Genomic DNA, 57,671 nt, shown 5'->3' on the forward strand with positions numbered 1-57,671 from the left:
GGTACGAGTCGTGCGCATGGTGTGTGGCCTGTGGCCGAAGAGGGGCATCTTAAACCGGCCAGAAGCCCGTCGTGTCGCCGGGTCCGGCCGAGGTCGGTGGGCCTTCGCGCCCATCGACCGCACCCGATCACCTGTGTGAGCGCACGCGCCGATCTGGGCAGAAGTGGGGGAAGGACGCACCGCCGGCGCCCGGCACGGGAAGCCGGGGGCCCGGCGCGCCGGACGAGAGCCGCCGGAGGCGAACACGTGTCGAGCGCACCCGAGCAAGAGGCGGGGCAGGGCGAAAGGTTCGGGCCCGGGCCGGCCCGGCCCGCCGCGGCGGGCGCCGCCCCCGTCACCGTCAACGGCCACCGGCTGGCGAGGGAGGAGGAACCGGGCACCGCCGCGGTCTGGCCGGGCAGCCCGGAGCCACTCGGCGCCCGCTTCAAGGAGGGCGCCGAAGGGGTCGCGGGGACGAACTTCGCGCTGTGGGCCGGCGGGGCGGAGGCCGTCGAGCTGTGCCTCTTCGAGGACGTCCCCGGGGAATCCGACGGCGCCGGGCCGGCCGAGCGGGAGACCCGTCACCTCCTGACCGAGCTGACGCACGAGATATGGCACGGCTTCGTGCCCGGCGTGCTGCCGGGGCAGCGCTACGGCTATCGCGTCCACGGCCGCTGGGACCCGTGGACCGGCGCCCGCTGGAACCCCTCCAAGCTCCTCCTCGACCCGTACGCCCGCGCGGTCGACGGCGACTTCACGCTGCCGCCCGAGGTGTACGGGCACGTACGGGACTGGCCCCAGCAGCACATCGCCGACACCGTCCGCGACGAGCGCGACTCGGCCCCGTACGTCCCCAAGGGGGTGGTCGTCGCGGACGGCGACGACTGGGCGGACGACCACCGCCCGAAGACGCCCTGGCCCGACACAGTCATCTACGAACTGCACGTACGCGGCTTCACCATGCGCCACCCCGGCATACCGGAGCACCTGCGCGGCACCTACGCGGGGCTGGCGCACCCGGCGGCCGTCGAACACCTGACGCGGCTCGGGGTGACCGCCGTGGAGCTGCTGCCGGTCCATCAGTTCGCGCACGAGGACCACCTGCTGCGGCGCGGACTGCGCAACTACTGGGGCTACAACTCCATCGGATACTTCGCCCCGCACGCCGCCTACGCCGCCACCGGCACGCGGGGCCGGCAGGTGGGCGAGTTCAAGCGGATGGTGCGCGCCCTGCACGCGGCCGGCATCGAGGTCATCCTCGACGTCGTCTACAACCACACCGCGGAGGGCGGCGAGCTGGGCCCGACGCTGTCGCTGCGCGGCATCGACAACCGCCGTTACTACCGCCTCCAGGGCGACGCCCGCCGCTACGCCGACTACACCGGCTGCGGCAACACCCTGCACGTGGTGCAGCCGAACGTCCTGCGGCTGATCACCGACTCCCTGCGCTACTGGGTGCAGGAGATGGGTGTCGACGGCTTCCGCTTCGACCTGGCGGCGGCGCTGGCCCGGTCCATGCACGACGTCGATATGCTCTCCCCCTTCCTCGCCGTCATCGCCCAGGACCCGGTGCTGCGGCGGGTCAAGCTCATCGCCGAGCCGTGGGACGTGGGCTCGGGCGGCTATCAGGTGGGCGCCTTCCCTCCCCTGTGGACGGAGTGGAACGACCGCTACCGCGACGCCGTGCGCGACTTCTGGCGGGGCGCCCTGCCGGACGTACGGGACCTCGGCTACCGCCTCTCCGGCTCCAGCGACCTCTACGCGTGGGGCGGCCGCCGCCCCTACGCCTCGGTCAACTTCGTGACCGCGCACGACGGCTTCACCCTGCGGGACCTGGTCAGCTACGAGCAGAAGCACAACGAGGCCAACGGCGAGGGCAACCGCGACGGCACGGGCGACAACCGCTCCTGGAACTGCGGCGCCGAGGGCGAGACCGACGACGCGTCCGTCCTGGCCCTGCGACGGCGGCAGCTGCGCAATCTGCTGACGACCCTGCTGCTGTCCACGGGTGTGCCGATGCTGGTCGCGGGCGACGAGATGGGCCGCACCCAGGGCGGCAACAACAACGCCTACTGCCAGGACGACGCGACCAGTTGGCTCGACTGGTCGCTGCTGGAGGACCCCGGCTGGCGGGCGCTGACGGATCTGGCCGGGCGGCTCCTGACGCTGCGCCGCGCCCACCCCGTACTGCGCAGCCGCTCCTTCTTCTCCGGCCGTCCGCGGAGCGCGGACGGGCTGCGGGACCTGGCCTGGTTCACGGCGCGGGGCACGGAGATGACGGAGGCCGACTGGTACGCGCCGGCGGCGACCCTGGGGATGTACCTCTCCGGCCGCGACATCCCCCGGCGCGGCCCCGCGGGCGATCCCGTCACCGACGACAGCTTCCTCGCGGTCCTGCACGCCGGTTCCGGGCCCGTGTCCTTCACGCTGCCGGGGCCGCCGTGGGCGGACGGCTACGAACTCCTCGTCAACACCGCCCTGGAGGAGCAGGCGGAGGGGCCGGGCGAACGGCGGCGGGCGGGCGCGCCCGTGCCCGTACGGTCGCGGTCGGTCCTGTTGTTCCGGGCGTGCTTCGACGGTCGCGCGCGCCGTCCACCGGAGGTGCTGGGAACGAAAACCGAGTGAGCGCTGTCAGTGGTGAACCGTAGTCTCGGTCGTGATGACCGAGACCACGGGGTTACCCCATCCGACGGAGCGCCGCTCCGCGGCGCGTTCGCTGCTGCGCCTGTGGCCGTACGTACGGCCGGTGCGCGGCCGGCTCCTCATGGCCGCCTGCTCGGCGGTCCTGGCGTCCTGCGTCGGCCTGGTCATACCGCTCGCGCTGAAGTGGATGGTGGACGGGCCGGTCGCCCGCCACGACCCCTCGGGGGTGTGGCTCGGCGGGGCGGTCGTGCTGGTGCTGGGGGTCACGGAGGCGCTGCTGTTCTGGGCGCGGCGGATCCTGGTCGCGCGGCCGCTGACGCGCGTCGAGGCGGACATGCGCGCGGCGCTCTACCGCCACCTCCAGCGGCTGCCCGTCGCCTTCCACGACCGCTGGCCCTCGGGGCAGTTGCTCTCGCGCGCCACCACGGACCTGATGCTGCTGCGGATATTCCTGGCGTTCCCGCTGACCTTCCTGCTGGTCAACGGGGTGACCATCGTGGTGGGTTTCATCATTCTGCTGATGCAGGAGTGGACGCTGGGGCTGGTGCTGCTGGCGCCGGTGGCACCGCTGATCGTGCTGTGCGCGTTCTTCGAGGAGCGCTATTCGCGGGCCGCGCGCACCGTCCAGGACCAGGTCGGTGATCTGACGACGGTCGTCGAGGAGAGCGTCCTGGGCATCCGCGTCATCAAGGGCTTCGGGCGGCACCGCGGGCAGGAGCGGGCGTTCGCGGCGCTCGCCGGGGAGGTGCGCGGGACGGAGCTGCGCAAGGCGGGCCTGCTGGCGACGCTGGAGGCCCTGATCATGATCCTGCCGGAGCTGGCCGTCGGTGCCGCGCTGGTGCTGGGCGTGGTGCGGGTGGCCGACGGCGAGCTGTCGGCGGGCACGCTGGTGGCGTTCCTGTCGACGGCGCTGGCGCTGCGCTGGCCGGTGGAGTCGATCGGCTTCCTGCTGGCGGTGACGAACGAGTCGGCGACGGCGACGGACCGCTTCTTCGAGGTCATGGACGTGGCGGGCGAGACGGCCGGGCCGGTCCGGGTCCCCGCCGCCCCTCGCGAGGGGGACGGCCTCCGGATGCGGGGCGTGGAGTTCCGTTATCCCGACGCTCCGGCCGACGCCCCGCCCGTGCTGCGGGGCATCGATCTGCACATCCGTCCCGGCGAGACCATGGCTCTCGTCGGCACCACGGGCAGCGGGAAGACCACGCTGACCGCACTCATCCCCCGCCTCCACGAGGCGACCGCCGGGCGGATCACCCTCGACGGCCAGGACATCACCGCGCTGCCGCGCGAACGGCTGCGCGAGCTCGTCTCCGTCGCCTTCGAGGAGCCCACGCTCTTCTCGGCCACCGTCGCCGAGAACGTCCTGATGGGTGCCGGGAACGCCCGGGAGGCCGACCTCCACCGCGCGCTGGCCGTCGCCCAGGCCGACTTCGCGCACGCCCTCCCGGAGGGCACCGCCACCCAGGTCGGCGAGCAGGGCCTGAGCCTGTCCGGCGGTCAGCGCCAGCGCCTGGCGCTGGCCCGCGCGGTCGTCGGCGAGCCACGCTTCCTGATCCTCGACGACCCGCTCTCCGCGCTCGACGTGCACACCGAGGCCCTGGTGGAGGCGGCCCTGCGCGAGGTCCTGGCGACCACGACGGCCCTCGTCGTCGCCCACCGCCCCTCCACGGTCCTGCTCGCCGACCGGGTGGCCCTGCTGTCCGGGGGGCGGGTGACGGCGGTGGGCACCCACCACGAACTCCTGCGGGACAACCCCGAGTACGCCGCGCTCATGTCCGGCGAGCAGGCCGGGCGGACAGGAGGCCGGACCCGATGACCACCACCGTCCCCGACCCGCCGGCCGCCGAGCAGGACCGGGCCGCGGCGCCCGTCGGCGACTCCTTCGACAAGGACGTCCTGCCCACGCCCAAGGGCGCCTCGCGCGCCCTGCTGCGCTCGCTCCTCTCCCCCGCCCGGCGGCGGGTCCGGCTCGCCGTCGTCCTGCTGCTCCTCCAGCAGGCCGCCGTGCAGGCCGGGCCGCTGCTCGTCGCGTACGCCATCGACCGGGCCGTACCGGCGGTCCGCCGGGAGGACTACGGCCCGCTCGTCGCCGTCGGCGTGGGGTACGCGGTGTGCGCCCTGGCCGCCGCGCTGCTCCAGCTCGCCTTCATCCGGCTCGCGGCGCGCATCGGCCAGGACGTCCTGCTGGACCTGCGCGGCCGCATCTTCCGCCACGCCCAGTCCCTCAGCGTCGACTTCCACGAGCGCTACACCTCCGGCCGCCTGATCTCCCGGGCGACCACCGACGTCGAGTCGATCCGCGAACTGCTCAACGACGGCCTCCAGGAGCTGATCGGCGTCGCGCTGTCGGTGGTGTACGTCTCGGCGACGCTGCTGTACCTCGACCGGGGCATCGGCGCCGCGGCCGTGCTGTCCTTCGCGCCCCTGTATCTGCTCGTGCGCTCCTACCGGCGGCGCTCGGCACTGGTCTACGGCCGGCGGTCCACGGCGATCGCGGCGGTCATCGTGAAGTTCACCGAGACCATGAACGGCATCCGGCCGGTCCAGGCGTTCCGCCGCGAGCCCGTCAACGACGCGCACTTCGACGAGCTCAACGACCGTCACCGGGAGGCCAACGCCCAGGCCATGCGGGAGATGGCCCGCTATGTGGTCCTCTCCCGGCTGGTGGCCAACGCCGTGCTGGCCGCGATCGTGCTGTGGGGCGCCTACCGGGTGGCCGGCGGCGGACTGGCGCTCGGCGTGCTGGCCGCCTCGGTGCTGTATCTGCGGCGGCTGTACGACCCGATCGACCGGCTCGGGATGTTCCTCAACTCCTACCAGTCGGCGGCCGCGTCCCTGGAGAAGATCGCGGGTCTGCTCGGCCGGCGCCCCTCCGTCCCCGAACCGCGCGAGCCGAGGCCGCTGCCCGAGCGCCCGGCCGGCAGCCCCGGTCGCGAGGTCGTCTTCGACGGGGTGCGGTTCGCGTACCGCACGGGCGGCGAGGTGCTGCCCCGCTTCGACCTGACCATCGCCGCCGGGCGGACGGTCGCGGTGGTCGGCTCGACGGGCGCCGGGAAGTCCACCCTGGCCAAGCTCCTGGCCCGCTTCTACGACCCCACCGAGGGCGAGATCCGGCTCGACGGCGTACCGCTGCGCGATCTGGCGGGCCCGGATCTGCGCCGGGGCGTGGTGATGGTCACCCAGGAGGCGTTCCTGTTCTCCGGGACGGTCGCCGACAACATCGCCATCGGCCGCCCGGACGCGTCGCGCGAGGACATCGAACGCGCGGCGAAGGCGATCGGCGCGCACGACTTCATCACGGCCCTCCCGGACGGCTATGACACGGACGTCCGCAAGCGCGGCGGCCGCATCTCCGCCGGTCAGCGCCAACTGGTCGCCTTCGCCCGCGCCCTGCTCGCCGACCCGGCCGTCCTCATCCTCGACGAGGCCACGTCCTCCCTGGACGTACCGGGCGAACAGGCGGTGCAGCGCGCCATGCGGGTCGTCCTGCGCGGGCGTACGGCGGTGATCATCGCGCACCGCCTGTCGACCGTGTCGATCGCGGACCGCGTGCTCGTCATGGCCGACGGCCGCGTCGTGGAGGACGGTTCCCCGACCGCCCTGATCACCGGCACGGGCCGCTTCGCGGAACTGCACCGCGCGTGGCGGGAGAGCCTGGCGTGACGGCGCGTGCCGGTCGGCGCTAGCGGCCGAGCAGCGGCAGTGCGGGAAAGGTGTGGTCCTCCCAGATGAGGCGGGAGGTCTCCTCGGGGTAGGCGGTGACGACGGGGCGGGCATCGAAGAGCTGGACGAGGCGTCGCCCGGTGTCGTACGCGGGCCAGCCGGGATCACCGTGCGTGGCGAACGCCGTCCATGCGGCGCGCATGTGGGTGGACAGCGCTTCCGCCTCCGGGGACGGGCCTTCGCCGATCAGCAGGGCGGGCTGCCCCCGGTCCAGGTTGCCGAAGACGAGCGGCACGTCGAGGCCGTGGCAGGCGCCGAGGGCACCGCCCATGCCCGGGGCGGGCCAGGTCAGCTCGTAGACGTGGGCGCGGCCGCCGGCGGCGGCCTGGGCCTGGGCGAGGTGGTGGCTCGGCATGCGGAACAGCCAGTCGGAGTGGACTCGTTCGTACAGCTCCTCCGGGCCCGCGGCCGGGAAGCCCTCGCGGTATCGGTGTGCGCCGTCCCGGCCGGGGCCGAAGAGGTGCAGGGCCCGCGCCGCCTGCTCCTGTGTCACCTGGCCGAGCAGCCCTTCGAGCGCGGTGAACAGCCGCTGTTCGTCGCGGGTGTGGCCGACGAGGAGTGCGACGTCCCGGCCGGCGCCGTCGGCCAGGGCCTGCCAAGGTGTGACCGGCAGAGTGTCACCGTCGACGACCGGCGAGTACGGGATCGTCCTGTGCGCGATCCGGCCCCAGCGTGGTGCCCAGTGGGTCATCCTGGCGCCGACCGCGTCACCGGCGGCGGACAGCCGGGCCGGGGTCACCGTGGACAGTTCCGCCACCGTGGGCCTCAGCCCCAGCTCGGCGGCGCAGGCGGTGGCGATGTCGGCGGCGAGCTCCGGCGAGAAGAACGTGCCCGGCGCGCTCTGCGCGACGGCCCTGCCGAAGAGCCCGGCCGCACGGTCCATCGCCAGCAGCGCGGCGACCGATCCGGCGCCCGCCGACTGGCCGAAGACCGTGACGCGGTCCGGGTCGCCGCCGAAGGCCCGGATGTTGTCGCGCACCCATTCCAGTGCGGCGATCTGGTCGAGCAGGCCCCGGTTGGCGGGCGCCCCCTCGATCATCCCGAAACCCTCCAGTCCCACCCGGTAGTTGAACGTCACCACGACGACGCCGTCACGCGCCAGGCGGCCGCCGTCGTACTCGGGAAGGCCGGACATGCCGATCGTGTAGGCGCCGCCCTGGATCCACACCATCACCGGCAGCCCCGCGCCCGGGCCCGGCTCGGGCGACCAGACGTTGACCGTCAGCCAGTCGTCACCGACCGCGTCCCGCGCCAGCGCGTCCATGCCGAAATGGCCGCCCTGCGGGGGCGGCGGGCCGTACGACACCGCCGGCCGCTCCCCGTCCCACCCCCGGGCAGGCCGCGGCGCGGCGAAACGCAGCGGGCCGACCGGCGGCTCGGCGAACGGGATGCCGCGGAAGACCGCCACACCCGCCTCCCGGCCGCCGCGCGACGCCCCGGCCGCCGCGCGGACCACGGGCCAGGATCCGGACGGCTCCGACGCGACCACGGTCATCACCCCTCGCTCTGTGGGCAGGCAGGGCGCGATCACGGAGGTTCGCGCGGTCGGCCCGGACACTGCGAATCGTCCCGCCGCACCGCGACGCGCGCCAGCCATTTACGGCTGGCCCGGCCTCCTGGATCAGGGCGCCACCGACCGGATTTCGGCGTTCCCGCGAAGACCGGTGCGTGCGAAGTCACGGATTCCGCATGGTGGTTCGCGTCGAGCCGCCCCGGAGGCCCGGCACCGCGCCTGAACAGCCCCGCGCGGCGGCGGCACCCCGCGCGGCGGGAAACGGCGCCGCATCCGGCATCGCACAGGATCCCCACAAGAACGGGTCACCGCTATGCGGACCGTGGTCTTTCGTCAACGGACGCATTCCGGCCAACTTGCCGCCGGACTCCTGACACGTACATGCCCACGGTGGCACTCTTCCCTCCACCGACGCACGGCTTCCCCATGGCACCACCGCCGGGCGTCGCATCGCCGTATCCGCGTTCGCGTGTTCCCCACAGCACCGCGCATCCCCACAGCACCGCGTGTTCCCCACAGCACCGCGCACCCCCACATCCCCACCCGCGGGCCCGCGTGCAGCGGCACGTACCCGCATCCGTGTTTCTTGCCTCGCTCTGCCCGGGCGGCCACCTCGCCGCCCGGTCGCCTCCGGCCACCCACCGTGGCCACCGCAGAAGGAGTCAGCGTGAGACCCACCCCCCATCGGCGAGCAGTCGCCACCGGCGCGTTGGTCGCCGTCACCGCCATGCTGGCCGTCGGCGTACAGACCGGTTCCGCCGACGCCCGTACCGACGACGCCCCCGCCCGCAAGGTCGCCGCCAAGGCCGACCCCGGCGCGCTGCCCGTCAAGCTCAGCCCCTCGCAGCGCGCGGAACTCATACGCGACGCCAACGCGACCAAGGCGAAGACCGCCGAGGACCTCGGCCTCGGCGCCAAGGAGAAGCTGGTCGTACGGGACGTGTCCAAGGACGCCAACGGCACGCTCCACACCCGCTACGAGCGGACGTACGACGGTCTGCCGGTCCTCGGCGGCGACCTCGTGGTCGACGCGACCAAGGGCGGCACGGTGAAGACCGTCGCCAAGGCGAACAAGGCCCGTCTGGCGCCGCCGACGACCACGCCCTCCTTCGCCGCGTCCGGCGCGGAGACGGACGCCGTGAAGGCCGCGCAGGCACAGGGCTCGAAGGCCACCAAGGCCGACAAGGCGCCGCGCAAGGTGATCTGGGCGGCCAAGGGCACCCCGGTCCTCGCCTACGAGACGGTCGTCGGCGGCCTCCAGGACGACGGCACGCCCAACCAGCTGCACGTCATCACGGACGCGAAGACCGGTAAGAAGCTCTTCGAGTTCCAGGGCATCAAGCAGGGCACCGGCAACAGCCAGTACAGCGGCAAGGTCACCATCGGCACGAGCCCGTCGTACACGATGACCGACGGGACGCGCGGCGGCCACAAGACGTACGACCTCAAGCACGGCTCGTCCGGCACCGGCACCCTCTTCACCGACTCCGACGACGTCTGGGGCAACGGCACCACCAGCGACCCGGCCACGGCCGGCGTCGACGCGCACTACGGCGCACAGCTCACCTGGGACTACTACAAGAACGTCCACGGGCGCAGCGGCATCAAGGGCGACGGCAAGGGCGCGTACAGCCGGGTGCACTACGGCAACGCCTACGTCAACGCGTTCTGGGACGACACCTGCTTCTGCATGACCTACGGCGACGGCTCGGGCAACAACAAGCCGCTGACCTCGATCGACGTGGCCGCGCACGAGATGACGCACGGCGTCACCTCGGCCACCGCCAACCTGACCTACAGCGGTGAGTCGGGCGGCCTCAACGAGGCGACCTCGGACATCTTCGCCGCGGCCGTCGAGTTCTGGGCGAACAACCCCAGCGACCCGGGCGACTACCTGGTCGGCGAGAAGATCGACATCAACGGCAACGGCACCCCGCTGCGCTACATGGACAAGCCCAGCAAGGACGGCCGGTCCAAGGACGCGTGGTACTCCGGCCTCGGCGGCATCGACGTGCACTACTCGTCGGGCCCGGCCAACCACTGGTTCTACCTGGCGTCCGAGGGCAGCGGCCAGAAGGAGATCAACGGGGTCAAGTACGACTCCCCGACCTCCGACGGGCAGCCGGTCACCGGCATCGGCCGGGACAACGCCGCGAAGATCTGGTTCAAGGCGCTGACCCAGCGCATGCAGTCCAACACCAACTACGCGGGCGCGCGGGACGCGACGCTGTGGGCCGCCGGCGAGCTGTTCGGCGTCGGCAGCGAGACGTACAACAACGCGGCCAACGCGTGGGCCGCCATCAACGTCGGCAGCCGGGTCTCCACCGGTGTCTCGGTCACCGCTCCCGGTGACCAGACCAGCATCGTGAACACGGCCGTCTCCCTTCAGATCAAGGCGACGAGCTCCACGAGCGGCGCGCTGACCTACTCGGCGACCGGGCTGCCCGCGGGCCTGTCGATCAACTCCTCGACCGGTCTGATCTCCGGCACCCCGACCGCCACCGGCACCAGCAACGTGACCGTGACGGTGAAGGACTCGGCCGGCAAGACGGGCACCGCCTCCTTCAAGTGGACCGTGAACACCACGGGCGGCGGCAGCGTCTTCGAGAACACCACCCCGGTGGCGATCCCGGACGCCGGTGCGGCCGTCACCTCGCCGATCGTCGTGACGCGCAGCGGCAACGGCTCCGCCGCCCTGAAGGTGGACGTGAACATCACGCACTCCTACCGCGGTGACCTGAAGATCGACCTGGTCGCCCCCGACGGCAAGACGTGGTCGCTCAAGGCTTCGGACGCCTGGGACTCGGCCGCGGACGTGAAGGCGACGTACACCGTCGACGCCTCCGCCGTGTCCGCCACCGGCACCTGGAAGCTCCAGGTCCAGGACGTCTACTCCGACGACAGCGGCACCATCAACAGCTGGAAGCTCAGCTTCTGATCCGATGATCCGATCCCGATCCGCGGGGTCATGACCGGCGGCCGGTCCGGCCGCCATCGGAACCAGGCGCCGTCCGGGGTGCGTGCGATCCCCCCGGACGGCGCCTCACCATGTGCGGGCCGGCTCAGCGCAGCAGCACGCCCGCCGCCTGGGCCGTCTTCTCCGACGGCAGGGTGACCAGGCCCAGCTCCGCGCCGCTGGCCAGGAGCCGGTGGGCGGGCAGGATCCGGACGGTGTAGCCGAAGGGGCCGGCGCGGTCGAGGGTCAGCGGTCCCTCGTAGAGCCGCCGGCCGTCGATACCGGGGCCGCTGGTGGGCTTGAGGGGGAAGGTGGTGGTGCGGCTGAGGTGGTCGGAGGGGTCGACGCGGCCGGCGACGGCCTGGACCTCGACGTCCGCCGGGTCCAGGGCGCCCAGGCTCACGCTGACCCGCAGCGAGACCGTGGAGCCGAGCTCCGCCGTGCCGTTCAAGGCGGTGTCCGCCACCGCCTCCACGTGGTCGACGGCGACGGCCGGCCACGCCTCCCGCACCCGGGACTTCCAGGCGGCCAGCTCCCGCGCGGCGTCGGGGTCCAGGGCCCGCTGGGCCTCGGCCGCGGGGGCGTAGAGCCGCTCCACGTACTCGCGCACCATGCGCCCGGCGAGCACCTTGGGACCCAGCGTCGCCAGGGTCCGGCGGACCATCTCGATCCAGCGGTCGGGCAGTCCGCCCGCGCCGCGGTCGTAGAAGCGCGGCGCGACCCGCTCCTCCAGCAGGCCGTAGAGGGCGGCGGCCTCCAGGTCGTCGCGGCGGTTCTCGTCGGTGGCGGTGCCGTCGGCGGTGGGGATGGCCCAGCCGAAGTCCGGTTCGAACCATTCGTCCCACCAGCCGTCGAGCACGGACAGGTTGAGACAGCCGTTGAGCGCGGCCTTCATCCCGGAGGTGCCGCACGCCTCCAGCGGGCGCAGCGGGTTGTTGAGCCAGACGTCACAGCCGGGGTAGAGCTTCTGGGCCATGGCCATGCCGTAGTCGGGCAGGAAGACGACGCGGTGGCGCACCCGCGGGTCGTCGGTGAACCGCACGAGCTCCTGCACCAGGCGCTTGCCGCTGTCGTCGGCGGGGTGGGCCTTGCCGGCGACGACGATCTGGAGGGGCCGCTCGGGGTGGAGCAGCAGCTCCATGAGACGGTCGCGGTCGCGGAGCATCAGGGTGAGGCGTTTGTACGAGGGGACGCGGCGGGCGAAGCCGATGGTGAGGACGTCGGGGTCGAGGACTCCGTCGATCCAGCCGAGCTCGGCGGTGCCGGCGCCGCGCTGGCGCCAGGAGGCGCGCAGCCGCTCGCGGACCTCCTCGACGAGCTGTTCGCGCAGGGTGCGCCGCAGCTCCCAGATGTCGGCGTCGGGGATGTCGGCGACGGCGTCCCAGCGCTGGGAGCCGCCGACGGTCAGGGCGTCCTCGGCGCGGCCGGCGCCGATCTGCCGGGCCCCGAGGCGCAGCACCTCGGGGGCGACCCAGGTGGGGGCGTGGACACCGTTGGTGACGGAGGTGATGGGCACCTCCTCGGGGTCGAAGCCCGGCCAGAGCCCGGCGAACATCTGCCGGCTGACCTGCCCGTGGAGGGTGGAGACGCCATTGGCGCGCTGGGCGAGGCGCAGACCCATGACGGCCATGTTGAAGAGGTTGGCCTCGCCGCCTGGATAGCTCTCCAGGCCGAGTTCGAGGACGCGTTCGACGTCGATGCCGGGGAGTTCGCCGGCGGTGCCGAAGTGGCGGGCGACGAGCTCGCGGTCGAAGCGGTCGATGCCGGCGGGGACGGGGGTGTGGGTGGTGAAGACGGCTCCGGCGCGTACGCACTCCAGGGCGGAGTCGAAGTCGGCGCCCCGCTCGACGTGCTCGCGGATGCGCTCCAGGCCGAGGAAGCCGGCGTGCCCCTCGTTGGTGTGGAACACCTCCGGTTCGGGGTGGCCGGTGAGCCGGCAGTACGTGCGCACGGCGCGCACCCCGCCGATGCCGAGCAGCATTTCCTGGAGCAGCCGGTGTTCGCCGCCGCCGCCGTAGAGGCGGTCGGTGACCTCGCGTTCGCCGGGGGCGTTCTCCTCGACGTCGGAGTCCAGGAGCAGCAGCGGCACCCGGCCGACGTGGGCCTGCCAGATGTAGGCGCGCAGGGAGCGGCCGCCGGGGAGGGCGAGGGAGACGCGGCTGGGCGTGCCGTCGGGTTCGCGGAGCATGGTCAGGGGCAGCTCGTTGGGGTCGAGCAGGGGGTAGTGCTCCTGCTGCCAGCCCTCGCGGGAGAGGGACTGGCGGAAATAGCCGTGGCGGTAGAGGAGCCCGACGCCGATCAGGGGGACGCCGAGGTCGCTGGCGGACTTGAGGTGGTCGCCGGCGAGGATGCCGAGGCCGCCGCTGTACTGCGGCAGGGCGGCGGTGATGCCGAACTCGGGCGAGAAGTAGGCGATGGCGGCGGGAAGTCCGTCGGGCTGTTCCTGATACCAGCGCCGGCCGGTGAGATAGTCGTGCAGATCGTCGGAGGCCGCGGCGAGCCGCCGCCGGAAGCGGCGGTCCTCGGCGAGGGCGGCCAGCCGGGTGGCGGGCACGGCGCCCAGCAGCCGCAGCGGATCGCCGGCGGCGGCCCGCCAGCCCTCGGGGTCGACGGCCTGGAAGAGCTCGCGGGTCTCGGGGTGCCAGGACCAGCGCAGATTGCGCGCCAGCTCGCTGAGCGGTCGTAGGGGCTCCGGAAGGACGGGGCGCACACTGAATCGACGAATGGCCTTCACCCCCACGACGGTAGCGCCGTGCGGGCCCCGGTTTCGGCCTGTTGGCGGCAACTGCCCACCCCTGGCAGGAGCGGGCGGGAAGTGCGCCCCCTGAGGTTGACTGGTCACATGGATATACCTGTGGAGTTGGGGGACTTCCTCCGTACGCGCCGGGCCCGCCTCCAGCCGGAGGACGTGGGTCTCGTGGCCTACGGCGCACGCCGGCGCGTGCCCGGCCTGCGGCGCGAGGAGCTGGCACGGCTGGCCGGGGTGAGCGTGGCGTACTACACGCGGCTGGAGCAGGGGCAGGCGGGCAACGCCTCGGACGGGGTGCTGGACGCCCTCGCGCGGGCGCTGCGGCTGACCCCGGACGAGCACGCGCACCTGCGGAACCTCGCCCGGCCCGGGCGCGCCGGCCGGCCGGCGGCGCCGGTGGGGAGCGCGGGGGCGGGCGTGCGGCAACTGGTGGCGTCGATGGGCGTGCCCGCGCTGGTCATCGACGCGCGGTACGACGTACTGGCCTGGAACCCGCTCGGCCACGCCCTGCTGGCCGGGCACCTGGACGCCGACGGGCCCGACCGCCCGGGCGAGCGGCCCAACACCCAGCGGCTGCTCTTCCTGGACGACCGCGCGCGGGAGCTGTACCCGCGCTGGGAGGAGGAGGCCGGGCGCGCGGTCTCCGCGCTGCGGCTGGCGGCGGGCGAGCATCCGCGGGACCGGCGGCTGGCGGCCCTGATCGGCGAACTGACGGCGGGCAGCGCCGATTTCGCGGCGCTGTGGTCGGGACACCCGGTGCGGGCCTGCGCCTCGGGGGAGAAGGTCTTCCGGCATCCACGGGTGGGGTCGATGACATTGTCGTTCGAGATGATGCGGTTGCCGGACACGGGTGGCCAGGGGCTGCTGGCGTTCAGTGCCGAGCCTGGCTCGTCCTCGGAGGCCGCGCTGCGACTGCTTTCGGCATCGGTTGTCCCGGTCGGGGACCCGCTGAGCGGAGTCGGTGCGTCCACCCGCTCGTGGGCGGGCGATGACCGCTCGGAGCGGATCACCGGCTGATGCGATCGGCGGAGAGGGAAATACGCCACGCGTACGTGTCCGGCTCCGGCTGCCGAATGACCCTACGGACTTCGACGGCGCTGTCGGGCGGGCGTTACCCCGTCCGGGCGCCAGCTACCCCCTTTTCGCGCATTGCACACGATCGGCCCAGCGAGGAGACTTCATACGGGTGACGGCGTGCCGGCCGTCCTCCCCACTCGGTGGCAGGGGAACTACGCACCGGTAGTTCATCCGTGGCGGGCATGCCCGCCCGGGACCGGTGGGAAAGCTCAATCGGTATGCAGGGAAATCACGCCGCCACCCCTTTCCACCACAGCTCCGCCCTTCGCGCATTTCCTCCGCGCCCACCCGGGTGAACGCGGCCGGAAGCGGTCACGCACGCGTCCGGCCGACCGCCGGCGGAGCAGATAGAAAGAGCAGAACCGCCAGACTCCCGATTCCGTCGAACCTCCAGGTGATCCCATGATCGGTCGCATTCCCGTCCTGGACCTCGGCCCGCTCGTGGACTGCGGCCGCAGGCCCGTCAAGGCGGTGGCCGGAGAGGCTTTCCAGGTGACGGCCACCGTCTTCCGCGAGGGCCATGACGCGCTGGGTGCCAATGTGGTGCTGCGGGATCCGGCGGGCCGCTGCGGTCCCTGGACGCCGATGCGGGAGTTGGCGCCGGGCACCGACCGCTGGGGCGCGGAGGTCACCCCGGACACCGAGGGCCGCTGGACGTACGCGGTGCAGGCGTGGAGCGACCCGGTGGCGAGCTGGCGGCACGAGGCGGGCATCAAGATCCCGGCGGGCATCGACACCGAACTGGTCCTGGAGGAAGGCGCCCTGCTCCATGAGCGGGCGGCCGCCGGGGTGCCCAAGAACGAGGGCCGGGAGGCGGTGCTGGCCGTGGTCGACGCGCTGCGGGACGCCGGCCGCCCGGTCGCGGCGCGGCTGGCGGCCGCGCTCACACCCGAGGTCTCGGCGGCCCTGGCCGCCCATCCGCTGCGCGAGCTGGTCTCCACCAGCCGCTCGGTGCCGGTGCTCGTGGAGCGCGAGCGGGCCCTCTTCGGCTCCTGGTACGAGCTGTTCCCGCGCTCCGAGGGCGCGTCGCTGCCCGAGGGCAAGCCACCGGTCAGCGGCACGTTCCGCACAGCGGCCCAGCGGCTGCCGGCGGTCGCGGCGATGGGCTTCGACGTCGTCTACCTCCCGCCGGTGCACCCCATCGGCGGCTCCTACCGCAAGGGCCCCAACAACGCCCTGGCGGCGGGCCCGTACGACGTGGGCTGCCCCTGGGCGATCGGCTCCGCCGACGGCGGCCACGACGCCCTCCATCCGGATCTGGGCACCTTCGAGGACTTCGACCACTTCGTCGCGCGCGCCCGCGAGCTGCGGATGGAGGTGGCGCTGGACTTCGCGCTCCAGTGCTCGCCCGACCACCCCTGGGTCCACAAGCACCCCGAGTGGTTCCGGCACCGCGCCGACGGCACCATCGCCTACGCCGAGAACCCGCCGAAGAAGTACCAGGACATCTATCCCCTGGCCTTCGACGAGGACTTCGACGGAATCCTCCGCGAGACCCTGCGGGTGCTGCGCTTCTGGATGGCGCGCGGCATCCGGATCTTCCGCGTCGACAATCCGCACACCAAGCCGGTGGTCTTCTGGGAGAAGGTCATCGCCGACGTGGGCCGCACCGACCCCGATGTCGTCTTCCTCGCCGAGGCCTTCACCCGGCCCGCGATGATGCGCACGCTCGGCGCGGTCGGCTTCCAGCAGTCGTACACCTACTTCACCTGGCGCAACAGCAAGCGCGAGCTGACCGACTACCTCACCGAGCTGTCGGGCGAGGCGGCGGCCTGCATGCGCCCCAACCTCTTCGTCAACACCCCCGACATCCTGCACGCCTACCTCCAGGACGGCGGCCGGGCGGCCTTCGAGATCAGGGCCGTGCTCGCCGCCACGCTCTCCCCCGCCTGGGGTCTCTACGCCGGCTACGAACTGTGCGAGAACACCCCGGTGCGGAAGGGCAGCGAGGAGTACCTGGACTCCGAGAAGTACCAACTGCGTCCCCGCGACTGGGAGGGCGCCGAGCGCGCGGGCCACAGCCTCGCGCCGCTGATCACCCTCCTGAACCGGCTGCGGCGGCGTCAGCCCGCGCTGCGCAGGCTCCGCAACTTGCGTTTCCATCACGCCGACAACGACTCCGTCATCGCCTATTCCAAGCGGGCGGGCGGCTCGTGCGTCCTCACGGTCGTCAACCTCGACCCCCACCACACCCAGGAGGCCACGGTCTCGTTGGACATGCCGGAACTCGGCCTCGCATGGCATGAGTCCGCCCCGGTGCGCGACGAGCTCACCGGAGAGACCTATCACTGGGGCAGGGACAACTATGTGCGCCTGGAGCCGGGCCGTTCCATCGCGCCCGCGCACGTGTTCTCGCTGCGACCGTCCTCACCGATCGGAGGGTCACCCACACCATGATCGTCAATGAGCCCGTCCACGACACGTTCGAGGACACCCCGGCCAAGGACCTGGATCCCGACTGGTTCAAGCGGGCCGTCTTCTACGAAGTGCTCGTGCGGTCCTTCCAGGACAGCGACGGAGACGGCATCGGCGACCTCAAGGGTCTGACCGCCAAGCTGGACTATCTGCAATGGCTGGGCGTCGACTGCCTGTGGCTGCCGCCGTTCTTCCAGTCGCCGCTGCGCGACGGGGGCTACGACGTCTCCGACTACACCGCGGTGCTGCCGGAGTTCGGCGACCTCGCCGACTTCGTGGAGTTCGTGGACGCGGCGCATCAGCGGGGCATGCGCGTCATCATCGATTTTGTCATGAACCATACGAGCGATCAGCACGACTGGTTCCAGCAGTCGCGCTCCGATCCCGACGGCCCGTACGGCGACTACTACGTCTGGGCCGACGACGACAAGCAGTACCAGGACGCGCGCATCATCTTCGTGGACACCGAGTCCTCGAACTGGACCTTCGACCCGGTGCGCAAGCAGTACTACTGGCACCGGTTCTTCTCGCACCAGCCCGATCTCAACTACGAGAACCCGGCCGTGCAGGAGGAGATCCTGGCCGCGCTGCGGTTCTGGCTGGACCTGGGCATCGACGGCTTCCGCCTGGACGCGGTGCCGTATCTCTTCGCCGAGGAGGGCACCAACTGCGAGAACCTCCCGCGCAGCCACGAGTTCCTCAAGCGGGTGCGGGCCGAGATCGACGCCCACTACCCCGACACGGTGCTGCTGGCCGAGGCCAATCAGTGGCCGGAGGACGTCGTCGACTACTTCGGCGACTACTCCACGGGCGGCGACGAGTGCCATATGGCGTTCCACTTCCCCGTGATGCCGCGCATCTTCATGGCCGTCCGGCGGGAATCCCGCTATCCGGTCTCGGAAATCCTGGCCAAGACCCCGGCCATCCCCGCCCGCTGCCAGTGGGGGATCTTCCTGCGCAACCACGACGAGCTCACCCTCGAGATGGTCACGGACGAAGAGCGCGACTACATGTACGCGGAGTACGCCAAGGATCCGCGGATGCGCGCCAACATCGGCATCCGGCGCCGACTGGCCCCGCTGCTCGACAACGACCGCAATCAGATCGAGCTGTTCACCGCGCTGCTGCTGTCGCTGCCCGGCTCGCCGATCCTCTATTACGGGGACGAGATCGGCATGGGCGACAACATCTGGCTCGGTGACCGCGACGGCGTCCGCACCCCGATGCAGTGGACGCCCGACCGCAACGCCGGCTTCTCCTCCTGCGACCCGGGCCGGCTGTATCTGCCGACCATCATGGACCCGGTCTACGGCTATCAGGTCACCAACGTCGAAGCGGCCATGAGCAGCCCGTCCTCGCTGCTGCACTGGACGCGCCGGATGATCGAGATCCGTAAGCAGAACCCCGCTTTCGGACTCGGCTCGTACACAGAGCTGTCATCCAGCAACCCCGCCGTGCTGGCGTTCCTGCGCGAAGTGCGCGTGCCGGGGCAGAGCGACGACGACCTGGTCCTGTGCGTGAACAATTTCTCGCGCTTCGCACAACCGACCGAGCTGGACCTCCGGTCGTTCAACGGCCGCCATCCGGTCGAGCTCATCGGTGGCGTGCGCTTCCCGGCCATCGGCGAGCTGCCGTATCTGCTGACCCTGGCCGGACACGGCTTCTACTGGTTCCGCCTGCGCCGCAACGCCTCGCCGCCGGCCGGGCACTGAAGTGAAATCCCGTGCGCGTCCCGATCGGCCGCGCACGGGCGGTTTTCCCTTACGAAGCCTGGGAACCCTCACTACTACGCACGGGCCGGGCCGATCAGATCGACACCGTTCGATTCCGCCGCGGAGGCCGTCGAGGTCTCCGGGGCCGGAGCAAGCGCCACAGCACGCATCGCACGTACCGCACGCACAGGCCGCTGGGGCTGACCGTACGGACGATCCTCGCCCGACACGTCCCGCACCGCGCACCGGTCGAAGCCGCAATCCGGGACACTTTGCCCTACCTGTCGTGTGCCCGGGGAAAGGACGCGACGCCATGTCGGACGCTGCACCGTCCCGCCGGGGGGCCACCCGCCGCGGGGCGTCCCCCGAGCCGCTGCTGTCCTCGGTCCGTGCGGCGTCGGCCACCGCCGCGCTGCCGGCGGACGCCGTCGAGCCCGGGCTGCTCGGGTCGCTGATGCCGCTGCTGAGCGAGTGGCTGCCCCGGCAGCGGTGGTTCGCGGGGAAGGGCCGTCCGATCACCGGCTTCACGCTCGTCACCGCCACCGAGCTGCTCCCCCACCCCGCCGGCACCACCACCCCCGGCCTGCTCCATGTGCTCGTACGAGCCCATCAGTCCGGCCCGGCGGAGACCGGCGCCCCGGCCGTCCACGCCGGCACCGACGACTGCTACCAACTGCTCCTCGGCGTCCAGGACGTCCTGCCCCCGCACCTGGCACCCGCCTTCATCGGCCGCCCCTCCGGCGGCCCGCTGCACGGCCGCACCCTCTACGAGGGCCTCGCCGATCCACGCCTGACCGCCCTGCTCCTGGAACGGCTGCGGGTGCCGGGACGGCTGGGACCGCTGCGCTTCAGCCGTGAGGAGGGCGCCGCCATCCCCGCCGGCCTGACACCCCGGCTGGTCACCGCGGAGCAGTCCAATTCCTCCGTCGTCTACGGCGAAACGTATATCCTCAAGCTCTTCCGCCGCGTCTGCCCCGGCATCAACCCCGACCTCGAACTCCCCCGCGCCCTCGCCCGCACCGGCTGTGACCGGGTGCCGCCGCCGGCCGCCTGGTTCGAGGCCGAGCTGGCCGGCGCGGGCACCGGTCCACTGACCCTCGGCGTGCTCCAGCCCTATCTGCCGGGGTCCGCCGACGGCTGGCAGCTGGCCCTGAGCGCCCTGGCCGTACGGGCCGACTTCACCGCCTCCGCCCGCGCCCTCGGCCACGCCACGGCCGAGGTGCACGCCGCGCTGGCCGAGGCGCTGCCCACGGTCGTCCTGCGCCGCCCCCAGCTCGAACACCTGGCCGCCGCCATGACGTGGCGCCTGGACGCGGCGGCCGAGGCCGTCCCCGCCCTGCGCCCCTACCGCGCCGCGCTGTGCGCGGCGTACGACGAACTCGCCGCGCTCGGCCGGGCCGGACGCACCTGGCGGGCCCAGCGCATCCACGGCGATCTGCACCTGGGCCAGGCGCTGCGCACGGCCGAGGACGGCCGCTGGGCCCTCATCGACTTCGAGGGCGAGCCCGCGCGCCCGCTGGCCGAGCGCCGCCGCCCGCAGCCCGCCGCCCGGGACGTCGCGGGCATGCTGCGTTCCTTCGACTACGCGGCCGCGGTGGGCCGCGCCGGCGGCACCACCTGGTCGGAGCGGGCCCGCGCCGCGTTCTGCGAGGGTTACGCGACCGTCCACGGCGACCCGCGCGAGGACCCGCAGCTGCTGCGCGCGCACGAGACGGACAAGGCCGTCTACGAAGTCCTCTACGAGGCCCGGCACCGCCCGGACTGGCTGCCCGTGCCGATGTCCGCGATCCACCGGCTCGCGCAGGCCCGGCCGGGCGGCGAGCCCGAGGCGGCGGACGGCGTGCCGAGCCGCGCGTACGGCCGCAGGCCGGGCGGGCTCGCCGCGCCCGGCACCGGCGAGGAGCCCACCCGCGCGGCCGCGGTTCGCCCGAGCGGCCCCGCCCGCCGGCCGGACGGCCCGCAGCCGGCATGACCCACCGCCCCCGCACCACCGACCACCCCCCGGTCGCCGGCCGGGGGCCCGAGGAGGACCGCCCCGTGACCGCTCGACCACCGTCCAGCCGACCGCCCCACGAGCCCGGGGCCGACCGGCCCGGCGAGCCGGGCGGGGTCCCCGCGACGTTCCGCCCGGCGCCGGCCCGGCCAAGCCCCCGGAGCGGGGCCGCGCGGGAGACGTCCGCGGGCCCGGATGCCGGACCACCGGCGCGCGAGTCCGCCACCGCGCCGGCGCCCCGCGCGACTCCGTCCTCGACCCTGGCACCGTCCCGCGCCCGCAGGCCCGCGGAACGGCGCGGCGTGCGGCCCGCCGAGCCGCTGCCCGTTGACGAGCGGGCGCGGCTGCTGCACGGGGCGCACCACGATCCGCACGCGCTCCTCGGCGCGCACTCCGCGCCCGGCGGTGTGGCGTTCCGGGCGCTGCGGCCGTTCGCCCGCTCGGTGACGGTCGTCGGGCAGGGCCTGCGGGCGGAGCTGTACGACGAGGGGGACGGGTTCTTCGCGGGCGTGCTGCCGCTGCGGAAGATCCCCGACTACCGCCTGCTGGTGGCGTACGACGACGCCGAGCTGGAGATCGAGGACCCGTACCGCTTCCTGCCCGCCCTCGGCGAGCTGGACCTGCATCTGATCCACGAGGGCCGGCACGAGGAGCTGTGGCGGGCGCTCGGCGCGATGCCGATGACGCACGAGGGGGTCGAGGGCACCCGGTTCACGGTGTGGGCGCCCAACGCCCAGGGTGTGCGGGTGGCCGGCGACTTCAATTACTGGGACGGCACCGGTCAGCCGATGCGGTCGCTGGGCGGATCGGGGGTGTGGGAGCTGTTCCTGCCGGGCGTCGGCGAGGGCGCGCTGTACAAGTTCCAGATCACCCGCCCCGACGGTTCGCACACGCTGCGCGCCGATCCGATGGCCCGGCGCACCGAGGTGCCCCCCGCCACAGCGTCGATCGTGCACGCCTCGCACCACGACTGGCAGGACGGGGAGTGGCTTGCGCGCCGCACGGAGCGGCCCGTGCACGAGGCGCCCTTCTCGGTCTACGAGCTGCACCTGGCGTCCTGGCGGCCGGGACTGACCTACCGGCAACTCGCCGAGCAGCTGCCGGCCTACGTCAAGGACCTGAGCTTCACGCACGTGGAGCTGATGCCCGTCGCCGAGCACCCCTTCGGCGGCTCCTGGGGCTATCAGGTCACCGGCTTCTACGCCCCGACCTCCCGCATGGGCACCCCCGACGACTTCAAGTACCTGGTCGACGCGCTGCACCGGGCCGGCATCGGGGTGCTGATGGACTGGGTGCCGGCGCACTTCCCCCGGGACGACTGGGCGCTGGCGGAGTTCGACGGGCGTCCGCTGTACGAGCACGGGGACCCGGCGCGGGCGGCGCACCCGGACTGGGGGACGCTGGAGTTCGACTACGGCCGCACGGAGGTCCGTAACTTCCTGGTGGCGAACGCCGTCTACTGGTGCCAGGAGTTCCACATCGACGGTCTGCGCGTGGACGCCGTGGCGTCGATGCTCTACCTCGACTACTCCCGCGAGGAGGGCCAGTGGACGCCGAACGTCCACGGCGGCCGGGAGAACCTCGACGCGGTGGCCTTCCTCCAGGAGATGAACGCCACCGTCTACCGCCGCTGCCCCGGTGTCGTCACGATCGCCGAGGAGTCCACCGCCTGGGACGGCGTCACCCGCGCCACGCACCATGTGGGCGTGGGCGGCTTCGGCGGCCTCGGCTTCGGGCTGAAGTGGAACATGGGCTGGATGCACGACTCGCTGGTCTACGTCTCCAAGGAGCCGGTCCACCGGAAGTACCACCACGGTGAGATGACCTTCTCCATGATCTACGCGTACAGCGAGAACTACGTGCTGCCGATCTCCCACGACGAGGTGGTGCACGGCAAGCGCTCGCTGGTCTCCAAGATGCCGGGCGACTGGTGGCAGCAGCGCGCCAATCACCGGGCGTATCTGGGCTTCATGTGGGCCCACCCGGGCAAGCAGCTGCTCTTCATGGGGCAGGAGTTCGCCCAGGGTGCCGAGTGGTCGGAGGGGCACGGCCCGGACTGGTGGCTGCTGGACCCCTCGTACTCCGCCGCCGCCGACCACCGGGGCGTGCGCGATCTCGTGCGCGACCTGAACCGGGTGTATCTGGGGACGCCGGCGCTGTGGCAGCGCGACACCGTGCCCGAGGGGTTCGAGTGGGTGGACGGGGACGCGGGCGAGGACAACGTCTTCGCGTTCCTGCGCTACGACGCGGACGGCTCGCCGCTGCTGGCGGTCAGCCACTTCTCACCCGTCGTGCGGCACGGCTATCCGCTGGGCGTGCCCGCGCGGCACACGGCCTGGCAGGAGGTCCTCAACACCGACGCCGAGCGCTACGGCGGCAGCGGCGTGACCAACCCGGACCCCATCAAGACGGAGTCCACCCGCCACCACGGCCGCCCGGCGAGCGTGACGGTGACGCTCCCGCCACTGGCGACGGTGTGGTTCCGGGCGGTGTAGCGCGGCCGGACGCACGGGTGCCCCGTACCTCGGCGGAGGTACGGGGCACCGGTGCGATGTCGAAGCGTCAGACGCGCTCGTCGGCCTTCTTGTCCTCGGCCTTGCTCTCGCTCTTGTCCTCGGCCTTGTCCCCGGCCGGGGCCTGCGGGGCGCGGCGCGGCAGGAGGAGGGCCACCACGACCGTGCCGACGCCGAGGATGACGGCGCCGATCACGCTGGTGTGGGCGACGGAGTCCGCGAACGCCTTGTGCACGGCCTCGACCACGGTCTGCGCCTGCTGGGCGCCGAGCTGGGCCGCCTTCTCCGCGCCGACCTTGGGCGCGGCACCGGCCGCGACCTGCTTGCCGACCTCCTGGGCGACGCCCAGACCGGCGCCGACGGAGTCCTGCGCGATGGAGAGGGCCTTCTCCGGTAGCTTCGGGCCGCCGCCCGCGGCCACCTTGTCGGCGGCGTCGGCGAGGTTGGAGGAGTAGGTCTTGGCCAGCACCGTGCCGAGGATGGCGATGCCCAGCGAGCCGCCCATCTCGATCGAGGTGCTGTTGACCGCGCCGCCGACGCCGAGCTGGTCCTCGGGGAAGGAGCCCATGATGGCGTTGGTGCAGGGCGACAGGGACAGACCGATGGCCAGACCGAGGATCATCAGCGGTCCGACGAAGTCGTTGTACGTGGAGTCGGCGTCGACGCGGGTGAGCAGCGCGATGGCGACCGTGCCGACCGTCATGCCGAGGGCGACCGTGATCTTCATGCCGAACTTCGGCGTGAGGAAGGCGGTCAGCGCGCCGCCCACGAAGACGGCTCCGGCCAGCGGGAGCATCCGTACACCGGTGTCGAGCGGCGAGTAGCCGAGCACGAACTGGAGGTGCTGGGTGAGGTAGTAGAACGCGCCGAAGACGGCGAGGAAGAACAGCGCGACGGCCAGCGTGGAGCCCGCGAAGGCGCGCTGCGCGAAGCGGCGGACGTCCAGGACCGGGCGCGGGTGGCGCAGCTCCCAGAGGACGAAGGCGACCAGGCCGACGCCGGCGAGCACGGCCGCGGTGATGGCCTTGGCGCCCCAGCCGAAGTGCGGGCCCTCGATGATCATGTAGATCAGCGAGCCGACCCAGATGACGGACAGCAGACCACCGATGTAGTCGATCTTGTCGACATTGGCCGCCTTGGACGGCGGTACGAGCAGCAGGGCGCCGATGATGCCGAGGACGGCGATCGGCACGTTGATGAGGAACGTCGAGGCCCAGCCGTGGTCCTCCAGCAGCGCGCCGGCGACCAGCGGACCGACGGCGATGGCGAGGCCGGCCGTGGCGGTCCAGATGGTGATGGCCTTGGCGCGCTCCTCGCGCGGGAAGGTCGCGGCGAGCAGCGACAGGGTCGCCGGCATGATCATGGCGGCGCCGACGCCCATGACGGCGCGCGCGGCGATGACGGCGCCCGAGCTGTCCACGAGCGAGCCGGCGACGGACGCCGCGCCGAAGACGAAGAGGCCGAGGACGAGCGCCCCGCGGCGGCTGTACTTGTCACCGACGGCACCGAGGATCAGCATCAGCGCCGCGTACGGCACGGTGTAGCCGTCGATCACCCATTGCAGGTCCGAACTGCCGAGGCCGAGGTCCTTGACCATGTCCGGGGCCGCCACCGTCAGCGACGTGTTGGCCATGACGATGATCAGCAGGCTGAGGCACAGGACTCCCAGTGCCGCCCAGCGCCTCTTGTACGGACCGTCCATCTCGTCGACCGGAGTCGACATCGCGAGGCCCATCGGCCCCCCTTTCGGAATCTTGCACACTACTGTGCAATTACACAACGCTGTGCAATTTACGCGTCTGCCCAGCCGTGTGCAAAATGAACCCAGCGGACCGCCGCGATTTCGCCGGTGGTATCCGGGGGACGCCCGATCGAGAAGAGACCCAATGGCCGGCAGAGCGGACGCCAATCGCCGCCGCATCATGGACATCGCGCTCGCCGAGCTGCTGCGCGACGCCGACGCGAGCATGGACCAGATCGCCCGCGCGGCCGGCGTCGTACGCCGCACCGTCTACGGGCACTTCCCCAGCCGGGAAGCGCTGATGAGCGCCCTCGTCGACGACGCCGCGCACGCGGTGGAGGTCGCGCAGGCCGAGGCCCTGCGCGACGTCGACGACCCCGCCAAGGCCCTGGCCCGCTCCATGCTCGCCGCCTGGGAGATCGCCGACGGCTACCGCCTGCTGATCTCCCTGGCCCAGCGCAGTGTCACGGTCGAGGGCATCCACCGGCGCCTGGAGCCGGTGCGCCGCGAGTGCGCGGCGATGCTCCAGCGGGGCCTGGACGAGGGCCGCTTCACCTCACCGCTGCCGGCGATCGCCCTGGCCTACGTCCGCGAGCAGATCCTCTTCGGCCTGATGCAGGCGGTCAACGACGGCGTCCTGGACCCGGAGGAGGCCGGCCGCTCGGCAGCGGTGACCACGCTTACGGCGGCGGGCCTGCCGGTGGCGGAGGCGGCGGAGCTGGTGGCCCGCCTGCCGTAAGCCGGTGGTCCGCCGGGGAGGGGTCAGACCTCCTCCCGCATCAGGCGGAGGTAGATCACCGAGAACAGCGCCCCCACCAGCAACAGCAGCAGCGCCACCGCCGTGCCGTAGCCGATCAGCGACTTCAGGAACGCCTGGTCGTACATGAACACCGGCAGCGTCTGGCTGCGGTCGCCGGGCCCACCGCGCGTCATCGCCCAGATGAGGCCGAATACCGACAGCGTCTGCAGCGTGTTGAGCATCAGGTTGGTCGCGATGGACCGGCGGATCATCGGCAGGGTGATGTGCCAGAAGCGGCGGACGCCGCTCGCGCCGTCGACCTCCGCAGCCTCCGTGACGTCCCGGGGGATCTCGGAGAGCGCGGCCGAGTAGACGAGCATCGAGAAGGCCGTGCCGCGCCAGACGTTGGCGAAGGAGACGGCCAGGATCGGCAGGGTGAACAGCCAGTCCTGCGAAGGCAGATGGAGCCAGTCCAGGACGGCGTTCAGCGTGCCGCGCCGGTTGAAGAAGGTGTAGAGCAGGAAGCCCGCCACGATCTCCGGCAGCACCCACGCCGCCACCACGACCGCGCCCGTCAGCGCCCGTACGGGCCGCGACGCGCGCCGCATCAGCGCGGCGAGGGCGAAGCCGAGGGTGTTCTGGCCGACGATCGAGGACAGGACGGTGAAGACGAGCGTGAGGAACACCGCGTTGCGGAATCCGTCGTCGGCGAAGGCACGCCGGAAGTTGGCCAGGCCGACGAACGACGCGGACGCCTGGCCCGTCAACTGGGTGTCGGTGAAGGCCAGATAGACGCAGTACGCGATCGGGCCGGCGAGGAAGAGCAGCAGCAGCGTCGTGGCCGGGGCGATCGGCAGCCAGCGGGCGGCGCGGTGGACGGCGCCTCGCACCTCACCGCCCCCTGACGGTCACGCCGTCGCCGCCCGCGATCGCCCTCAGCCGCTCGTCGTAGCGCCGGGCGGCCTCCGCCACCGACGCGTCGCCCGTCGTCACCGACTCCATGGCGTCCCTGATCGCGCCGGACACCTGCGGATAGACCGGCAGGGTGGGCCGGTAGTGGGTGTTCTCGACCCGCGCGGTGAAGAACTCGATGCCCGGCATCGACGTGCGGTACTTCTCCGTGGCCGCCACGTCGTCCCGTACCGCGATCTGCCCGTCGCGCACGGCCCACTCGGTCGCGTTCTCCTTCGTCTGGAGCGTCTCGATGAGCTGCCAGGCCAGATCCGCCTTGGTCGACTTGGCCCCGATCGCCCACGTCCAGCCGCCCGAGAGGCTCACCTCTCCCGGGGCCGCGCCGCGCTGCGTCGGGAACGGCGTCTGTCCGAGCACCTTCGACCACTGGGGCCACGGGGTGCTGCCGGACGGCTGCCAGTACTTGCCGAGCCAGTTGCCGTCGAGGTCGATGGCGAGCTTGCCCCGCGGCAGCCATTCCGTGGTGACGCGGGTGTAGACGTTCGCGTCGAGCGCGTCCGCCGGCTCGGGGCCGAGCTTCTCCCCGTACACCGTCCGGATGAAGTCCAGGGAATCCTTGAAGCCCTGCCCGCCGGCCACCCACTTCTTCGCCGCCGGGTCGTAGAGGGGGTCCTTCCCGGTGCCGTAGGCCAGCATCTCGAACCCCTGCATGGTGGCGGTCTCGCCGGGGCCCTTGCCCGTGTAGATGTTCAGCGGAATGACGCCGGGCACCTTCCGCTTGACCGTACGGGCCGCGTCCAGGACGTCCTGCCAGGTCCTCGGCCGCCAGTCGGCCGGCAGACCGGCCTTCGCGAAGATCTCCTTGTTGAACCACAGGCCCCGGGTGTCCGTGCCGTCCGGCACACCGTACGTCCTGCCGTCCTCCGCCTTCGCCGCGGCCTTCGCGGTCGGGATGAAGCGCGCCCAGTCCTTCCAGCCCGCCAGCTTGTCGTCCAGCGGTCTCAAATACCCGGCCTTGATATCGGAGTTGATGAGGAAGGTGTCCTCGCGGACGACGTCCGGCGCGGTCTTCGGCGACCGCATCATCTGCTGCACCTTGGCGTAGTAGTCCGCCTGCGACGCCTGCACCGGGATCAGCCGCAGCTTCTTCCCCTGGTGGTCGGCCTCGAACCGCTTCTTGATCCCGGCCAGGTACTCGTCCATGATCCGGACCTTGTTGTCGGTGCTGCGCTGGTAGACGACCTTCACGGTGTCCGGATCGCCACCCGACCCCCCGCCGCAGGCGGCGAGCGGGACGGCGGCGGCGAACGTGACGGCGGCGAGGAGCAGAGGAGTGGTACGCACGGCTACGACCTCCTACGAGCCGGGACGGCACCACGTACGTTCCCTTGTTGGCGGCACGGCACGCCACAGCGGGCCCGTCCGGCGGGGACCGAGGGCTACCGGACCAGCCAGCGGTACCCCAACTCCGGCCGCCCCACCTGCCCATAGCGCGGAGAACGAGCCGCAAGCCCGGAGGCGACAAGGTGCTCCAGATACCGCCGCGCCGTGATCCGTGAGATCCCCAGACACTCGGCCGCCGCGGCGGCGGAGATCCCCTCCGCCCCGACCTCCCGCAACGCCCCCGTGATCGTCCGAAGCGTGTCCAGGCTCAACCCCTTCGGCAACGCCGCGGGCCCCGGCGCCCGTAGCGCGCCGAGCGCCCGGTCCACCTCCTCCTGCCCGCTCGCCTCGCCGGCGACCGCGCGGAACTCCGCATAGCGGGCCAGCCGGTCGCGGAGCGTGGCGAAGGTGAACGGCTTCAGGACGTACTGCACGACACCGAGCGAGACGCCCTCCCGTACGACCGCCAGGTCGCGCGCCGAGGTCACGGCGATGACGTCCGCGCCGTGCCCGGCGGTGCGCAGGGAGCGCAGCAGCTGGAGGCCGTGCCCGTCGGGGAGGTAGAGGTCGAGGAGCAGCAGGTCGACAGCCGTCCGCTTGAGGAACTGCGCGGCGTCGCCCCGCGTGTGCACCACCCCGGCGACGGTGAATCCGGGCACGCGCCGTACGTAGAGCGCGTGCGCGTCGGCGGCCACGGGGTCGTCCTCCACGACGAGTACCCGGATGGGTCGCGTTCCCGGCTGCGGGGCACTCATGAGGCGGCTCCGGCCTGCTCTTCGGTGCGTACGCGCAGCGGCAGCCGCACCGTGAAGCACGCCCCGCCACCGGGCGCCCCGGCGACCTCGACCGTACCGCCGTTGCGCCGCGCGGCCTGCCGGACGAGCGCGAGGCCGAGCCCCCGGCCGTGCGGCGCGGTGCCCGGCGACTTGGTGGACCAGCCGCGCCGGAACACCTCGTCGACGGCCTCGGGCGCGACCCCGGCGCCGTTGTCGGTGACACGGAGCAGCAGCTCACCGTCGTCGGCCCGGACGGTGACGGTGACGTGGGCGCGGCGGTCGGGGGTGCGCGGCGTGCGGTTGGCCTCCTCCGCGGCGGCGTCGACGCCGTTGTCGATGAGGTTGCCGAGGATGGTGACGAGGTCGCGGGCCGGCAGGCCGGGCGGCAGGAGGCCGTCGTCGACGTGGGTGTCGGGGGCGAGGACGAGCTCGACGCCGTGTTCGTTGGCCTGGGCGGCCTTGCCGAGGAGGAGCGCGGCGAGGACGGGTTCGGCGACGGCGGAGACGACCTGGTCGGTGAGGGCCTGGGCGAGTTCGAGTTCGGCCGTGACGAATGCGACAGCCTCGTCGGCGCGGCCGAGCTCGATGAGCGAGACGACGGCGTGCAGCCGGTTCGCGGCCTCGTGCGCCTGGGAGCGCAGGGCCTCGGCGAAGCCGCGTACGGAGTCCAGTTCCCCGGACAGCGCCTGGAGTTCCGTGTGGTCGCGCAGGGTCACGACCGTGCCCCGGCGCTCGCCGCCCGATACCGGTGAGGTGTTGACGACGACGATCCGGTCGGCGGTCAGGTGCAGCTCGTCGACGCGCGGCCCGGTGGCGAGCAGCACCTCCGTGAGGGCGGGCGGCAGCCCGAGCCCGTCGACGGGCCGGCCGATCAATTCGCCGCCGAGCCCGAGGAGTTCACGTCCGCCGTCGTTGATGAGCGCGATGCGCCGCTGTCCGTCGAGCATCAGCAGCCCCTCGCGCACGGCGTGCAGGGTGGCCTCGTGGTAGTCGTGCATCCGGCTGAGCTCGCCGGCGTTCATGCCGTGGGTGTGGCGGCGCAGGCCGGCGTTGAGGAGGTACGTGCCGAGTCCGCCGAGGGCGAGCGCGGCCAGCGCCACACCGAGCAGCCAGCCCAGCTGGCGCCGGATCTGCGCGCTGATGGCGTCGACGGTGATGCCCGCGCTGACGAGCGCGATGACCTCGCCGGCGTCCGTGACCGGCACGACGACCCGTACCGAGGGGCCCAGGGTCCCGGTGTACGTCTCGGAGAAGGCGCGGCCGCTCAGCGCGGGACCGGTGTGGCCGAGGAACGGCTCGCCGATGCGGGCCGGGTCGGGGTGGGTCCAGCGGATGCCCTTCGGGTTCATGATCGTCACGAAGTCGACGCCGGTGTCGTGGCGGACCCGTTCGGCGTAAGGCTGGAGCGCGACCGCCGGGTCCGTCGATCGGACGGCGTCGCGTACGGCCGGGGACGCGGCGACGGCGGCGGCGGCCGCGGTGACCTGGCGGCGCGCGGCGTCCTCCGCCTGGCCGCGGTCGGCGGCGTACGCGAAGGCCGCGCAGCCGGCCACCACGGCTGCGACCAGCACGGTCTGCATCGCGAAGAGGCGGCCGGCCAGGCTTCGGGGGCGGCGTATGCGGGGTCTGCGCATGGCGGACAGTCTGACCCGGCCGCGGCCATGAACGTAATGCACGCAAGGGTGACCACGGTCACAGACCCGTGCATAGTCACCGGAGCCCCACTCGTCGGGAGAGGGGGCATGGCAGGAGCGGCACGAGCCGTACGGGCCGGACGTGCCGTATGAGCCGGACGTGCCGTACGCGCCGATGAGCCTGTATGAGCCGCACGACGAGGAGAGACCCCGTGACATCCGTGACAGCGCCGTCACCGCCGGGCAAGGGCGAGCAGCCACGCCGCGACCGTACGCACTACCTCTACCTCGCGGTGATCGCGGCGGTGCTCGTCGGCATCGCCGTCGGCTTCGCCGCCCCGGGCGTGGCCGTGGAGCTGAAGCCGCTGGGCACCGGCTTCGTCAACCTGATCAAGATGATGATCTCGCCGATCATCTTCTGCACGATCGTGCTGGGCGTCGGTTCCGTACGGAAGGCGGCGAAGGTCGGCGCGGTCGGCGGTCTGGCGCTCGGCTACTTCCTGGTGATGTCGACGGTGGCCCTGGCCATCGGCCTGGTGGTCGGCAACATCCTGGAGCCCGGCAGCGGGCTCCACCTGACGGAGTCGGTGCGGCACGCGGGCGAGGCACAGGCCAAGGGCGCGCACGAGTCGACGGCCGACTTCCTCCTCGGCATCATCCCGACCACCATGGTCTCGGCCTTCACCGGCGGCGAGGTGCTCCAGACGCTGCTGGTCGCCCTGCTGGCGGGCTTCGCGCTCCAGGCGATGGGCCCGGCGGGCGAGCCGGTGCTGCGCGGCATCGGCCACATCCAGCGGCTGGTCTTCCGCATCCTGTCCATGATCATGTGGGCGGCGCCGGTGGGCGCGTTCGGCGCGATGGCGGCCGTGGTCGGCGCGACGGGCGTGGACGCGCTCAAATCGCTCGCCGTCATCATGATCGGCTTCTACATCACCTGCCTGCTGTTCGTGATCGTGGTCCTCGGCACGCTGCTGCGGCTGGTGGCAGGGGTGAACATCTTCGCGCTGCTGAGGTACCTGGGCCGGGAGTTCCTGCTGATCCTCTCCACCTCCTCCTCGGAGTCGGCGCTGCCGCGCCTGATCGCGAAGATGGAGCACCTGGGCGTCAGCAAGCCGGTCGTCGGCATCACCGTGCCGACGGGCTACTCCTTCAACCTCGACGGCACGGCCATCTATCTGACGATGTCCTCGCTGTTCGTCGCGGAGGCGATGGGCGACCCGCTGTCGCTGGGCCAGCAGATCTCCCTGCTGCTCTTCATGATCGTCGCCTCGAAGGGCGCGGCGGGCGTCACCGGCGCGGGCCTGGCGACCCTCGCGGGCGGCCTCCAGTCCCACCGCCCGGAGCTGGTCGACGGCGTCGGCCTGATCGTCGGCATCGACCGCTTCATGAGCGAGGCCCGCGCCCTGACGAACTTCGCGGGCAACGCGGTGGCGACCGTGCTGGTCGGCACGTGGACGAAGGAGATCGACCGGGCGCGGGTGGACGAGGTGCTGGCGGGCCGGGTGCCCTTCGACGAGAAGACACTGGTGGACGACCACGCGCCGGTACCGGAACAGCGGGAGCCGGCGGGGGTGTGACCCGCGCCGGGCACAGTCGGCCGGACCGCCCGCCGCGGCGCTTCGCCGGGCGCTTCCCCGTACGCCACCTCCCCACGCCCGCTCGACGGGCGCGGGGAGGTCCGGCACGCGGGGGGCCGGTCAGCACGATGCCCGCACAAACGCCGGGGTCCTACTCCAGGTTCGGAGTAGGACCCCGCTCAATGACGTCGAGCCGTCATGGCATGCCCAAGGCGCTCACACCGGCACACCAAGACCACGCACGAGGGCCAGAACCTGAGGCGCGATGCCGGCCCCTGCGCCAACTACGATGCCGATCACGCTATCGATCAGGCCACCAACGATGGGCACACCCATGAACGCTCCTTGAAGTCGGTAACTTGCATAGTCCCCAAGGGACTTCACGGTCATGGCGACACAGCGGCGGGCTCACCCGCACGAGGGACACGCCGCTGTACCCCGTGGAGGTGGGGTCGGTTGTCAGCAGGTGCCGCTGCCGGTGCCGGGGGTGCCGTGCACGCCGTTGCCGACGCCGCCGAGCCCGCCGTTGCCGCCGGGGCCGCAGTGTCCGATCATGCCGGTGCCGGTGGCCGCCCCGCCGTTGCCGCCCGCTCCGCCGGCGCCGCCTGTGCCACCGGCGCCGCCGAAGCCTGTCGTGCCCGCGCCGCCGACCCCGCCGTTGCCGCCGTCGGTACCGGGCCACCCGGCCGGGTGGGTGGGCGTTCCGTCGGCGCCGTTGAGGCCGTTGAGGCTGGAGCAGGCGGCGACCGCCGGGGCTGTGCCCGCGGCCAGGGCCGCGGTGGGCACCGCGGTGAGCGTCACCGTGGTGAAGAGGGCGCGCACACCTAGAAGGGCGGTAGGCCGTCGCTTTCCAGTCATGGCGCGATCTCCTTGGAGGAGGCGCGAGTCGGGCTTGTGAATACCCGTGGCGACGTGGTTCGTTGGCGCTTCTCGGACGGCCGCTAATTCAGGCGCCCATCTTCCCGCCCATCGCCCGCCGGCGGGACAGCGGGGAGAAATAGACACATGGGCCCGGCCAGGGACCGTTGGGTATTCACGTCGCCCAATTCCGGTCGATCCGAAGCTGATGCGAATGTGATGAATAAGCTAGACGCCAGAGCCTTTGGAGCGAAAGTACTCTTATCATCTTGCGCGGTGCCCGCTTCGATGGTGACGCGTGAGACAGGGCCTTGCGTGAGGTGGTGCCGGGGAGGGGATTCCGTCGCCGTCCCAAGCCGGGCCGGACCAGCGGCGGCGGCCCGGATCATAGGCGAACGAGCGCCCGCACTCACATTGAGCAATCGGTCTGGAATTCGAGAGTAAGGGGTTGTAAATCCTTCCATCGGATGACCACCGGTACGCATTTCGGTATGCAGAGAAAAGCTTCCCCGCGTATCCCCTGGCAGCTGCGAGGGTACGTCTGAGCCCGCTGCGTATTGACGCAGTGCCCCGCATCAGCGAGGCAGCCGAGCCATTTCCAGGGGGTTCCATGAGATTCCGTCGTGCCCTTCTCGCCCTTGCCGGCGCCGCTGTTCTGGCCACCGGCACGACCGCCCTCCCGCCCGCGACCGCCCAGGCCCGGATCATGGCCGTGGCGTGCGACGAGACATCGCTGATCACCGCCGTGAACACGGCCAACGCCGCCGGCGGCGGGACCGTGACCCTCACCCCGGGCTGCACCTACACCCTCACCGCCGCCCACGGCAACGACGGCGTCAACGGCCCCACCGGGCTGCCGATCATCACCACGCCCATCACCTTCGAGGGCAACGCCAACACCATCAACCGCTCCGGGGCAACCAACTTCCGCATCGCCCAGGTCAGCACCACCGGCAGCATCACCCTCAAGGCGGTCACCCTCAGCGGCGGTCACGCGGCCACGAACGGCGGCGGCATCCTCAACTCCGGCTCGGTCACCCTCACCGGCGGCGAGCTGTCCAACAACGCCGCCGACGGCACCGGCGGCGCCATCTACAGCACCGGCGGCGCGGCAGCGGCGACGTTCACCAGCAGCAACGTCAAGAACAACACCGCCCACCAGGCCGCCGGTATCGCCAGCGTCAACTCAACCCTCACCCTCACCAGCAGCGTGGTCAGCGGCAACGCCGCCGCCATCAACCCCGGCGGCATCTACTACGTCGCCGGCAGCGCGACGCTCAACACCTCCTCGGTGACCGCCAACACCCCCACCAACTGCACCGGCAGCCCCTCTCCCGTCCCCGGCTGCATCGGGTAACACCACCCCACCACGAGAGCGAGAACCGGACTGGGCCGCCGGCCGCCGATGCGGGCGGCCCAGTCGCCGGGCGGAGGGCGCCGCCCGTTCGTACCGGATCGGCGAGAAGCCCGCTCCGCGCTGGGAGCACCGCATCACCCGGCCCCCGCGCGTCTGTGTTCGCGCCCCCTTCGCGCGCTACCCTCCCCATGCCCGGCGGCAGTTGTCCCGATCCGCCGCGGGGACGCGTTCACCGCCCCCGGAGGTGCCATGCCCCCGCTCTCCGTACGTCTCCCCCGTCGCACCCGGCACCGGATCGCCGCCGATGCCGCCCTGCTCGGTGTCGCCGTCTCGTTCGCGTTGCCGCTCGTCTGGCTGCTGTTGGCGTCCGTGGATTCCGAGGCGGGGCTGCGCGTGAAGGCGCCCTCCGGGGCGACGGCGGAGAACTTCTCGGCGGTGCTGACGGACGAGATCACGTTCACGCCGATGCTCAACAGTCTGCTGCTCTGCGGCGGGGCGACGGCGCTGACCGTGACGTGTGCGGCCTTCGCCGCCTATCCGCTGTCGCGGTTCCGGTCGCGGTTCAACCGGCCGTATCTGCTGACGATCCTGTTCTCCACCTGCCTGCCGATCACCGCCGTCATGGTGCCGGTCTACGGGCTGTTCGTACGGATCGATCTGATCGACACGGTGTACGGGACGGCGCTGTTCATGGCCACCGCCCAGCTCCCCTTCGCCATCTGGCTGATGAAGAACTTCATGGACGGCGTCCCGAAGACCTTGGAGGAAGCGGCGTGGACCGACGGGGCCGGGTGGTTCCAGACCCTGGTCCGCATCGTGCTGCCGCTGATGGGTCCCGGCGTCGCGGTGGTGGCGATCTACTGCTTCGTGCTGATGTGGGGGAACTTCTTCGTGCCGTTCCTGCTGCTGCTCTCGCCCGAGCAACTGCCCGCCGCCGTCACGGTGTTCACGTTCTTCGGCAACTACGGGCAGGTGGCGTACGGGCAGCTGGCGGCGTTCTCGATCCTGTACTCGACGCCCGTGATCCTGCTGTACACCCTCATCTCCCGCCGGCTCGGCGGCGGCTTCGCGCTCGGCGGCGCGGTCAAGGGCTGAGCAAGGGGGCGGGGGCGGGAAAGGACGAACCCCGCCGTCTGTCCGCTGAGACGGCGGGGCACCCCCTCCGATGGAACCCGGCCCTGGATGTCCCCCGTATACCCAGGGCCGTGGCCGAGCGGCCGGGGCTGTCCCGAAACAGCTGTGGGGCGAGCCCTCGCCTTGACTGCGACCAAGCAGAACGGTACTAACGGGGCCATCTGTCGGCTACTCGCCAAACGCGGCTCCTGTCCGGAGAACGCGGGCACCCGAGGAAAGCCTGATGACCGAACCCGGCGTGGGGCCGAACGCCCCCGGCAACATGCGCACGCTCGTACTCAGCAATGATCTCGACGAGACACGGGAGATCATCAGCTCCGCCTACAGCCCGTACGAGCTCAGCGTGCTCGGCGACCCCAAGGACTTCTCCGCGTGGTACGCGGAGGGCAGCTTCCCCGGCGTCACGGTGTCGGGGTTGCAGTACGGGGCCGAGACCCTGGTGGCACCCCAGCCGCTGGACTCGTATCTGCTGGTCTGCCAGCTCGTCCGGGGGCGGGTGAAGGTGATCTCCCCCGGGCGGGAGGAGCGCGTCGTCGGGCCCGGCCAGACGTACGTCCTCGACCCGTACCGCCACTTCAAGGTGCACTGGGCGCCCGGCGCCCGGATGACGACGCTCCGCCTGGACCGCGAGACGATCGAGCAGGCGGCGGCCGACGTGCTCGGCGTGGACGGGCCGTTACGGGCGCGGTTCTCACTCGCCGGCGCGCTCTCGCCCGGTGCCGCGCGGAGCTGGCAGGGCATCTCCGCGGCGGTGCACCGGGAGATCCTCGGCGAGGGCATCGCGCGCACCAGCCCGCTCGTGGCGTCGCAGCTGACGCAGACCACGGCCGCGATGCTGATGGAGACGCATCAGCTGATCACCGACGGGGTGGACGCGCAGCGGCCGGGGGTGGTCGCGCACGCCGCGGTGCGCCGGGCGATGGCGCTGGCGGAGGAGCGGGCGGACCAGCCGCTGACGCTGGCCGACCTGGCGCGGGCCGGCCGGGCCAGTCCGCGCGCGCTGCAGGAGGCGTTCCGCCGGCATCTGGGCACCACGCCGCTGGGGTATCTGCGCGAGGTCCGTCTCGGCCGGGCCCACGAGGACCTGCTGGCCGCCCGGGGGCGGCCGGACGTCACCGTGGCCCAGGTCGCGTACCGCTGGGGCTTCGGCAACCTGGGCCGGTTCGCCGCGGAGTACCGCCGGGTCCACGGGCACGCGCCGTCGCGGACGCTACGGGGATGACGCTCGGCCTCGGGCGCCGGAGGCCGACGTACGGACCGTTCGCGAGTACGCGCTGAGGCGACCGCCGGCGAGCACCCTCCCGGGCCGCCCGGGCCGGACGGACGCGGAAGCGCACCCTCACCGGATCGCCCGACACGCCCGCCCCCGCAAGGGCACCGGCCCGCGGGGCCACCCCGCACCGCCGAGCCCCCGCACGGGGCCCCGTGCGTCCTCAGGATGACGATCGTCCCTCTCAAGGACTACGCGCCGACGCCCCCGTCGGACTTTTGGCCGGTGCCGGTTCAGGTCGTGCGGCTGAGGTCCCGCGCGCTTGCGGCGCCCAGAATTGGAGGAGTTGATTCCGGCCATTGCGCCCCGTCCCCCGGGTACGTACGGCCCGCCCACTCCCTCGAACCCCTCCGGAGGAGACCTCGTGTCCCACGCGACGGCTTTCCCTGCTTCCCCGTTCCCCCACGCCCCCACCGGCCCCGTCGCCGCTCGCGCCACCGATCTGAGCAAGGTCTACGGTCAGGGCGAGACCCGGGTGGCCGCCTTGGACGCGGTCTCGGTGGAGTTCCGCCGCGCGGAGTTCACCGCGATCATGGGGCCGTCCGGTTCGGGCAAGTCGACGCTGATGCACTGCATGGCCGGGCTGGACTCCATCTCCTCCGGTTCCACCCGGATCGGTGACGTCGAGCTGGCCTCGCTCGGCGACCGGCACCTGACCCGGCTCCGCCGCGACCGGATCGGCTTCGTCTTCCAGGCGTTCAACCTCCTGCCGACCCTGACCGCGCTGGAGAACATCACCCTGCCGATGGACATCGCGGGCCGTAAGCCGGACGCGCAGTGGCTCGACATGGTCGTGGACACCCTCGGCCTCGCCGGCCGCCTCGCGCACCGCCCGAGCCAGCTGTCCGGCGGCCAGCAGCAGCGCGTCGCCGTGGCCCGCGCGCTCGCCGCCCGGCCGGAGATCATCTTCGCGGACGAGCCGACCGGCAACCTCGACTCCCGCGCCGGCGCCGAACTCCTGGGCTTCCTCAGCGAGTCCGTACGGGCCCTGGGGCAGACGATCGTCATGGTCACCCACGACCCCGTCGCCGCCTCCTACGCCGACCGCGTGGTCTTCCTCGCCGACGGCCGGATCGTCGACGAGATGCGCGAGCCGACCGCCGACGCGGTCCTGGACCGCATGCGCCGCCTCCCCGGGGGCAACCCCCGGACCTCCGGCTCCGACGCCACGGGCCGTACGAGCTGACGGCGGCCACCGCCCGCCGACAACCGCCGCCCACGACCTCGTCCACGATCCCCAGGGACTGACAGACCCCATGCTCCGTACCGCTCTGCGCAACGTCCTCGCGCACAAGACCCGGCTGATGATGACCGCCCTCGCGGTCCTCCTCGGCACCGCGTTCGTCTCCGGCACCCTCGTCTTCAGCGACTCCGTCGGCAGTGCCTACCGCGCCAAGATGGCCAGGAGCCTCGACGACGTCGCCGTCTCCGTGACGGGCGGCCCGCCCACCGGGAACACGAAGGGGGAAGGCGGCGCCCTCGACTCCCGCGTCGTCGACACCATCCGCGCCCTGCCCGGCGTCACCGACGTCCGCCCGTCGGTCGACGGCGTCGCCACCATCGCCGACAAGCACAACAACCCCGCCGGCAGCGACTGGGGCAGCAGCGGCGCCAACTACGTACCCGGCAAGGACGGCAAGGACAGCCGCTACCCGCTGGTGAGCGGCCGGGGCCCGGTCAGGGCCGACGAGATCGCCCTCGACGTGAAGACGGCCGCGAAGACCGGCGCCAAGCCCGGTGACACCGTGCGGCTGGCCATCGACGGGCCGGTGATGACCAAGAAGCTGGTCGGCACCGTCGAGACCGACGACCCCAGGATCGGCGCGGGCGGCAGCCTCGCGCTGTTCGACACCGCGACCGCGCAGAAACTCTTCGGCAAGCCCGGCCAGTTCAGCGAGCTCGTCGTCTCCGCCGCCAAGGGCACCGACCAGAACGCGCTGACCCGCAAGGTCAGGGAGGTCCTCCCGAAGGACGGCTTCGAGGCGCAGAGCGGCACCGAGCTGGCCGCCCAGCAGTCGAAGTCGATCGACAAGGAGACCAGCTCGATCCGCACCACGTTCCTGGTGTTCGCCGGTATCTCGCTCTTCGTCGGCGTCTTCATCATCGCCAACACCTTCACCATGCTCGTCGCCCAGCGCAGCCGCGAGATCGCGCTGCTGCGCGCGGTCGGCGCCTCCCGCCGCCAGGTGGTGCGCTCGGTGCTGATCGAGGCCGGGGTGCTGGGCCTGGCGGCCTCCGCCGCGGGCTTCGTCCTGGGCCTCGGCATAGCCGTCGGCCTGCGCTCGCTGCTGAACTCCAACGGGGCCGAACTCCCGGACGGGCCGCTGGTGATCGAGCCGACCGCCGTCCTGTCGGCCCTCGGCGTCGGTGTCCTGGTGACCGTACTGGCCGCCTGGCTGCCCTCCCGCAAGGCGGCGCGGATCGCCCCCGTCGAGGCGCTGGCCGCCGTCGACCAGGCGCCCACCCCGCGCGGCCTGGTCGTCCGCAACTCCATCGGCGCCGTCGTCACCGCCCTCGGCGTGGCGATCATGCTGTACGTGACCACCCTGCGCGACACCGACGGCCTGTCGTTCGCGATGGCCGGTTCGGCCCTCACCCTCGCGGGCGTGATCGTGCTGGCGCCGCTGCTGTCCCGCCCGTTCGTGGCGCTCTTCGGCAAACTGGCCGTCCGCGTCAGCGGCATCAGCGGCAAGCTGGCCAAGGAGAACGCGCTGCGCAACCCGCGCCGCACCGCCGCCACCGCGTCCGCGCTGATGATCGGCCTGACGCTGATCACGGGCCTGACGGTGGCGGCCGTCTCCGCGAACCAGGGCATCGACCAGATGGGCAAGAAGGACCTGACGGCCGACTACAAGGTCAGCTCGACGAGTTACCTCGGCCTCTCCCCTGAGGTCGCCAAGGCCCTCGCCGGGCAGCGGGGCGTGGCCGCCGCGGTGCCGCTGCGCGCCTCCGGCTTCCAGACCGACGGGCAGCCGGCGGGCCTGCGGGGTACGGACGTGTCGGCCATCGGCAAGGTCGTCGACCTGCGCGTCACCAGCGGCTCGCTCGCGGACGTCCGCGGCGTGAAGACGGTCGCGGTGTCGCAGGACTACGCCGAGCAGCGCGGCCTGAAGGTCGGCTCCGCCCTGCCGATGGAGTTCTACGACGGCAAGAAGTCCACGCCGCGCGTCGCCGCCGTCTACGCCTCCAACGACGTCCTCGCCGACGTCCTCTCCACCCCCGCCCTCGTCGACCCGCACCTGGACAAGGTCCGCGACGACCAGGTGCTGGTGAAGGCCGCCCCCGGGCAGGCCGACAGCCTCCCGGGCAGGATCAAGGAGACGCTCGGCGGCAACCCGATCATCAAGGTGCAGAGCCAGGAGGACCTGCGCCGCTCGGAGGCCGGCAACATCGACGACGTCCTCTACCTGATGTACGGGCTGCTGGGCATGGCCGTCGTCATCGCGATCGTCGGTGTGGTCAACACCCTCGCCATGTCGGTCTTCGAGCGGACCCGCGAGATCGGGATGCTCCGCGCGATCGGCCTGGCCCGTACCGGCGTCAAGCAGATGGTGCGGCTGGAGTCGGTGATGATCGCGATGTTCGGCGCAGTCATGGGCGTCGGGGTCGGCGTCTTCCTGGCCTGGTCCGGCGGCCACCTGCTGCGGTCCTCGTTCCCGCAGTACTCCATGGTCGTGCCCTGGGCGCGGATCGGGGTGTTCCTGCTGCTGGCACTCGTGGTGGGCGTCCTGGCCGCGGTCTGGCCGGCCCGCCGGGCGGCGAAGCTCAACATGCTGGAGTCGATCGGGGCGCAGTGACGCCTGCGGGGCCGGCCCTCTTCACGGAGGAGCCGGCCCTCGGCCGTGTGAGAGGAGCGGGATTTCGCAACACCGCCCCGCCGTGTATACACAGACGTATACTGCCCTCATGTCCGATGCCATGATCCGTGTCCCCGCCGAGGTGCGCGATCGCCTCGCGGTCATCGCCGAGTCCCGCGGCACCTCGATCCGTTCCCTGGTGCAGGAGTTCGCGGAGTCCACGCTCACCCCTGAGGAACGCCGCGAGCGGGCCGAGCAGGCCCGCGCCTATCTGGCCGAGCACTTCGGCGTCGAGGTGACGGACGAAGAGAGCGCCGCGATGGGCCGCAAGGTCCGAGAGGCTTTCGCCCGGCAGCAGGACGCTGCCGCGTGACCCTTCAGCATCACCTCGTCCTGGACACTCCGACCCTGGGCGCGCTGTCCGGGAACCGGCAGGTTTCCGCGCTGATCCACCACGCCTGCATCGAGCCTGAGACACGGCTGTGGGCACCGGTCCTGTCGGCCCTTGAGGCCGACCTGGACCATCCCGGGCTCGCCGAGCACATCGGCCAGCTCGACGTCATTCACACCATCGACTTCGACTACCCGACACTGCTGACGGTCGCACGACTGCGCAAGGATGGTGTTCCTCCGGGAATCTCCGCCGCCGTCCACGCCGTACGCCATCTTCCCGAGTGGGGTGCGGACGCACTGATCGCCACAGTCGCCCCGAAGGAGTACGCGGGGATCGACGTGCCGTTCCTCGACCTCAACCGCTGAGCTCCCGCGGAAGCCGGCGTCCGCCGTCAACGCAACGTCGAACGCCGGACAGGCTGGAGATCCAGCCCGTCCGGCGTTCGAGTACAAGGGGGTTCAAGGGGCTCGCCCCTCGGAAGACCGCCCCCTAGAAAACCGACTCCGCCTCGTCCATACGGTTCTCCGGCACCCGCTTGAGCTCGGTGACCGCGTCCGCGAGCGGCACCATCGTGATGTCGGTGCCGCGCAGCGCGGTCATCCGGCCGAAGTCGCCGCGGTGAGCGGCCTCGACCGCGTGCCAGCCGAAGCGGGTGGCCAGGACACGGTCGTACGCGGTGGGGGTGCCGCCGCGCTGGACGTGGCCGAGGATGACCGGGCGGGCCTCCTTGCCGAGGCGATTCTCCAGTTCGACGGCGAGCTTCGTGCCGATGCCCGCGAAGCGCTCGTGGCCGAACTGGTCTATGGCGCCCTTCTTGTAGTCCATCGACCCCTCGGCCGGGTGGGCACCCTCGGCGACGCAGATGACGGCGAACTTCTTGCCCCGGGCGAAGCGCTCCTCGACCATGGAGACCAGGTCGGCGACGTCGAAGGGGCGCTCCGGCAGGCAGATGCCGTGGGCGCCGCCGGCCATGCCGGACTCCAGGGCGATCCAGCCGGCGTGGCGGCCCATGACCTCGACGACCATGACACGCTGGTGCGACTCGGCGGTGGTCTTCAGCCGGTCGATGGCCTCGGTGGCGACACCGACGGCGGTGTCGAAGCCGAAGGTGCGGTCGGTGGCGGAGATGTCGTTGTCGATGGTCTTCGGCACCCCGACGACCGGCAGACCCGCGTCGGAAAGCATCTTGGACGCGGTGAGTGTGCCCTCGCCGCCGATGGGGATGAGCACGTCGATGCCGAGGTCACGGGCGAGTTCCTTGGAACTCTCGCAGGCCTCGCGCAGCCGGGCGCGCTCGAGGCGGGAGGAGCCGAGGATGGTGCCGCCGCGGGCGAGGATGCCGCTGACCGCGTCGAGGTCGAGCTTGCGGTGGCGGCCGTCGAGCAGGCCCTTGAAGCCGTCCTCGAAGCCGATCACCTCGTCGTTGTGGCCGACGACCGCGCGGTGCACCACCGAGCGGATGACAGCGTTCAGGCCGGGGCAGTCGCCGCCTGCGGTGAGGACTCCGATGCGCATCTGGCTGTGTCTCCTGCTCGCTACTGGTACATGTGAGCCGAACCGATTGTTTCACGGCCCGGGGGGTAGTGGCGCACCCCCGAGGACGGCGGCAGCCGTATCACCGGCCACGGGCCGAAGACCTGACAGCCATCGGCCGGAGGTCCGACAGCCGCCGGCCGGAGACCGAGTGGCTGCACCAGCTGACGCGCGCCTTAGCCACGGGCGCAGGTATTGTCAAGAGGGCAAGCCCACCATAACCGGTAATTTTTTGCCGGAGCGAACGGCCGCATGAAGACCAGAAGACCATATGAACACGGCGATGGAGCAAGGAGAGCACGCGTGACGCGCAGCGTGTACGTGACCGGGACCGACCGGGGCGACGGGCGCCAGGTCATCGAGCTGGGAGTCATGGAGCTCCTCACTCGCCATGTGGACCGGGTGGGTGTCTTCCGCCCGCTGGTCCACGGTGACGGCCCGGACCGCCTCTTCGACCTGCTGCGGTCCCGTTACCGCCTGAGCCAGTCGCCGGAGACGGTCTACGGCCTCAGCTACGGCGAGGCGTCCGCGCTCCAGGCCGAGCGGGGCACGGACGAGCTGGTGTCGACGCTCGTCGAGCGGTTCCTCGCGGTCGCCCGGGAGCACGAGTACGTGCTGGTCCTCGGCACCGACTACGCCGCCACCAACCTCCCCGACGAGCTCGCCCTCAACGCGCGCCTGGCGAACGAGTTCGGCGCCTTCGTGATCCCGGTGGTCGGCGGTCAGGACCAGCCGGCCGAGTCCGTCCGCGCCGAGGCCCGCAACGCCTACCGCGCCTACGAGGCGCTGGGCTGCGACGTCGTCGCCCTCGTCGTCAACCGGGTGGCGCCGGCCGACCGCACGGCCGTCGCCGAGCGGCTCGGCGTCAGCGTGCCCGTCCCCTGCTACGCGCTCCCCGAGGATGCCTCGCTCTCCGCGCCGACCGTGGCGCAGATCGTCCGCCAGCTGGGCGCCGAGGTGCTGCTCGGCGACGACGCGGGGCTCAACCGCGACGTCCGCGACTTCGTCTTCGGCGGCGCGATGCTGCCGGCGTTCCTGCCCGCCCTGACCGAAGGCTGCCTGGTGGTGACCCCGGGCGACCGCACGGACCTGATCATCGGCGCGCTGGCCGCGCACAGCGCGGGCGCGCCGCCCATCGCGGGTGTGCTGCTGACGCTCGACGAGCGGCCGGGCCCGGACATCCTGGCGCTCGCCGGCCGGCTGGCGCCGGGCACGCCGGTGATCTCGGTGCCGGGCGGTTCCTTCCCGACGGCCGCCGAGCTCTTCGCCGTCGAGGGCAAGCTCAACGCCGCCTCGCCGCGCAAGTCCGAGACGGCCCTCGGCCTGTTCGAGCGCCATGTGGACACCGCCGAGCTGACGAACCGGATCTCCGTCGCCCGCTCCAGCCGCGTCACGCCGATGATGTTCGAGCACGAGCTGATCGAGCGCTCCCGCTCCGGCCGCCGCCGCGTGGTGCTGCCCGAGGGCACCGAGGAGCGCGTCCTGCGCGCGGCGGACGTGCTGCTGCGCCGCGACGTCTGCGACCTCACCCTGCTGGGCGAGGAGGACACGATCCGCAAGCGCGCGGGCGAGCTGGGCATCGACCTGGCCGAGGCGCAGCTCATCGACCCGCAGACCTCGCCGCTGCGCGAGCGCTTCGCCGAGCTGTACGCGAAGGTGCGCGCCCACAAGGGCATGACGGTCGAGCTGGCGCACGACGTCGTCGCCGACGTGTCGTACTTCGGCACCCTGATGGTCCAGGAGGGCCTGGCCGACGGCATGGTCTCCGGCGCGGTGCACTCCACCGCCGCCACCATCCGCCCGGCCTTCGAGATCATCAAGACGGCGCCCGGCGCCCAGATCGTCTCCTCGGTCTTCTTCATGTGCCTGGCCGACCGGGTCCTCGTCTACGGCGACTGCGCGGTCAACCCGGACCCGAACGCCGAGCAGCTCGCGGACATCGCCATCCAGTCCGCCGCGACCGCCGCCCAGTTCGGCGTGGAGCCGCGGATCGCGATGCTGTCGTACTCCACCGGCACCTCCGGCTCGGGCGCGGACGTCGACAAGGTCCGCAAGGCCACCGAGCTCGTCCGTGAGCGCCGTCCGGACCTGCTGGTCGAGGGCCCGATCCAGTACGACGCCGCTGTCGACGCCGCCGTCGCGGCGACCAAGCTGCCCGGCTCCGACGTCGCGGGCAAGGCCACCGTGCTGGTCTTCCCGGACCTCAACACCGGGAACAACACCTACAAGGCCGTGCAGCGCTCGGCCGGCGCGGTCGCGGTCGGCCCGGTCCTGCAGGGCCTGCGCAAGCCGGTCAACGACCTCTCGCGCGGCGCCCTGGTGCAGGACATCGTGAACACCGTCGCCATCACCGCCATCCAGGCGCAGGGCGAGCAGCGCCCCTGACGCCCGTACGGTCGTACGGGAACCGCCCGGCCCCGTACGACCGTCGCCGCCCGTAACCCCACGAGAACCACACCCGACCCGGAAAGCCCTTCATGACTGCCAACCCCACCCGAGTCCTCGTCCTCAACTCCGGCTCGTCCTCGGTCAAGTACCAGCTGCTCGACATGGCCGACGGCGCCCGGCTGGCCGTCGGGCTGGTCGAGCGGATCGGTGAGGAGACGTCCCGTCTTGCCCACACCCCGCTCGCGACGGGCGGCGACAAGCGCGAGAAGGAGGCGCCCATCGCCGACCACGAGGCCGCGCTGAAGGCCGTCGCCCGGGAGCTGGCGGCGGACGGGCTGGGCCTGGACTCCCCGGAGCTGGCCGCGATCGGGCACCGGGTCGTGCACGGCGGCAAGAAGTTCACCGAGCCGACCGTGATCACCGACGAGGTCATCGCGGAGATCGAGCGGCTGATCCCGGTGGCGCCGCTGCACAACCCCGCCAACATCACCGGCATCAGGACCGCCCAGGCGCTGCGCCCGGACCTCCCGCAGGTCGCGGTCTTCGACACCGCCTTCCACACGACGATGCCCGAGGCGGCCGCGCGCTACGCGATCGACACCGAGACGGCCGACGCGCACCGCATCCGCCGCTACGGCTTCCACGGCACCTCGCACGCCTACGTCTCCCGCGAGACGGCCAGGCTGCTCGGCAAGGAGCCGTCCGAGGTCAACGTCATCGTCCTGCACCTGGGCAACGGCGCCTCGGCCTCGGCCGTGCGCGGCGGCCGCTGCGTGGACACCTCCATGGGCCTGACGCCGCTGGAGGGCCTGGTCATGGGCACCCGTTCGGGTGACATCGACCCGGCGGTCATCTTCCACCTGGCCCGCACCGCGGGGATGTCCATCGACGAGATCGACTCGCTCCTCAACAAGAAGAGCGGTCTGATCGGTCTGTGCGGCGACAACGACATGCGCGAGATCCGCCGGCGCATCGACGCGGGCGACGAGCGGGCTGCGCTGGCCTTCGACATCTACGTGCACCGGCTGAAGAAGTACATCGGTGCCTACTACGCCGTCCTGGGCAAGGTCGACGCGATCGCCTTCACCGCCGGTGTCGGCGAGAACGCCGCCCCCGTGCGCGAGGCGGCCGTCGCGGGCCTGGAGGAGCTGGGCCTGGCCGTGGACGCCGGTCTCAACGCCGTACGGGCCGACGAGCCGCGGCTGATCTCCCCCGAGTACGCCCGGGTCGCGGTCGCCGTAGTGCCCACCGATGAGGAGCTGGAGATCGCCACCCAGACGTACGCGCTGGTCAGCGCTTGATCACCGGCCGACCCTCGGTCTTTCCCACAGCTCGAATATTCCGCTCCGAAACAAACCGATAGGATCTGCCCCATGCGCCGTTCCAAAATCGTCTGCACCCTGGGCCCTGCCGTTGACTCCTTCGACCAGCTGAAGACGCTGATCGAGGCCGGTATGAACGTGGCCCGCTTCAACATGAGCCACGGAACCCACTCGGAGCACGAGGAGCGGTACCACCGCCTCCGCAAGGCCGTCGAGGAGACCGGCCGCGCGGTCGGCGTCCTGGCCGACCTCCAGGGCCCGAAGATCCGCCTGGAGACCTTCGCGGACGGCCCCGTGGAGCTGGTGCGCGGTGACGAGTTCACCATCACCACCGAGGACGTCCCGGGCGACAAGACGATCTGCGGCACGACCTACAAGGGCCTGCCGGGCGACGTCTCCAAGGGCGACCAGATCCTGATCAACGACGGCAACGTCGAGCTGCGGGTCACCGAGGTCGAGGGCCCGCGGGTCAAGACCATCGTGATCGAGGGCGGTGTCATCTCCGACCACAAGGGCATCAACCTGCCCGGCGCGGCGGTGAACGTCCCGGCGCTGTCCGAGAAGGACGTCGACGACCTGAAGTTCGCCCTCGCGATGGGCTGCGACATGGTCGCGCTGTCCTTCGTCCGCGACGCCTCCGACGTCCTGGACGTCCACCGCGTCATGGACGAGGTCGGCCGCCGGGTCCCGGTCATCGCCAAGGTCGAGAAGCCGCAGGCCGTCGCCAACATGCTGGACGTCGTCATGGCGTTCGACGGTGTGATGGTGGCCCGTGGCGACCTGGCGGTGGAGTACCCGCTGGAGAAGGTCCCGATGGTGCAGAAGCGCCTCATCGAGCTCTGCCGCCGCAACGCCAAGCCGGTGATCGTCGCGACCCAGATGATGGAGTCGATGATCACCAACTCGCGCCCGACCCGCGCCGAGGCGTCCGACGTCGCCAACGCCATCCTCGACGGCGCCGACGCGGTCATGCTCTCCGCCGAGTCCAGCGTGGGCGCGTACCCGATCGAGACCGTCAAGACGATGTCCCGCATCGTCGAGGCGGCCGAGGAGGAGCTGCTCTCCAAGGGCCTCCAGCCGCTGGTCCCGGGCAAGAAGCCGCGCACGCAGGGCGGCTCGGTCGCCCGCGCGGCCTGCGAGATCGCGGACTTCCTGGGCGCGAAGTCGCTGGTCGCCTTCACCAAGTCCGGCGACACGGCCCGCCGCCTGTCCCGCTACCGCACGGCCCAGCCGATCCTGGCCTTCACCACGGACGCCTCGACCCGCAACCAGCTCGCGCTGAGCTGGGGCGTGGAGACCTATGTCGTCCCGCACGTGGAGAACACGGACGCCATGGTCGACCTGGTCGACGCCGAGCTGCTGAAGCTCAAGCGCTACGGCGAGGGCGACACGATGATCATCACGGCGGGTTCCCCGCCCGGCGTGCCCGGCACGACGAACATGGTGCGGGTGCACCACCTGGGCGGCGAGGGCCGCTAGGGGTCTGTCCGACGGGACTTCGGCTGCGGGCCCGTCGCTGCCGCCTGCGGCGGTGAGCGCCCTGCGGGCGCGTCCTCGAACTCCGCCCGGCTACCGCTGGAAGGTGCCCCGGACGGGCTGATATCGGCTGAGCCCGGCCGATATCAGCCCGTCCGGCGTTTGAGGACACCGCCGCGCAGCGGTGGGTGCACCCCCATGATCCGCCGGACAGGCCCCCGGTCCCGCGCTCCGGCACGTACGCGGCTGTGGCCGCCGTCCTCCGTGGAGGACGGCGGCCACAGCCGCTTCTTCGTGCCCGTACGGCCTCGCGCGGCCTACGGGTAGGTGCCGTCGGTGATGTACAGGTGGAGGTTGGGGATGTGCAGCTGGCCGCCGAACTGGCCGGACTGGCGGATCTTCACGTCCGTGAAGAAGATCGGGATGGGCAGCTTCAGGCCGGGGATCATCGGCGGCGGGCTGGTCGCCGTGTAGTTCGCCGGCAGCAGCCCGAGGAGCTTGCCCTTCAACTCCTCGGTGTACATGGTCACTTGACCACCGGTGATCGTGGAGTTCGTGCCCGGTCCGGCGACGTGGTTCTGCTTGCCGGGGCTGTTGACGATCTGGTGCAGGTCCCCGATGCCGACCGAGTCGGCGGTGAACTTCAGGACGGACTTCTCCTGGCCGTTCACCATCGTGATCCGCTTGACGCCCTGGTAGGTCAGACCGCCGAGGGTGAGCTTGCTGGACTCCAGGAACCAGGGCTGGTTCGGGAAGGCGTGCTTCTCGTTCTCGTCCATGACCTTGGACGCGGGGCACGGCGGCGGGTTGTCCGGGTCCACGGAGGGCGAGGCGGACGGGGAGGGCGAGCCCGAGGCGGACGGGGTGGGGCTCGGGCTCGTACTGCCGCTCGCGCTCGGGGCGGGAGCGGCCGTCCCGCCCTTGTCCTTGTCCTTCTCCGGGGTGGGAGACGCCGGCTTCCGGGACGGGGAAGGGCTCGCGCTCTCGCTGGGACTGGGGCTCGCGCTCGCGCTCGGCGGGGCGGGCTGCTGACCGGCCTTGGCGCCGCCGGTCAGAATGTCCTTGAGCTTGTCACCGAGGCCCAGGGGGTCGAGGGGGTTGGCGGGCTTCGAGGCCGAGGGCGAGGGCGACGGGGACGGCGCGACAGGCGGGGCCGGCAGCTTGCCGGCGCCCGCGGGGGCCTTCCCGTCGGGTGTCTCCACCTTGTCCCCTGTGAGCTTGTCGGCGGGGACGTCCTGGCCGCCGGAGTCCTTGGCGTCGCCCTTGTCCCGCGGGGCGCCGTCCTTGCCCTCGACGTCCTTCTCGACGTCCTTGGGGGTGGCCTTCCCCTTCTTCCCGTCCTCTTTCCTGGTGTCCTCGCTCTGCTCGGCCTCGGGCTCCGCGCTCTGGTCCGGGGCCGTGACGCAGGCGCCCTCGAACGGGCCCTTCGCCGTCGGCTTGGCCATCGCCAGCTGGGGCGTGAGCCCCATGCCCATCAGCACGGCGGTCGGCATCGCCGCGAGGGCGACCGCCTTCCCGGCGGGCATCTGCAGCCGGGCCAGCAGTGGTTTGCGGGGCGCGGCGTGCCGCGGGCCCGTTCTCGCACGGCTGTCCTCGTGCGCCTCGTCAGTCGCCACGGTGCCTCCCGTTCGTCTCCTTCGTCAGGGACAGCCGGGACCGGTCGCCCTGCGGGGCCTCGCCGGCCGCCCCCTCCGCCCCGGCTGCGGCGAGCGGCTTCCCGGGCGCCCAGGACACGCCGAGCGCGCCGCCGATGAGGGCGAGCAGGAATCCGATCAGGAACGCCCCGAAGTTGGACACCACCAGGGACACCAGCGCGAGCAGGATCGCCGCGACGCCGGAGAAGATCCGCGACTGCTGCTGGAACCAGAGCGTCAGGCCGAGGACGATCAGCAGCACTCCGATGATCAGCGAGCCGGCACCGGCGGTGGTGGCCAGGCGGATGTGCAGGTCGCCCAATGACATGGTCTGGTACGGGATGTACATGATCGGGAAGCCGGCCAGCAGCGTCCACAACCCACCCCAGAACGGGCGTCGCCCCCGCCATTCCCGGAACGAACGGCGGGCGCGGCCAAATGAGTCTGACTGCCGGGGTCGCGTGTCGGCGCTCATGTCGTACAGCTCCTCGGGACTGGCGAAATTCGGTGGTACGTGCGCCCGTACGGGCACGGGAACGCGCGTCACGCCCCGTACCCGCACTTCTGGACTCAGTTGTCCTTGCAGTCGGCGGCGCCCATGTTGACGCCCATCTTCAGACCGGGGAGCGTGAACGAGCCGGCCGAAGTGGCCCAGGCGCGCTGGCTGACGTCGGTGAACACCACCGACTCGGCCTGCTGGGCGAACGAACCGGGCACATAGGCGCCCCGGCCGTTCTCGCCCGGCTTCGCGGGACCGGGACCCTGGGTGGTCGAGTCGACCGCCACACCGATGTCGACATTGGTGAAGACCGCGTTGGCGGTCATGTCGTCGGCGTCGATGTACAGCTTCGTCGCCTTGACCTTGTCCTTCCCGCCGCCGGCCTTCAGCTTCATCGAGACCTTGCCGAACGGCGTCGGGATGGTGACCGCCTGGCAGAGGTTGGTGATGGTCGCCTCGTTGATGCCGACGACGGCGACGGGCTTGTTGCCCTCCTTCGTGACGTCATTGGCGCCGTACTGGACGAACCCGGTGCCTTCGAGCCGCTTCGCCGCGACCTCGAACTGCTGGCCTGAAACACTGAACGACGCCGCGAGGGCACCCTGCGCCAACGCCACACCGATCGCGGCGGTCGCCGCGACGCTCGGCACCATGACGACGGCGAACCGCCGCCATCTGGTCCCGCCGCGAGTCTGGGACTCCATGACTTGCCTCCTTCTCGGACGTACATCTCCGGCACGGGCCTCGCCTCGCGAGACCGCGCCCGGGGATGGGAGACGTGCTACGTCCTCGGGAAGAAGAGCGCCACCGCCACCCGGTGGCGTGGCACGCCCCGGACAACACCGACGATCACCCCCGAGCGACAACCACTGGCCACGCGTTCGCGCAACCTCCGGGACAGGCCCCGTCCGTTGACGGCGGGAACCCCCCTGTCCCAGGTGCGGCCGACAGGCCGCACCCACTCGGTGGGGACCCATTCCTCCGACGCCGACCGGCTGCCGGGCTGGGGGAACGGACCGAGCTTGGCCGATCGTGGTCCATTCCAGGCCGGGGCACAAGAGGTTCATTACTAGCGAGTAACGAGCCGATAACCAAGGGGTGATGGGTACGCATCGACCACCGGGGCGAGGTTGCCGCAACGTGTCCGGAGGGAAGGGGGGATAAAGCGAAAAACCCGGGCGAAAGCCCGGGTTTTCCTTACTCGCAGTAACGGTGACCGCGATTACCAAGTTTTGGTAAAGAGCGGCGACTGTGCAACCAGCACACAGAAGGGGCGGGGAGCCTCCGTCAGAACAGCGCCCTCGACAGAGCCGTGCGCGCGGCGGACACCCGCGGGTCGTCCGCCCCGATCACCTCGAAGAGCTCCAGCAGCCGCACCCGCGCGGCGTCCCGGTCCTCGCCCACCGTCCGCTTGACCGCGTCGAGCAGTCGGCCGAAGGCGTCCTCGACATGGCCGCCGACCAGGTCCAGGTCGGCCGCGGCGATCTGCGCCCGCACATCGGCGGCGTTCTCCGCGGCGGCCTTGCGGACCTGCTGCGGGTCCATGTCCTGAACCCGGCGGAGCAATTCGGCCTGGGCCAGGCCCAGCTTCGCCTCGGCGTTGGCCGGGTCGTCGGCCAGCACGTTCTTGTACGCCTGGACGGCACCGCCCAGGTCACCGGCGTCCAGCGCCTCGTGGGCCCGGCCGAGCGCGGTGTCGTGCGGGCTCGCCGGAGCCGCCTGCGGGACGGGCTGGGCCTCGGCCGCGGCGCCCGGCTCCACCGGCGCGCCCACGATGCCGAAGCGCTGCTCCGCCACCGCGATGAGCTGGTCGAGCACCTCGCGGATCTGCGCCTCGGGCGCGGCGCCCTGGAACAGCGGCAGGGCCTGCCCGGCCACCACCGCGAAGACCGCGGGGATGGACTGCACGCCGAACTGCTGGAACAGCATCTGGTTGGCTTCGACGTCGATCTTGGCGAGGACGAACCGTCCGGCGTACTCCGCCGCCAGCCGCTCCAGCAGCGGGCCGAGCTGCTTGCACGGCTCGCACCAGTCGGCCCAGAAGTCGATGACGACGGGCACCTCGGCGGAGCGCTGGAGGACCTCCGGCTCGAAGCCGGCCTCGTCGACGTCGAAGACGAGGCGCTGCGCGCCGGCGGGCGGCGTCCCGCCCTCACGCGCGGCCTGGGCCCGTGCCTGCTCGGCCTTCTGCTTGGCTTCCCCGGCCGCCTTCACCGCGGCGAGGTCGACCACTCCACTCATGGACATGTTCCGTGGCTGCATGGCCCTATCCTCCCCCCTCCGCGCGGCGATCGGAAAAGCGCGCCCCAAAGGGCGCTCATAGCTTCGAGTCCGGCGCCGGGTCCCCACCTGGCGCCTGTGGTTGTCGCTCTTTCGCTACGAGTCGTAGCGTAACTGGAAGCCCCGCCTCTCCGGGGGCGACACGGAAAGCTTTCACGTGATCTGCCTCATACCGGTGGAGCTACCCGGCGGTAAGGTCACGGGCATGACTTCCGCCCTTCCCACCGGGCGCCCCGGGCACGGCGCCCAGGGGCGTACGGGCCGCCCGCGCAGCGCCGAGGCCGACCGCGCGATCCTCGACGCGACGCGGGCCGCGCTGGTCGAACTGGGCTGGGGCAAGCTGACGATGGGCGACGTGGCGGCCCGTGCCGGGGTCGCCAAGACGACCCTCTACCGCCGCTGGGCGGGCAAGAGCGAGCTGGTCACGGACGCGGTGGCGGCCCTCTTCGACGAGCACCTCGACCTTCCCGACCTGGGCAGCCTCCAGGCGGACATCGAGGGTGTGGTCCTGCGCTTCGCGGCCCTGCTGGAGCGGCCGGAGACGAAGACGGCCCTGATGGCCGTGGTCGCCGAGTCCACGCGGGACGACGCGCTGCGCGCGCGGATCCGCTCCGCGATCGTGGACCGGCAGAAGCGGCTCGTCCTGCTCGGCCGCGGCCGGGCGCAGGCCCGCGGGGAGCTCCCCCGCGAGACCGACCCGGCGGCCGCCGACCGCAACGCGGACCTGATCTTCGACGTGATCGCCGGCGCGGTCGTCCACCGCACGCTCGTCAGCGCCGAGCCCGTCGACCCCGAGTGGGCGCGCGGCTTCACGAACCTCCTGGTCGGGGGCCTCGCGGCGGTCTGAGGCGCGGCGGTCCGAGGCGCGGGCTCCAGCGCACCTCACCGGTCCGGGTGGCCGATCGACCCGCATCCCTCACTGCCCCGTGTCGCCGAGCGACTCCAGCAGGCGGCGCAGGTCCCTGGCCATGCGGTCGCGCTGGGCGTCGGTGAGCCCGGCGAGCAGCCGGTCCTGGGTGGCCACGTTGTCGATGAGGGCCTTGTCGACGAGGGCCCGGCCGTCACTCGTGAGGGCGACGCTGACGCTCCGCGCGTCCTCCTCCCTTCGGGTACGGGTGATCAGCCCGCGTTCCTCCAGGCGGTCCAGGCGTTGGGAGACCGCGCCCGAGGTGACCATCGACGACCGCATGAGCTCGGCGGGCGTCAGGGAGTGGGGCGCCGGACTGCGGCGGAGGGTGGCGAGGACGTCGAAGGCCGCGGCGTCCAGGCCGTGGCCGCTGTAGGCGGTGCGCAGTTCGCCTTCGACGATCCGGGCGAGGCGCTTGATGCGGCCGATGACGGCCATGGGAGAGGCGTCGAGGTCGGGGGCCTGCTCGGCCCACTGCGCCAGGACACGGTCCACTTGATCACTCATGCCCACGAGTCTACGCGGTTGCCTTAGTGCTGAGCTATTTAACTTAGCGGTGAGATACCCACTTGTCTTAGCGCTAAGAGATCGCGTAGGTTGTGCCCATGACCACCGAGAACGCACCCCTGACGGTGCCGCGGGCCATCCGCACCCGCCGCAGCATCCGCCACTACCTCCCCGAGCCCATACCGGCCGCGCAACTGACCGAACTGCTCGACCTGACGCTGGAGGCACCCTCCAGCTGGAATGTGCAGGCGCGTTACGTCGTCGCCGTCTCCGACCAGGAGGGGCGCGAGGGCCTGACCCGGGCCACCGGCGGCCAGCCGCACCCCCAGGAAGCCCCGGTGACACTGGTCTTCGTGGCCTCCAGCCAGGCGTGGCGCGAGGACCTGAGCGACATCTACGACCGGGCGCGCCGGAACGACGCGTGGAACGAGCAGTTCACCGCCGGCTTCTCGCAGGCGAGCCTGGACTTCCACCAGGACCTGGAACGACGGGGCCTGCTGCGCGAGTACGCCATCAAGGACGCGGTCATCGCCGCCACCTACGCGATGGTGGCCGCCGCGTCCATGGGCCTGGCCACCTCGCCGATGAACGGCTGGGACGAGGACGAGGTCAAGCGGGTCATCGGCATCGGTGACCGCGACGATCTCCACATCGCGCTGCTGCTGCCCGTGGGCAGGCCCGCGGAGGAGCGCCGGCACCCGGGGCGCCGACCGCTCGGCCGCAACGCGTTCGACGGCCGCTTCGGCCGCGCCTTCCTCGGCACGCCCCTCGACGCGCCCGAGCCGGCGGTGGCCCGATGAGAGCGGACCGGGTCGTCGTCGACTCCGCCCTCACGGCCCTCGCGCCCGCCGTCTGGGGCTCCACCTACCTCGTCACCACCGAGCTCCTGCCGGCGGACCGGCCCTTGCTGGCCGCGACGGTACGGGCGCTCCCGGCAGGGCTGATCCTGCTGGCGATCGGCCGGACACTGCCGCGCGGTATGTGGTGGTGGCGGGCCCTGGTGCTGGGCGTGCTGAACATCGGCGCCTTCTTCTACCTGCTGTTCGTGGCCGCGTACCACCTGCCCGGCGGGGTCGCGGCGCTGGTGGGGTCCGTCCAGCCCATGCTCGTGCTCGTCCTGTCGGTGCCCCTGCTGAAGACGAGGATCAGGCCGGTCCAGGCGGTCACCTGCGCGCTGGGCGCGACCGGCATCGGACTGCTGGTGCTCGGGCCGCGGGCGGGGCTGGACGCGGTGGGGATCGGCGCGGGGCTCCTGGGCGCGGCGAGCATGGCGACCGGGATCGTGCTCACCAAGCGCTGGGGGCGCCCCGAGGGCGTGGGGGTGCTGACCTTCACGGGCTGGCAGCTGACCATCGGCGGCCTGGTCCTCGCGCCGGTCGCGCTGATCGGCGAGGGCCTGCCCGCCACGGTCACCGGCGCGAACCTCGCCGGGTTCGCCTATCTGAGTGTCGTCGGGGCGCTGTTCGCCTACGCGATCTGGTTCCGGGGCCTGGAGCGGCTGCCCGCCCTCTCGGTGTCGTTCCTGAGCTTCACCTCGCCGCTGGCCGCGACGGTCCTCGGCTACGTCGTCCTGGACCAGACCCTGTCGGCCGTCCAGATCGCCGGCGCCCTGGCGGTCGTCGCGGCGGTCGTCCTCGCCCAGCCCCGACGCCGCTGAGGCAGCGGCGCCGGGGACCGGCGGCCCGTAGGGGCTAGAAGCCCGCCGGCTCCGTGTACGTCCCCCACTCCTCGCGCAGTACGTCGCAGATCTCGCCCAGCGTCGCCTCCGCGCGCACCGCCTCCAGCATCGGCGCGATCATGTTGGAGCCGTCGCGGGCCGCGTCCAGCATCGCCGACAGCGCGGCGGTGACCCGCCCGTCGTCGCGCCGGGCCTTGCGTCCGCCGAGCTCGCGGACCTGCTCCCGCTCCACCTCGTGGCTGACCCGCAGGATCTCCAGGTCACCGGTGACGGACCCGTGGTGGCAGTTGACGCCGACGACCCGCTTGTCGCCCTTCTCCAGCGACTGCTGGTAGCGGAAGGCGCTCTCCGCGATCTCGCCGGTGAACCAGCCGTCCTCGATGCCGCGCAGGATGCCCGAGGTGATGGGTCCGATGGGATGCCGGCCGTCCGGCACGGACCGGGTGCCCCGCTCCTTTATCTGCTCGAAGATCTTCTCCGCGTCGGCCTCGATGCGGTCGGTGAGCTGCTCCACGTACCAGGAACCGCCCAGCGGGTCCGCGACGTTGGCGACGCCGGTCTCCTCCATCAGCACCTGCTGCGTCCGCAGGGCGATCTCGGCGGCCTGCTCGCTGGGGAGCGCGAGGGTCTCGTCGAGGGCGTTGGTGTGCAGGGAGTTCGTGCCGCCGAGGACGGCGGACAGGGCCTCCACGGCCGTCCGTACGACGTTGTTGTACGGCTGCTGGGCGGTGAGGGAGACGCCGGCGGTCTGCGTGTGGAAGCGCAGCCACTGGGCCTTGTCGGTCTTGGCGCCGTAGACGTCCCGCATCCAGCGGGCCCAGATGCGGCGGGCCGCGCGGAACTTGGCGATCTCCTCGAAGAAGTCGAGGTGCGAGTCGAAGAAGAAGGACAGGCCCGACGCGAAGTGATCGACGTCCAGGCCGCGGCTCAGGCCCAGCTCCACATACCCGAAGCCGTCGGCGAGGGTGTACGCCAGCTCCTGCGCGGCCGTCGCCCCGGCCTCGCGGATGTGATAGCCGGAGACGGACAGCGGCTTGTAGGCCGGGATGTCGCGGGCGCAGTGCTCCATCAGGTCGCCGATCAGGCGCAGATGGGGCTCGGGCGGGAAGAGCCACTCCTTCTGCGCGATGTACTCCTTGAAGATGTCCGTCTGGAGCGTGCCGTTGAGTATCGCCGGGTCGATGCCCTGGCGCTCGGCGGCGACGAGATACATGCAGAAGACGGGCACGGCGGGCCCGCTGATGGTCATCGAGGTGGTCACGTCGCCGAGCGGGATGTCCTTGAAGAGGACCTCCATGTCGGCGGCGGAGTCGATGGCGACGCCGCAGTGGCCGACCTCGCCGAGGGAGCGCGGGTCGTCGGAGTCGCGGCCCATGAGGGTGGGCATGTCGAAGGCGACGGAGAGCCCGCCGCCGCCGGCGGCGAGGATCATCTTGTAGCGCTCGTTGGTCTGCTCGGCGTTGCCGAAGCCGGCGAACTGGCGGATGGTCCAGGTCCGGCCGCGGTAGCCGGTCGCGTGGAGGCCGCGGGTGAAGGGATACTCCCCCGGCCAGCCGATCCGCTCGAAGCCCTCGTAGACATCGCCGGGCCGGGGTCCGTAGACGGGCTCGACCTCGTCGCCGGACAGCGTGGTGAAGTCCGCCTCGCGCTTGCGGGCCGCGTCATAGCGGGCCTGCCAGCGGCTGCGCCCCGCCTCGATCGCTGCTGCGTCCATGGTCTCTCGTCCGCCTCTCCGCGCCCCCGGCGCGAGTCCGTGCTGATCGGCGGCTGCTGCCGCGCAGCCGCCCATGGGGCCGATAAATTTACTAGGACGTCCTAGTAAATGGTCGCGCAAGAGCGCCCCGAACACAAGGGGTGTCCGGGGCGGTGTCGCTGCCTGCCGAGTGCCTGCGCGGAGGGTCAGGCGGTGGCGCGCGCGGAGTCGTCGATGATCAGGGGCTCCAGCTCCTTGACCGCGTTGCGCTCGACGAAGAACGCCGCGGTCGGGATCGTGCCCGCGACCAGCACCCATGCCAGCTTGCCGAACGACCACTTGGCCTTGGAGCCCATGTCGAAGGCGAAGACCAGATAGAGGACGAAGAGCCAGCCGTGCGCGATGGCGATGGCGCGGACGGCGGTCGCGACGTCCATGTCCAGCAGGTACTTGGCGATCATGCCGAGGGTCAGCAGGACCAGGAGCACGCCGGTGATGTACGCCAGCACGCGGTATCGGGTCAGGACAGCTCGCTTCATGCGTACGAGCGTAACCGCACGTTCCGGGGCGATCTTCGCCGCCCCTCCGCGCGTCACCCGCCCGAGTGCCCGTCCCCTTCCGCGCCGCCCTCTTCCTCGCCGCCTTCTTCCGCCCCGTCCTCGAAGTCCTCCGCCGCCACCCGCAGCGGCCGCAGCATCCGGAAGATGTCCCCGCACTCCTCCGCGTCGTACACCCCGAGCCCGAAGTCCATCGCCATCAGGTCCCGCGTGGCCGCGTCGACGACCTCGCGGCCCTTGTCGGTGATCGAGGCGAGCGTGCCCCGGCCGTCCTTGGGGTTGGGGCGCTTGTCCACCAGGCCCGAGGTGACCAGCCGGTCGACCGTGTTGGTGACGGACGTGGGGTGCACCA

41 protein-coding genes (1 of these 41 only partly in view) are annotated in these 57,671 nt (G+C 71.8%); 24 read left to right on the forward strand and 17 right to left on the reverse strand.

From position 1 onward, the window contains the following. The first annotated feature begins 246 nt into the window (after window positions 1-246). Genes glgX through ACZ303_RS10460 form a run of 3 tightly spaced genes read left to right on the forward strand, consistent with a single transcriptional unit; the run spans window position 247 to window position 6,285 of the window. Window positions 247-2,604, forward strand: coding sequence for a glycogen debranching protein GlgX (gene glgX, locus ACZ303_RS10450; protein WP_467337164.1), 2,358 nt, complete (start codon window positions 247-249; stop codon window positions 2,602-2,604). Window positions 2,605-2,638: 34 nt separating this feature from the next. Continuing rightward, on the forward strand, window positions 2,639-4,438 hold the full coding sequence (locus ACZ303_RS10455) for an ABC transporter ATP-binding protein (RefSeq protein WP_467337166.1): 1,800 nt from the start codon (window positions 2,639-2,641) through the stop codon (window positions 4,436-4,438). Beyond that, the gene (locus tag ACZ303_RS10460) at window positions 4,435-6,285 is read left to right on the forward strand and encodes an ABC transporter ATP-binding protein (protein ID WP_467337168.1); all 1,851 of its coding nucleotides are present in this window, start codon (window positions 4,435-4,437) and stop codon (window positions 6,283-6,285) included. Before ACZ303_RS10455 ends, ACZ303_RS10460 begins: the two co-directional genes overlap by 4 nt. Window positions 6,286-6,304: 19 nt before the next feature. Here ACZ303_RS10460 and ACZ303_RS10465 read toward each other — a convergent pair whose 3' ends face one another. Then, the gene (locus tag ACZ303_RS10465) at window positions 6,305-7,840 is read right to left on the reverse strand and encodes a carboxylesterase/lipase family protein (protein WP_467337170.1); all 1,536 of its coding nucleotides are present in this window, start codon (window positions 7,838-7,840) and stop codon (window positions 6,305-6,307) included. Between the two features lie 685 nt (window positions 7,841-8,525). Between ACZ303_RS10465 and ACZ303_RS10470 the strand changes: the two genes are divergently transcribed. Continuing rightward, the gene (locus ACZ303_RS10470; protein ID WP_467337172.1) at window positions 8,526-10,796 is read left to right on the forward strand and encodes a M4 family metallopeptidase; all 2,271 of its coding nucleotides are present in this window, start codon (window positions 8,526-8,528) and stop codon (window positions 10,794-10,796) included. 124 nt (window positions 10,797-10,920) lie between these two features. On the opposite strand, the gene glgP is transcribed toward ACZ303_RS10470, so the two are convergent. Then, window positions 10,921-13,548: an alpha-glucan family phosphorylase gene (gene glgP, locus ACZ303_RS10475; RefSeq protein ID WP_467337174.1), complete on the reverse strand. Its 2,628-nt coding sequence runs from the start codon at window positions 13,546-13,548 to the stop codon at window positions 10,921-10,923. Between the two features lie 108 nt (window positions 13,549-13,656). On the opposite strand from glgP, the gene ACZ303_RS10480 reads away from it, so the two are divergent. From ACZ303_RS10480 to glgB, 5 genes are all read left to right on the forward strand, one after another. After that, window positions 13,657-14,580 (forward strand): helix-turn-helix domain-containing protein, encoded by a 924-nt coding sequence (locus ACZ303_RS10480; protein WP_467337176.1) that lies wholly within the window; start codon window positions 13,657-13,659, stop codon window positions 14,578-14,580. A 462-nt stretch (window positions 14,581-15,042) separates the two neighbouring features. Continuing rightward, complete coding sequence (locus tag ACZ303_RS10485) at window positions 15,043-17,037, forward strand: alpha-1,4-glucan--maltose-1-phosphate maltosyltransferase (RefSeq protein ID WP_467337178.1); 1,995 nt, start codon at window positions 15,043-15,045, stop codon at window positions 17,035-17,037. Beyond that, a complete protein-coding gene (treS, locus tag ACZ303_RS10490; protein WP_467337180.1) occupies window positions 17,034-18,767 on the forward strand; it encodes a maltose alpha-D-glucosyltransferase in 1,734 nt (577 codons plus the stop codon). The genes ACZ303_RS10485 and treS overlap by 4 nt, the downstream gene beginning before the upstream one ends. A 313-nt stretch (window positions 18,768-19,080) precedes the next feature. Continuing rightward, entirely contained in the window at window positions 19,081-20,739 is a 1,659-nt protein-coding gene (locus ACZ303_RS10495) for a maltokinase N-terminal cap-like domain-containing protein (RefSeq protein WP_467337182.1), read from the forward strand. 323 nt (window positions 20,740-21,062) lie between these two features. Then, window positions 21,063-23,255 carry a 1,4-alpha-glucan branching enzyme gene (glgB, locus tag ACZ303_RS10500; RefSeq protein WP_467337184.1) on the forward strand — a complete coding sequence of 731 codons (2,193 nt, stop codon included), beginning with the start codon at window positions 21,063-21,065 and terminating at the stop codon, window positions 23,253-23,255. 67 nt (window positions 23,256-23,322) lie between these two features. On the opposite strand, the gene ACZ303_RS10505 is transcribed toward glgB, so the two are convergent. Further along, entirely contained in the window at window positions 23,323-25,008 is a 1,686-nt protein-coding gene (locus ACZ303_RS10505; RefSeq protein ID WP_467337186.1) for an MFS transporter, read from the reverse strand. Between the two features lie 151 nt (window positions 25,009-25,159). On the opposite strand from ACZ303_RS10505, the gene ACZ303_RS10510 reads away from it, so the two are divergent. Continuing rightward, complete coding sequence (locus ACZ303_RS10510; protein ID WP_467337188.1) at window positions 25,160-25,753, forward strand: TetR/AcrR family transcriptional regulator; 594 nt, start codon at window positions 25,160-25,162, stop codon at window positions 25,751-25,753. A 23-nt stretch (window positions 25,754-25,776) separates the two neighbouring features. On the opposite strand, the gene ACZ303_RS10515 is transcribed toward ACZ303_RS10510, so the two are convergent. The 4 genes from ACZ303_RS10515 to ACZ303_RS10530 form a co-directional block, all read right to left on the reverse strand. Beyond that, on the reverse strand, window positions 25,777-26,643 hold the full coding sequence (locus ACZ303_RS10515) for a carbohydrate ABC transporter permease (protein ID WP_467337190.1): 867 nt from the start codon (window positions 26,641-26,643) through the stop codon (window positions 25,777-25,779). A 1-nt stretch (window position 26,644) separates the two neighbouring features. Continuing rightward, complete coding sequence (locus ACZ303_RS10520) at window positions 26,645-28,009, reverse strand: extracellular solute-binding protein (protein ID WP_467337192.1); 1,365 nt, start codon at window positions 28,007-28,009, stop codon at window positions 26,645-26,647. Window positions 28,010-28,104: 95 nt separating this feature from the next. After that, a complete protein-coding gene (locus ACZ303_RS10525) occupies window positions 28,105-28,803 on the reverse strand; it encodes a response regulator (RefSeq protein ID WP_467337194.1) in 699 nt (232 codons plus the stop codon). Further along, window positions 28,800-30,458 (reverse strand): sensor histidine kinase, encoded by a 1,659-nt coding sequence (locus ACZ303_RS10530; protein ID WP_467337196.1) that lies wholly within the window; start codon window positions 30,456-30,458, stop codon window positions 28,800-28,802. Before ACZ303_RS10530 ends, ACZ303_RS10525 begins: the two co-directional genes overlap by 4 nt. Before the next feature lie 221 nt (window positions 30,459-30,679). On the opposite strand from ACZ303_RS10530, the gene ACZ303_RS10535 reads away from it, so the two are divergent. Then, window positions 30,680-32,035: a cation:dicarboxylate symporter family transporter gene (locus ACZ303_RS10535; protein ID WP_467337466.1), complete on the forward strand. Its 1,356-nt coding sequence runs from the start codon at window positions 30,680-30,682 to the stop codon at window positions 32,033-32,035. A gap of 459 nt (window positions 32,036-32,494) precedes the next feature. Here the strand turns inward: ACZ303_RS10535 and ACZ303_RS10540 are convergent, their stop codons facing one another. Then, window positions 32,495-32,893, reverse strand: a complete 399-nt coding sequence (locus ACZ303_RS10540; RefSeq protein ID WP_467337198.1) for a hypothetical protein — start codon at window positions 32,891-32,893, stop codon at window positions 32,495-32,497. A 610-nt stretch (window positions 32,894-33,503) separates the two neighbouring features. On the opposite strand from ACZ303_RS10540, the gene ACZ303_RS10545 reads away from it, so the two are divergent. The 7 genes from ACZ303_RS10545 (at window position 33,504) to ACZ303_RS10575 (ending at window position 41,210) form a co-directional block, all read left to right on the forward strand. Then, window positions 33,504-34,250, forward strand: coding sequence for a hypothetical protein (locus tag ACZ303_RS10545; RefSeq protein ID WP_467337200.1), 747 nt, complete (start codon window positions 33,504-33,506; stop codon window positions 34,248-34,250). A 249-nt stretch (window positions 34,251-34,499) separates the two neighbouring features. Then, complete coding sequence (locus tag ACZ303_RS10550) at window positions 34,500-35,345, forward strand: carbohydrate ABC transporter permease (RefSeq protein WP_467337202.1); 846 nt, start codon at window positions 34,500-34,502, stop codon at window positions 35,343-35,345. Window positions 35,346-35,607: 262 nt separating this feature from the next. Beyond that, window positions 35,608-36,606, forward strand: coding sequence for an AraC family transcriptional regulator (locus tag ACZ303_RS10555; protein WP_467337204.1), 999 nt, complete (start codon window positions 35,608-35,610; stop codon window positions 36,604-36,606). A 412-nt stretch (window positions 36,607-37,018) separates the two neighbouring features. Further along, complete coding sequence (locus ACZ303_RS10560; RefSeq protein ID WP_467337206.1) at window positions 37,019-37,840, forward strand: ABC transporter ATP-binding protein; 822 nt, start codon at window positions 37,019-37,021, stop codon at window positions 37,838-37,840. Between the two features lie 70 nt (window positions 37,841-37,910). Beyond that, window positions 37,911-40,451, forward strand: a complete 2,541-nt coding sequence (locus tag ACZ303_RS10565) for an FtsX-like permease family protein (RefSeq protein WP_467337208.1) — start codon at window positions 37,911-37,913, stop codon at window positions 40,449-40,451. 109 nt (window positions 40,452-40,560) lie between these two features. Then, entirely contained in the window at window positions 40,561-40,824 is a 264-nt protein-coding gene (locus tag ACZ303_RS10570) for a hypothetical protein (protein ID WP_467337210.1), read from the forward strand. Next, window positions 40,821-41,210 (forward strand): PIN domain-containing protein, encoded by a 390-nt coding sequence (locus tag ACZ303_RS10575; protein WP_467337212.1) that lies wholly within the window; start codon window positions 40,821-40,823, stop codon window positions 41,208-41,210. Before ACZ303_RS10570 ends, ACZ303_RS10575 begins: the two co-directional genes overlap by 4 nt. 124 nt (window positions 41,211-41,334) lie before the next feature. Here ACZ303_RS10575 and ACZ303_RS10580 read toward each other — a convergent pair whose 3' ends face one another. Further along, window positions 41,335-42,360: an ATP-dependent 6-phosphofructokinase gene (locus tag ACZ303_RS10580; RefSeq protein ID WP_467337214.1), complete on the reverse strand. Its 1,026-nt coding sequence runs from the start codon at window positions 42,358-42,360 to the stop codon at window positions 41,335-41,337. A 321-nt stretch (window positions 42,361-42,681) separates the two neighbouring features. Between ACZ303_RS10580 and pta the strand changes: the two genes are divergently transcribed. The 3 genes from pta to pyk all read left to right on the forward strand — a co-directional run bounded on the left by pta (window position 42,682) and on the right by pyk (window position 47,567). Further along, a complete protein-coding gene (gene pta / locus ACZ303_RS10585; RefSeq protein WP_467337216.1) occupies window positions 42,682-44,763 on the forward strand; it encodes a phosphate acetyltransferase in 2,082 nt (693 codons plus the stop codon). Between the two features lie 92 nt (window positions 44,764-44,855). Next, the gene (locus ACZ303_RS10590; RefSeq protein ID WP_467337218.1) at window positions 44,856-46,067 is read left to right on the forward strand and encodes an acetate kinase; all 1,212 of its coding nucleotides are present in this window, start codon (window positions 44,856-44,858) and stop codon (window positions 46,065-46,067) included. 72 nt (window positions 46,068-46,139) lie between these two features. Beyond that, window positions 46,140-47,567, forward strand: coding sequence for a pyruvate kinase (gene pyk / locus ACZ303_RS10595; protein ID WP_467337220.1), 1,428 nt, complete (start codon window positions 46,140-46,142; stop codon window positions 47,565-47,567). A 314-nt stretch (window positions 47,568-47,881) separates the two neighbouring features. Here pyk and ACZ303_RS10600 read toward each other — a convergent pair whose 3' ends face one another. The 4 genes from ACZ303_RS10600 to ACZ303_RS10615 all read right to left on the reverse strand — a co-directional run bounded on the left by ACZ303_RS10600 (window position 47,882) and on the right by ACZ303_RS10615 (window position 51,959). Then, window positions 47,882-49,180 carry a hypothetical protein gene (locus ACZ303_RS10600; protein WP_467337222.1) on the reverse strand — a complete coding sequence of 433 codons (1,299 nt, stop codon included), beginning with the start codon at window positions 49,178-49,180 and terminating at the stop codon, window positions 47,882-47,884. Beyond that, complete coding sequence (locus ACZ303_RS10605) at window positions 49,170-49,673, reverse strand: DUF6114 domain-containing protein (protein ID WP_467337468.1); 504 nt, start codon at window positions 49,671-49,673, stop codon at window positions 49,170-49,172. Before ACZ303_RS10605 ends, ACZ303_RS10600 begins: the two co-directional genes overlap by 11 nt. A 95-nt stretch (window positions 49,674-49,768) precedes the next feature. After that, a complete protein-coding gene (locus ACZ303_RS10610) occupies window positions 49,769-50,401 on the reverse strand; it encodes a DUF6230 family protein (protein WP_467337224.1) in 633 nt (210 codons plus the stop codon). Between the two features lie 583 nt (window positions 50,402-50,984). Beyond that, a complete protein-coding gene (locus ACZ303_RS10615) occupies window positions 50,985-51,959 on the reverse strand; it encodes a tetratricopeptide repeat protein (protein ID WP_467337226.1) in 975 nt (324 codons plus the stop codon). A gap of 223 nt (window positions 51,960-52,182) precedes the next feature. Here ACZ303_RS10615 and ACZ303_RS10620 point away from each other — a divergent pair, with 223 nt between their 5' ends. Beyond that, the gene (locus ACZ303_RS10620) at window positions 52,183-52,824 is read left to right on the forward strand and encodes a TetR/AcrR family transcriptional regulator (RefSeq protein WP_467337228.1); all 642 of its coding nucleotides are present in this window, start codon (window positions 52,183-52,185) and stop codon (window positions 52,822-52,824) included. A 69-nt stretch (window positions 52,825-52,893) separates the two neighbouring features. Here the strand turns inward: ACZ303_RS10620 and ACZ303_RS10625 are convergent, their stop codons facing one another. Further along, a complete protein-coding gene (locus tag ACZ303_RS10625) occupies window positions 52,894-53,391 on the reverse strand; it encodes a MarR family winged helix-turn-helix transcriptional regulator (RefSeq protein ID WP_467337230.1) in 498 nt (165 codons plus the stop codon). Between the two features lie 98 nt (window positions 53,392-53,489). Here ACZ303_RS10625 and ACZ303_RS10630 point away from each other — a divergent pair, with 98 nt between their 5' ends. Beyond that, complete coding sequence (locus ACZ303_RS10630) at window positions 53,490-54,191, forward strand: nitroreductase family protein (protein ID WP_467337232.1); 702 nt, start codon at window positions 53,490-53,492, stop codon at window positions 54,189-54,191. Further along, window positions 54,188-55,048 carry an EamA family transporter gene (locus tag ACZ303_RS10635; protein ID WP_467337234.1) on the forward strand — a complete coding sequence of 287 codons (861 nt, stop codon included), beginning with the start codon at window positions 54,188-54,190 and terminating at the stop codon, window positions 55,046-55,048. Before ACZ303_RS10630 ends, ACZ303_RS10635 begins: the two co-directional genes overlap by 4 nt. A 34-nt stretch (window positions 55,049-55,082) precedes the next feature. On the opposite strand, the gene ACZ303_RS10640 is transcribed toward ACZ303_RS10635, so the two are convergent. The 3 genes from ACZ303_RS10640 to ACZ303_RS10650 form a co-directional block, all read right to left on the reverse strand. Beyond that, window positions 55,083-56,783 carry an acyl-CoA mutase large subunit family protein gene (locus ACZ303_RS10640; RefSeq protein ID WP_467337236.1) on the reverse strand — a complete coding sequence of 567 codons (1,701 nt, stop codon included), beginning with the start codon at window positions 56,781-56,783 and terminating at the stop codon, window positions 55,083-55,085. Window positions 56,784-56,968: 185 nt separating this feature from the next. Beyond that, entirely contained in the window at window positions 56,969-57,301 is a 333-nt protein-coding gene (locus tag ACZ303_RS10645; RefSeq protein WP_467337238.1) for a DUF3817 domain-containing protein, read from the reverse strand. A gap of 53 nt (window positions 57,302-57,354) precedes the next feature. Next, on the reverse strand, window positions 57,355-57,671 hold the 3' portion of the coding sequence (locus tag ACZ303_RS10650) for a MarR family winged helix-turn-helix transcriptional regulator (protein ID WP_467337240.1). The gene runs 250 nt beyond the window's last position; the window shows 317 of its 567 coding nt (coding positions 251-567); its start codon lies beyond the right edge, outside the window; the stop codon is at window positions 57,355-57,357.

The organism is Streptomyces sp. NPDC023527, from assembly GCF_055560115.1.

Bases quoted from the DNA above. Each gene is read 5' to 3' on its own strand.
- ACZ303_RS10530 (WP_467337196.1), bottom strand. From the start codon at position 30,458: ATGCGCAGACCCCGCATACGCCGCCCCCGAAGCCTGGCCGGCCGCCTC.
- ACZ303_RS10540 (WP_467337198.1), bottom strand. From the start codon at position 32,893: ATGACTGGAAAGCGACGGCCTACCGCCCTTCTAGGTGTGCGCGCCCTC.
- ACZ303_RS10565 (WP_467337208.1), top strand. From the start codon at position 37,911: ATGCTCCGTACCGCTCTGCGCAACGTCCTCGCGCACAAGACCCGGCTG.
- ACZ303_RS10455 (WP_467337166.1), top strand. From the start codon at position 2,639: ATGACCGAGACCACGGGGTTACCCCATCCGACGGAGCGCCGCTCCGCG.
- ACZ303_RS10620 (WP_467337228.1), top strand. From the start codon at position 52,183: ATGACTTCCGCCCTTCCCACCGGGCGCCCCGGGCACGGCGCCCAGGGG.
- ACZ303_RS10460 (WP_467337168.1), top strand. From the start codon at position 4,435: ATGACCACCACCGTCCCCGACCCGCCGGCCGCCGAGCAGGACCGGGCC.
- ACZ303_RS10555 (WP_467337204.1), top strand. From the start codon at position 35,608: ATGACCGAACCCGGCGTGGGGCCGAACGCCCCCGGCAACATGCGCACG.
- ACZ303_RS10580 (WP_467337214.1), bottom strand. From the start codon at position 42,360: ATGCGCATCGGAGTCCTCACCGCAGGCGGCGACTGCCCCGGCCTGAAC.
- ACZ303_RS10465 (WP_467337170.1), bottom strand. From the start codon at position 7,840: ATGACCGTGGTCGCGTCGGAGCCGTCCGGATCCTGGCCCGTGGTCCGC.
- pyk (WP_467337220.1), top strand. From the start codon at position 46,140: ATGCGCCGTTCCAAAATCGTCTGCACCCTGGGCCCTGCCGTTGACTCC.
- ACZ303_RS10615 (WP_467337226.1), bottom strand. From the start codon at position 51,959: ATGCAGCCACGGAACATGTCCATGAGTGGAGTGGTCGACCTCGCCGCG.
- ACZ303_RS10635 (WP_467337234.1), top strand. From the start codon at position 54,188: ATGAGAGCGGACCGGGTCGTCGTCGACTCCGCCCTCACGGCCCTCGCG.
- ACZ303_RS10610 (WP_467337224.1), bottom strand. From the start codon at position 50,401: ATGGAGTCCCAGACTCGCGGCGGGACCAGATGGCGGCGGTTCGCCGTC.
- ACZ303_RS10550 (WP_467337202.1), top strand. From the start codon at position 34,500: ATGCCCCCGCTCTCCGTACGTCTCCCCCGTCGCACCCGGCACCGGATC.
- ACZ303_RS10545 (WP_467337200.1), top strand. From the start codon at position 33,504: ATGAGATTCCGTCGTGCCCTTCTCGCCCTTGCCGGCGCCGCTGTTCTG.
- ACZ303_RS10510 (WP_467337188.1), top strand. From the start codon at position 25,160: ATGGCCGGCAGAGCGGACGCCAATCGCCGCCGCATCATGGACATCGCG.
- ACZ303_RS10625 (WP_467337230.1), bottom strand. From the start codon at position 53,391: ATGAGTGATCAAGTGGACCGTGTCCTGGCGCAGTGGGCCGAGCAGGCC.
- treS (WP_467337180.1), top strand. From the start codon at position 17,034: ATGATCGTCAATGAGCCCGTCCACGACACGTTCGAGGACACCCCGGCC.
- ACZ303_RS10480 (WP_467337176.1), top strand. From the start codon at position 13,657: ATGGATATACCTGTGGAGTTGGGGGACTTCCTCCGTACGCGCCGGGCC.
- ACZ303_RS10640 (WP_467337236.1), bottom strand. From the start codon at position 56,783: ATGGACGCAGCAGCGATCGAGGCGGGGCGCAGCCGCTGGCAGGCCCGC.
- ACZ303_RS10525 (WP_467337194.1), bottom strand. From the start codon at position 28,803: ATGAGTGCCCCGCAGCCGGGAACGCGACCCATCCGGGTACTCGTCGTG.
- ACZ303_RS10570 (WP_467337210.1), top strand. From the start codon at position 40,561: ATGTCCGATGCCATGATCCGTGTCCCCGCCGAGGTGCGCGATCGCCTC.
- ACZ303_RS10505 (WP_467337186.1), bottom strand. From the start codon at position 25,008: ATGGGCCTCGCGATGTCGACTCCGGTCGACGAGATGGACGGTCCGTAC.
- ACZ303_RS10485 (WP_467337178.1), top strand. From the start codon at position 15,043: ATGATCGGTCGCATTCCCGTCCTGGACCTCGGCCCGCTCGTGGACTGC.
- ACZ303_RS10495 (WP_467337182.1), top strand. From the start codon at position 19,081: ATGTCGGACGCTGCACCGTCCCGCCGGGGGGCCACCCGCCGCGGGGCG.
- ACZ303_RS10630 (WP_467337232.1), top strand. From the start codon at position 53,490: ATGACCACCGAGAACGCACCCCTGACGGTGCCGCGGGCCATCCGCACC.
- ACZ303_RS10590 (WP_467337218.1), top strand. From the start codon at position 44,856: ATGACTGCCAACCCCACCCGAGTCCTCGTCCTCAACTCCGGCTCGTCC.
- ACZ303_RS10645 (WP_467337238.1), bottom strand. From the start codon at position 57,301: ATGAAGCGAGCTGTCCTGACCCGATACCGCGTGCTGGCGTACATCACC.
- ACZ303_RS10605 (WP_467337468.1), bottom strand. From the start codon at position 49,673: ATGAGCGCCGACACGCGACCCCGGCAGTCAGACTCATTTGGCCGCGCC.